The following is a 57671-nucleotide window of genomic DNA, read 5'->3' as shown; positions in this document are numbered from 1 at the left end:
CTCACCTCGTCTCGCCGCACCGGGTCCTTCCCGGGCGCACCGAACATCTGTTCGATGCAGATTGTTCTAGTACACGGGTACGACATCGACCTGTCAACGCGAGATCGCGCGCCCCGATCGACACGCCGTACGCCGCGTGACGACGCGCTGGTGACGCGCCGATGGGCGCAACCGATGGATGCAGCCGGCGGGCGCAGCCGATGCGCCGATGTGGGCAGACGACGCGCCGACGACGACGCTCGGCAATGCTCCGCCGCGCCGTTCACCTGCCCCACTCAGGCCCTCGCCCGTCTGATCGCTCGATCACCTAGGTGATGGCCGGATGCTTCAGCAACTTCTAGGTAATTCACCCAATGGTGCGGCTCACGCGGGCCGGTTAGCCTCCCACCATGCCGAGTCGGACTGCACGTGGGGGTCGTTGCAGCTCCGTCGTTCCCGCACCACGCACCGCCACGCAGCGGCGCAGGTCGGGACGGTAGCCCTCGCTGCTGCCCGGGTCACGGTGGGGGTGACCCGGGCAGCGAGCGAGCGGGGGGTGGTGGGCGGCGTCACTCGCGACCGGGGGAAGGCGAGAGACTGCAAGAAGCTGCAAGGCTGTAAGACTGCAAGATCGCGGGGGGTCGGGGGCCCGCCGCGGGACGGCAGAACGCGGGAAGAGGCAACGTCCGCGGGCGCTGGGCAGGGGGCTCAGGGCACGGGCGCTGAGCAGGGGTGCGGTGACGTGGTACCGAGCAGGGGGCTCACCACGCACCGGACGAGCTCAGCTCCCGGGCGCCACGGCACGCATCGTCGGGTGCACCGGCGGCTCGGTCGACCGACCTCAGTCCGTCCCGCGCTCACCCAGCACCAGCGCCAGCTGCGTGCGGGAGCGGACCTGCAGCTTGCGGTAGATCGCCTGCAGGTGCGCGTCGACCGTTCGCGGCGAGAGCGCCAGCTCCGACGCCGCCTCACGCGTGGTCCTGCCCCGCCCGACGGCGAGCGCGACCCGCAGCTCCGCCGGCGTGAGGTTCGCGAGCGTCGTCGGTTCCGCCACCGGCGCGAGACCGCCTGCCAACCGTGCGCGCTCGACCCACGGAGCGGCGCCGAGACTCGTGAACGCGCCGAGCGCGGCAGTCGCCGCTCCGCGATCGCCCAGCTCCGCGAGCGCGAGCCGGCTGCGGGCCGCCTCGAACGGCGCGCCGAGCGCGTCCAGCTTCTGCGCCGAACGGGTCAGAGCCGAGCGGTCCCCGCGCAGCAGGCCCTCCGCACGCGCGCAGATCGCGGCGCACCACGCGTTGCCCGAGCGTGCGAGCGCCTCGAGTCGGCGTTGCAGCCGGGTCGCCTCCACGACGCGACCCGTCGCCACGTACGCCTCCAGCAAGTCCCCGTGCCACCAGAGGATGCCGGGGTGCCGCGGCCCGGACGACAACGCCACCTGCGCCACCCACTCCAGCGGGGCGATCGCGTCCTCGGGCCGCCCGTCCGCGAGCGCCGCGAGCCCGAGCGCGTGCCTCGACCACGCCCCAAGAGCCTCCAGCCCCAGCGCGTCGGCGCTGCGCGCCGACCGACCCGCGTGCTCGACGGCGAGCTCCACGTGCCCGAGTGCGGCCTCCACCCGGGCGTACGTCGGGTCGCCCCAGGTGCCGGCCCGGCGGCCGACCCCCGCCACGAACTCCGCCTCCGACAGCGCGCCCGCGCGCGCCTCGGGCCACCGGCCGATCCGCCAGGCGACCTCCGCGTCCATCGCCGCGGCGAAACGCGCGGCGCCGTCGTAGCCCGCCTGCCGCGCGGCCCGCAGCACGCCGCCGAACGTCGTCCGGGCCGCGCGCCACTCCTCCCGGATCATCTGGTCGAAGCCGACCATCTGCCCCATCCCGAGGACGTCGCGCTCCGCGCCCGGGCCGATCTGATCGGTGACCTCGTCGCCCAGCTCGAACGCTGCGGTCACCTCGCGTGGGATCGCGCCGTCGCAGCGCATCAGCGCGGCGTGCGTGAGCATGATCTGCGCCGACAGCACGGTCGTCGCGCTCGCGCCGCACGCCCGCGCCGTCCGCAGCGCCCTGCGGGCGAGGTCCTCGGCGTCGGCGTGGGCAGCCATCGTCGCGATCGCCGCGGCCGAGACCAGCAGCGTCGCCGCGTGCTCCGGCTCGAGGTCCTCGGCTCGCGCGAGCAGGGCGGTGCGCGCGGCCTCCGCTGAGGTGGTCCACGTGAGGATCTGTCCCTCGAGGATCGCCGCGGCCGCGCGTTCCGCGGGATCCGCGAGGTCGAGTCCGGCCTCGCCCAGAGCCTCGACCGCGATGTCCGGTCGCCCCGCGTCCCAGGCCGCGGCCGCGGCGCGCAGGTAGGTCGCGGCCGCCGTCGGCGGATCGGGGGCGAGCGTCGCCGCGGTGCTCCAGACCTGGGCTGCGGCGAGCCGCGCGCCCTGCGCGGCGGCCCGTTCGCCGGCGCGGACGACGATGAGGAACGGATCACGGTCCGCGACGGCGACGCCGTCGACGTCCGCCGCAGCGGTCAGCCGCGGCGCGGCGGGCGCGAGCACCTCGTCCACCCGCTCCTCGACGGCGAGGTCGGGCGAGAAGGACGGCTCGCCGTCGAGCAGGAAGACCTCGGCATCGCCGATGTCCGGGAGCGGCGTGCGCGTCCCGGCGAGCAGCCCCACGCGCGCGTTCTCCAGGCGGTTCATCGCGAAGAGGAGCACGTCGGTCGAGGCGACGTCCACGAGGTCGAGCCGCGGCACCACGAGGAGGATCGCGCGCTTCTCGGCCCGGGCGGAGAGGTGGTCGATGAGCGCCACGCCGAGGCTGACGGTGCTCTCCCCCACGCCCTGCGTCGCGAGGTCGGTGAGCGGACCTCGTGGCAGGGGACCGAGCCGAAGCAGCAGCGTGACCAGCACCGCGTAAGGGAGGGCGCGCTCGCGCGCGTGGGAGGGCACCCGCACGATGTCGGCGTCGTCGCATGTCGCGATCGTCGCGTCGAGCGTGTGGTCGGCAGCGTCACCGACGACGACCAGGACCCGCGGTCGACCGGCCCGGATGTCGTCGACGGCGTCGAGCACCTCGTCCGACGGCTCCGCCACGCGCTCCACAACCAGGAGGGTACGTCGGTTACCACATGGGTTGTCCACAGTCTGGCGGCTCAATCGGGGAGCGGGCGCCGTCCACAGGGTGCCTGGCGGCCAGCCGGACGGGCCAGGAGGCTCACCCCATGACCACGACGCCGCACGATCCGGACCGCTGCGCGAGCCCGAGGACGAGCCGCCTCGCCACGAGCGCGGTGGCGTCCGAGCAGCTCACCGCGCTGTGGCGCCGCCAGCGTGCGCGTCGACCGCACACCGCGCTGTCCGGCACGTTCGGCCCGCCCGGGTGGTTGCTCGACGCCGAGCTCGCCGGCCCGCTCGCGGGGCACGTCGAGCGGCTGCCCGCCTTTCACGGCGACACGCTGCAGACCAGGCCGCTCCCGGCGGCGGTCTGTGCGGCGCTCCTGGCGCGCGTGCCGGCGTCGGCGCTCGACGAGGACCGAGGCTGCGGTCCGACCACCCGCACCCTCGCGCGTGCCGGGCTCACCTCCCGCGAGCTGCGGCCCTTCGGCTACGTGGTCGGTCCCGACCGGGTCGACGAACGCGTGGCGCTCGACGGCGTGCGCGTCTCGGTAGGCGAAGGCTCGCCGATCACGCACGAGGGTGTGGTCGCCCTCCTGACCCGGTACTGCGAGGACGACTCGAGCGCCGGGGCACACCACCCCGAACGCCCCTCGGGGCCCCGGTCGGGACATCGGTTCGGGCACCGGTCGCGTCCCGGGTCGGCGCGGATCGGATCGCGACGCAGCCCCCTCGACCCCGAGCTCCTCGCACTCACGCTGGCGGTGGCCGAGGTCAGGCACCTCACACTTGCTCTCGCGCCGGTGTGGCCTGACGTGCGCGAGGCGTTCGGCCTGGGCAACGTGCGGCACCCACCGGACGAGATCAGTCTCATGTCGCCGCTGCGGCCCACAGGAGACTCCTTCCGTGCTCGGGGGGCAGACCCTTTCGGTTCACCGGCCATCGGCGGTGTCCGGCTGTGGTGGCGGTTCGGCGCCTCCCGGCACGGCTGTCCCACCCGCGGCGGCATGCGGCGGCCCGTCTCGATCGACGAGCTCACGCGTCGGCTGGAAGGTCCTGCGCCGCGAGCCAGTCCCGGAACGTGAGCGTGCCCCGGTCGACGTCCCCACCGCCCGCGAGCACGCCCGACGCGATCCGGTGCCACCCGGGTGTGGGCACGCGGATGCCCACCACCCGAGCGGAGGACCCGACGGCTCGCGCGTACCGGCGCACGAGGTCGAGCATGAGGTGGCGCTCGGGTCCGACGAGATCGCGGACGGGCCCGGCGGCGGGCTGCTCCGCGAGGTCGACGAGCCGAACGGCGACCTCCGCCGCCGCCACGGGTGCCACGACCATCCGCGGCACCGCCACCACCGGGCCGACGACCGCGGTGTGCAGCATGGTGCCCGCGAGCTCGTGGAACTGCGCGGCGCGCAGCAACGTGTACGGGCGACCGGAGTCCGCGAGAACCCGTTCCTGGGTGCGCTTGCCGCCGTAGTACCCCCCGGACTGCGCGTCGATGCCGACGATCGAGAGCGCGACGTGACGCTCCACGCCGAGGCGCCGCTCGGCGTCGAGCAGGTGCTGCGTGGTCGTGGTGAAGAAGCGGGCGCTCGCGCGGCCGCTGAGGGTGAAGGTGCCCAGCACGTCGATCACGGCGTCGGCGCCCGCGAGCGCGTCGTCGAGACCGGACCCGGTGAGGACGTCGACGCCCGAGGCGCGTGCGACCACCACGACGTCGTGACCGCGGCGCTGGACCTCGGCGACCACGGGCACACCCACCGTCCCGGTGCCGCCTGCCACCACGATCCGCATGCCGACATCGTGGCCCCGTGGACGCCGACGGCGGTGGCGGCTCGCCCAGGTCGGCGTCGGCGGCCGCTCATCGGCCGCCACACCGGGCTGGGCCGGGGCGTGCGCCGGGCCTACCGTCGGACCATGACCGCCGACACCGACACCCTTCCCCTGTTCGAGCTGGCCGGCGCCGAGCGGGTGCTGGTGGTCGTGGCACACCCCGACGACGCCGAGTACGGCGCCTCGTGCGCCGTCGCCTCCTGGACCGCCGCCGGGGTCGAGGTGACCTACCTCCTGCTCACCCGCGGCGAGGCGGGGATCCGCGGACTCGACCCGGCCGAGACGGCCGTCCTGCGCGAGGCCGAGCAGCGCGCGGGGTGCGCCGCGGTAGGTGTGCGGGCCGTACGGTTCCTCGACGCGCCCGACGGCGAGCTCGTGGCCGGCCTGGAGCTGCGCCGCGCCGTGACGCGCGTCATCCGGCAGGTGCGGCCCGACGTCGTCGTCACGATCACGTGGGAGCTGGAGGCGCCATGGGGACTCAACCACGCCGACCACCGCGTCTGCGGTGTCACGGTGGTCGACGCGGTGCGCGACGCCGACAACCCCTGGACGTTCCGCGAGCTGCTGGAGGAGGAGGGCCTCGAACCGTGGAAGGCGCCTCGCCTCGTCGTCACCGGGCACAGAGCGCTCACACACGGGATCGACGTGACCGGCGAGCCGCTCGAGCAGGGGATCGCCTCGCTCGAGGCGCACGCCGCCTACCTGGCGGCGCTCCCCGATCACCCGGCGCCGCGCGAGATGCTCACCGGCATGACGGCGGCACAGGGGCCGCGGGCCGGAGTGGCGAACGCCGTGCTCGTGCACGTGTGGGACATGTAGCCAGCGGGGTCTGCGGCCTACGCCGACTGGTCTACGCCAGCACGTTCAGAGCGAGCCCGCGGGACGCGGCCGCGAGGCGGTCGTCGTTCGTCCACAGTGCGGCGCACCCGTGCACCTGGGCCGCCGCGAGATGGAGGGCGTCCGGGGTCCGCAACCCGGTGCTGGCGCGCAGCTCGGCCGCGCGGAGGAACACCGGCATCGAGAGCTCGACGACGTCGAGCAGACCGAGCACGGCGACGTAGCGGTCCCGGATCTCGATGTCCCCGCTCCGGATCGGTCCGACGAGCGCCTCCATCGCCACGAGTGGGCTGACCACGAGCGAGGAGGGTGTCCGGGCCAGGCGATCGCGGACCACGTCGCCACGCGCGTCCGCGCTCTCGACGGCGTAGATGAGCACGCAGGTGTCCAGGTAGATGCGCCCACCTGGTCGCCTACTCACTCCCAGCCCTCGCGGGCCATCTCGATCGCGGCGTCGATCTCGTCGGCGGAGCGGCCGAGTCCCGGGCGCGCCGGGTGCTCTCCGAGCCAGGCGACGATCGCCGCTCCCGAGGCCGGCCCGGGCGGATCCAGGCGGACCATCCGCACGACCGGTTCGCCTCGGCGTGCGATGGTCACCTCCTCCCCCGCCTCGGCAGCGGCGACGAGCCGGGAAAGCTGGTTCCGTGCCTCGAGGATGTTGTAGACGGCCACGGCCCGATTCTAGCCAGGAACTTGGCTAGGGTTCATCCCGTCGTTGGCGACGGTTTCGGAGCCACAGCCTCCGAAACCGTCGCCAGCAGTGGAGTCGCGCTGCCCCGAGTGCCGGAAGGCGCCGTGCGGCGGCAGGCGGGAGGACGGCCCGCGAGCCCATACGGTGGGCGCGTGACGAACCGCAAGCGGGGAGACCGCCACGCACGCTCCCAGGCCGAGGCCCGCCGTCGGGCACACGCCGCGCCGCAGCGGCAACATCCCGCCCGCGAGGAGCGACCCGAAGCCATCGAGGATCCGGGCCTGATCGAGGCGATCGACGGCGCGCTCGAAGCCGAGCACCCGCTGGACCTCATCCTGCTCGCGAGTCAGCTCGTGGCGGCGCTCGATCTCACCGACGAAGGCGACGACGCGGTCGGGTCCGACGGCGAGCGGGTCACGCTCGCCCGCCTCATGGGCACGTTCCGCGCGGCCGGGATGCGGCAGAGCGACGCGCTCCTGCTCGTGCTCGCCCAGATGCTGGGCGACGACGCGGCGGCTGATGCGGAGCGCGCGGAGATCCGCCGCGAGGTCGCGGCGCGTCGGCACGCCCTGCCCGGATGGGTGCTGCGCGCGGACCGCATCCAGCCGCGGCGCGCGATCCTCATGACCGCGCTGCTGGACGACGGCCTGAACGTGGTGATCGACGTCGACCTGCCCACCCGCAGGCCGCTCACCTTCTTCGTGTACATCGACGCGAACATGGGCACGATCGTCAAGGACGCGTTCGCCACCGACCGCTCGCTCGAGGACGTCGAGGCGTTCCACCTCGAGCAGGCCCTCGAGCGCCCCGAGACGGGGATGGAGGTGGTCGACGTCTCGCTGGCGGACGCTCGCGCCCGGATCGAGCAGGGCCTCGCGAACTGGCACGCGCTGCAGCGCCCGGTCGAGTCGGACTCGTGGCCCGCGGTGTACGGGCTGCTGCGGTGGCTGCTGCGGCTGATGCCCGAGGGCGGCACGGTGCCCGAACGCGTGCCGCACTCCCCCGAGACGCTCGAGCCGTATGTGGACGACGTGCTGGCGTCGCCGTTCGCCGTCGGGCTCGACGCAGGTCCGGACGCGCTGCCGCGCGCGGTTCTGCGCTCGCTGCTGAGCTTCTCCTCCTCGCTCGGCGAGGGCGACCCGCTGCGGTGGAGCAACGTCACGGCCGAGACGGCGCTGATGGACTGGTGCCTGCGCAGGATCTCGGCGGAGCCGAAGTTCCTCGCGGCCGTCCCCGAGGTGCTGCGCGTGCTCGTGCGGTACGCGCACGCCGAGCGCGACGCGCCGAAGGGGGCCACCACGGAGGCGCTCGCCGGGATCGCCCGGTTCGAGCCCGAGTACCGCGCCGCGATCGCGGATCCGACTCGGCACGGCCTCATGGGGATGCTCGCCGAGGCGGGACTGCTGGACTCCGACGGCGTGCTCGACGCCGAGGCGGTGCACCGGCTCAACGCGAAGAACGGGTTCGACTCGGGTGACTGGTCCGCCGGCGGCGACATCCTCGACTCCCTCGCCGAGGAGGTCGGCGGGCACGGGGCGCTGGCTCGGCTCGACGCCGTGCCGCTGCCGCCCGAGGAGCTCGTGCTCGACGGCGTGCCGGAGGACGTGCACGAACGGCTGCGGTCCGTGGACGCGATCGCCACGAGGGGACTGCGTGCGCTGATCGAGGAGCCCGAGTGCACCGAGCTCGTGACGAGCGCGCGGCGGATCCTCGCCCGTGCGGCGCTCGCCGATCCGACGCTGTTCCGACGGCGCGGGCGGGACGAGACCTGGGCGGCGGCCGTGCTGTGGATCGCGGCGAAGGTGAACGACGTGCTGAGTGCGCGCCGACTGACCTCGACCGAGCTGCACGAGGCCGTCGGGGTGAAGGGGTCCTCGTCGCAGCGCGCCGCGGCACTGCTCGAGGCGCTGGGGGTGGACGTCGCCAGCACGTGGTCGCAGGATCCAATCCTCGGGGATCCGGCGTTCCTCATGTCGGCTCGGCGTGCGGAGATCATCGACCAGCTCGAGGCGCTCGAGCGGCTCACCGACGGCGACCTGTGGGACGACGACGACGAGGACGGGCTGAGCGAGGAGGACGACGGCGACGGCGAGCTGGACGACGGCGAGCTCGGGCCGGACGCGGAGCTCACCCCGGAGTCGGCGGCCGAGCTCGCGGCGTTCCTCTCCCGGTTCGCGGGGCCGTCGGGAGCGGGGGTGCCCGATGGGTCCGGGCGGGCCCGGCGCCGTCGACCCGGTGCGGGAGATCAGCCGTGAGCTCTGGGCTGGTCCGCTTCGGCGGACTCGAAGAAGCCTGGGGCGCGGACCTGGATGCGGCGTTCACACCCGAGGCGGACGCCGAGGTCGCAGCTCTGTTCGACGGCTCGCCATGGCCGCGCACTGACGAAGAAGGCCGGGACGAGACGGAAGTGGAGTTCCGTGGGGTGGGTCGTGAGGGTCGGCGTGGCGGCGTGAGGTAGGCGCCATCGGCGGGATCTCCGGTTCACCCCGGGGCTGGTCGACGGCATCACGCGCGAGGACCTCTGGCCCGCCGTGGCCGAGACGTTGGCGCGACTGGCAGAACGGGCGCTCCTGCGTGGAGTCCGGCAGGGGTACGTGCCGCGCGAGAAGAGCTGATGGTGCTCCGCGGCCGCATTCGCACAAGCGCACAGATGAGCCGTCACCAGGACGCCGTCATCCCTCTGGAGGTCGCGTACGACGAGTACGACGTCGACACCCCGGAGAACCGGATTCTCCGTGCCGCCCTGGTCCGCGTGGCGGGACTACCCCGGCTCGATCGACGTCTGCGGGGGCGACTGCAGCACCTCCTGGGGCGCCTCACGGGGGTGACGGCGCTGCGCCGCGGGACCCCTCTGCCACCGTGGCGACCGAGCCGACTCAACAGCGACTACCAGCCGGCTCTGCGACTGTCTGAGCTGATCTTGCGCACCATCGGTGGAGAGGGAGCGTCACCGACGGCGTCGTTCGTGGTGGACATGGCGAAGGTGTTCGAGGACTTCGTGTCGACCGCGCTCGGTGAGTCCCTGCAGCGGCGCTCCGCTGGAGCAACCCACACGCAGTATCGCGATGTTCTGGACGAGGACGGCACGGTCCCGATCCGCCCTGACATCGTGCACACGATTGGCGGACGGCCGGTGGCGGTGCTCGATGCCAAGTACAAGCTCGGAACCGAGGGTGACGCCTATCCCACGGCGGACGTCTTCCAGATGACGGCGTACTGCGCCGCCCTCGGGCTCCCTCGCGGCACGCTGGTGTATGCGGGTAGCCGCGGGGACCGGTCCGGGCCGCGGGTCGTCCGCATTCGCAACCTCGGGATCGAGATCGAGCTCTGGCCTCTCGACGTCAGCGCCGCGCCGCGCGAGCTGCTGACGCAGGTGGACGTCCTGGCGCAGCACGTGGACGCGGGCGTCGCGGTCGGCCTACAGCCGATCGCTCATACTCGCGCGCCGTGATGCCGGGCACTTCCGAGCCGAGGGCGTTGTGCAGTCCAAGTCCGGCCGCTTCGCGTCGGGATCTGGTCATGTGGTTGATGATGTCGCCGCAGGCGAAGGTGGGGGCGAAGGTGGAGGTGCGCGGCGGCCGTTGACGGCCTCGCGTGCTGGTGCCCGGGACAGGAGAAGCAGGGCGACACGACGACGGCCCGGGTGCGCCGAAGCGCTCCCGGGCCGTCGATGACAAGGACTGGGTCGGCGGCTACCGCAGCAGGAAGGCCCGCATCGCACCGGCCTGGATCTCGTCGTGGCGGTCCTGCGCTGTCCGCGGGACGGGTCCCGGGAGCGCGGTCCAGCCGCGGCGGATCGAGAAGCGGCGGCGGGTGGACCGAGTGGGCGTCACGGGTTGCGTGGTCGTCATGGCTCGGACTCACCTCCTTTCCCTGCATGCGCCGGATCGCGGCGCGCGTGACCCACGCGGATGCGTGGGGTCGTGTCAGGAGTGACAACAGTGAATGCTCCTGACGTGCTTTACCCTAGTCCGTTGCGCCGCGGAAGTCTGCGGATTTGAGGGTGAGCCGGCTCTCACCTCTCCCGGGCATCCGCCACCCTCATTCCGGTCACGAGTCCCGGCAGGCCGCGCCCGTTCACCGTGAGCAGCATCGCCACGAGCGACACCGCCGCGAACAGCCACGCGGCCCACTGCCAACCGGGCGGGGCGAGGTCCAGGAGCATGAAACCGCCGATCCCGGCCACGAAACGCAAGGGGCGCCGCAGCGCACGAGGCGCGGCTGCGCCGTCGGGCACGCGCACGAACCGCAGCTCGACCGCCACGTCTCCCACCGTCCGTCCCGTCGCCAGGACGAGCACCAGCCAGGTGCCCAGCACCACCCACCACGCGACGTCGTTCGCGAGCCCGCTCGTGAGCAGGTCCCGCCGTTCCAGCTGGAGCAGCGCCACCTGCACCACGATCGCCACCACCACCTGCGCGACGATCGAGCCCAGCACGTCGCACAGCATCGCGAGGAACCGGCGCCCTCGCGTCACGGGCGCCGGGTTGCGGGCGGCCTGCGCGTCCGGGTGGAACCCGCGCAGCCGCGCGGGCACCCCGAGCGCGAGCAGCGAGCCGACCACCAGCGGGCGCAGCGTGTAGGTCCGGATCGCCGCGCCCGTACACGAGCGTCAGCGTCCACAGGGCGCCGCGACCCACGTCAGGCGCCCTCGCCGGTAGGCCACCGCCACGAACGGCACGAGACCGACGACGGCGAGCAGCACTCCCAGCCCGACGGCGAGGATCGCCGAGGGCACCTGGTCGCCCACCGTGGCACTCTCGCACGGCGGGCAGTGTCCACGTGCTCGTGTCTCGGGGCGCCTCGCCCTGGGATCCCGTGTCTACCCGGCTGACACCGTGCATACCCAGCCGGGACGGTGGATGCCGTGCCCGCCGATCGATCCCCCGACCGCGACCTCGCGGTGCGCCTGGGGCATCGGCTCGCCCGACTGCGTACCGAGCGGGGCCTGACGCAGGAGCAGGTCGCAGCCGCCGCCGGGATCAATCGGAACCACTACCAGCTGCTCGAGTCGGGGCTGTCCGACCGTGCGAAGAACACACCCGCCAACCCGCGCCTGTCCACGCTCGTAGCGCTCTCGGACGTCCTGCGGACCACGGTTCCGGAGCTGGTGGTCGACCTCTTCCCCGATGACGCGGCGAAGCCCCTGGAGTACCGCGAGACTCCGCACCCCTGACGTCTGCCCCGGTCGGTAGGCCGGGCCGTAGGTCCGGCTGAGCTGTCCACCGAGCGCCGAGAAGTCCGATCGTCCACGACCATGCGGGCGGTGCCGCCGATGTCGGTGCTGCACCGTACTCTCGGCACACACGTTCGACGGAGATGGTCGAACCCCGAGTGGTGGTGGTGGTGAGCGTGACAGCGGAACCGGTCGAGTCGGCGATGGCCGTGGCGCCCAGCCACGCTCACATCGCCGGTGGCTCACCCCGTCTCGTGGCCGCCCCACCGCAGGGTGCGGATGCGGCTCGGTTGCGGGATGCCGTCGCCGCGGTCCGGACCGCGGTGGCTGGGCTCGCCGACCTCGTGCGTACCTTGCAGCGCAGTCCGGTGAGCGGTGCTGGGGCGTCGGGGCTCGGACCGGCCGGCCTCGATGGGGTCTCGCGCGACGCAGCCGCGGTCAACGCAGCCAGGCTCGGCGAGGTTGCGCCCGACACACCGGCGATCGACCCCACAGCGCTGACCGAGTCGCTGAGCGGCCTCGACTCGGCCGTGTCCGTCCTCGGCCTGGCGCGGGCTGGTGTGCTCGGTCTGGTGAAGCAGTCCGACGGGTGGCACCGACCCGGAGCAGAGCGACGCGACTTCACCGGCTGGCGCACCACCAGCAGCCGGCAGAGCCGCGGTGCCACGCGTGCCGAGGAGAACCTCACGCACGCGCTGGCCGACCTGCCCGAGGTCGGAGACGCCGTCCGCGAGGGTGTGCTGACGATCGGGCATGTTCAGGCGATGGGTGACGTACTCGCGAGCTCGTCCGAGCGCGCCCGGGCGTCGCTGACGGAGAACCCGGAAGAGCTGGTGGATCTGGGCCGCCGGTTGCCGGTGCCGCAGCTGCGCCGCGCGCTGCAGCAGGCGGCCGCCGCGATCGACGCCGACGCCGCGGACAAGCGGTTCGACGCCGCGCGAGACCGGCGGTTCGTCCGAATGTCCGCCGGAGGCGGCGGAGTGCACCTGACGGGTTTCCTGGACCCGGTCGCAGGCGGAATCGTGCGCGCCGCCCTGGACGCAGTCACTCCGGTGCCCGCGGTCGATGACACCCGCACCGGAGACCAGCGCCGCGCCGATGCCCTGACCGACCTCGCCTCCCGCACGCTGGGCTACGGCCAGAGGACCGGTGCGCAGGTTCGACCGCACGTCTCGATCCTTGTTCGCGAAGACACCTGGCTGCTGCTCATGGAGCGACGCCGACTCCGGCTCGCCTCCTGCCGCGACGGTGGCAGCCAGCCCGGCCCAGGCGCGACCGGGGCTGGTGCGACCGGGGCTGGTGCGACCGGGGCTGGTGCGACCGGGGCTGGTGCGACCGGGGCTGGTGCGACCGGGGCTGGTGCGACCGGGGCTGGTGCGACCGGGGCCGGTGCGACCGGGGCCGCGTTCGCAGCGACGGGACTGGCCGCTGAGCCACCTCTGGCACAGCTCCAGGACGGCACGCTCCTCCCGTTCGCCGCGCTCGACGTGCTCGCCTGCGATGCGCTCGTGCAACGAGTGGTGCTCGACTCGGACGGGCAACCCCTGAACGTGGGGCGCACGGAGCGGACGTTCGTCGGAGACCTGCGAAGGGCGATCCTGACCCGCGACCGGCACTGCCAGTGGCCCGGCTGCACGATTCGAGCGTCCTGGTGCGAGGTGCACCACATCCTCTGGTGGTCGCGAGGTGGCGAGACGTCCCTCGAGAACGGGATCACCGTGTGTTCCAGGCACCATCACGACATCCACGACGCCGCCGTGCGCGTGACGCCGATCCGGGGTGGGTTCCGGTTCGTGGCTCGCGACGGTCGGGAGATCGGCCGGACCACCCGTCTCGACGACGAGCTTCTCGTGCCCAAGTGCTCCGACGGAGAAGGCCGGGGACGAACCACCGGCGCGGGGAGCCGGCCGCCGAGTGGGGGTGTGCCGCCGGGCGCGGGTGAACGCGCGGGTGCGCCACCAGGCACGGGCGGAGCTGCCCCACCTCGTTCGGTCGGAGGCGCGGGCGCGCCACCGGGCACGAGTGGAGCCGCCCTAGCTGGTGCGGTCGGAGGCGCGGGCGCGCCACCGGGCACGAGTGGGGGTGCGACACCAGGCGCGGGCGGAGTCGCGCGAGCGGGCACGCTCACGGGTCGGGGTGCGCCGCCGGGCGCGGACGGAGGTGCGCGAGCGGGAGCGATCACTGTTGGACGTGCGCCTCGGGGCGCGGGTCGAGTCGCACGAGAGGAAGGTGGGATCGGCGGGGCCGAGCCACCGTCGGCGGCGTCGTCCGCGACGACCGACGCGTTCGTGTTCCCGCCCGGATGCCCCGCCGTCGACTGGTGACCCGCGCCTGGCCGAACGCCGCGACGCGCGACGCGCGGAGGTCGCGGGACTGCACGGCGCGCGGCGCGCGGAGAGCACGGGACTGCCTGGTGCGCGACGCACGGAGAGCACGGGACTGCCTGGTGCGCGACGCACGGAGAGCACGGGACTGCCTGGTGCGCGACGCACGGAGAGCACGGGACTGCCTGGTGCGCGACGCACGGAGAGCACGGGACTGCCTGGTGCGCGACGCACGGAGAGCACGGGACTGCCTGGTGCGCGACGCACGGAGAGCACGGGACTGCCTGGTGCGCGACGCACGGAGAGCACGGGACTGCCTGGCGCGCGACGCACGGAGAGCACGGGACTGCCTGGCGCGCGACGCACGGAGAGCACGGGACTGCCTGGCGCGCGGCGCGCGGAGATCGCGGGACTGCACGGCGCGCGGCGCACGGAGAGCGCGGGACTGCCTGGTGCGCGGGGGTGCTGCACGCGCGGCGGCGCGCGGCGGCGCGCGGTGTGCCAGGTGTGCCGGGTGCGCCGAAGCGGCGCGTGCGGCGCGCGGCGGAAGCCGCGATGTGCGTGCAGCGGTTGCCCGCCGTCCGCGGCTTTGGTGTGATCGTTTCGTGGCCCAGCTGACGCGCCTCCTCACGCCCCTCGCCGGAACCGACCCCGCGCACGGCACCCTCACGCTGGGCGCCCGTCTTCAGAGCCGGGGCGAGCGGCACGCCATGGGGCGCACGCTGCGGCAGACGCGTCCGGTCGAGGCCCTCGGGCAGTGGACCGTGCAGCGCGACCGCCCCCAGGTCGTCTCGCTCATCCGGGCCTCGCACGACGGCCGCCTCGCGCATCTGGTCGGCATCCGCATCGGCCGCATGATCGGATCCCCGTACGGCTTCCTGCGCGGTTCGGCGGTCGTGATGGCCGACGACGTCGCCCGCCTTCCCGTCACCGGCATCACCCCGGTCGTCGGTGGCGACGCCCACCTGGGCAACTTCGGCTTCTACCGCTCCCCCGAGGGCGAGCAGGTGCTCGACATCAACGACTTCGACGAGGCCCACGTCGGCGCCTGGGAATGGGACCTCGCCCGGCTCACCGCGAGCACGTGGGTGGCGGGCCGCGAGAACGGTCAGACCGAGGAGGCCTGCCGCGACGCCGTCGTCGCCTGCGTCACGGCCTACCGCGACGAGGTGGCCCGCCTCGCGGAGATCCCGCTCGTCCAGCGTTCCTACGAGCGGATGGACGTCACGCACCTCGCCGACACCGCGACCGACCCGACGCTGCGGGACGCGATCCGCCGCGCCGCGAAGGCGGCGCGCAAGCGCACGAGCGACCGCGCGCTGCCGCGCTTCACCAGCGAGGGGGCCGATGGCCACCGCCAGATCGTCGCCGAGCCGCCCCTCGTGGAACGCCTGCCGGACGCGGTGGCCGAGCAGGTCGCCCAGGGCCTGGACGACTACCTCACCACCCTCCCGCAGCAGTGGCGCCGCGTCCTGGCGTGGTACGAGCTCGTGGACGTCGCGCACAAGGTGGTCGGCGTCGGCAGCGTCGGACTGCGGGCCTACGTGGCGCTGCTGGTCGGCACGAGCCCCGACGACGTGCTCTTCCTCCAGCTCAAGCAGGCCCGGCGCTCGGTGCTCGCGCGCTACGTGCACGGCGAGCACGCCTGGCACGACCACCAGGGTCAACGCGTGGTGGAGAGCCAGCAGGCCCTGCAGACCGTGTCGGACCCCCTGCTGGGCTGGACCTCCTTCGGTGGCAACCAGTACTACGTGCGCACCTTCCGCAACATGAAGGGCACGGTTCCGCTGGACGGCCTCGACGCGGGCGCGCTCGTGGACTACGCGCGCATCGTCGGCAGCCTCCTCGCCAAGGGGCACGCGCGGACGTCGGGTGCCTCGATGATCGCCGGCTACCTGGGCGACGACGACGCGCCCGCGCTAGCCTTCGCCGCCTTCGCGCGGGCGTACGCCGACCAGACGGAGGCCGACCACGCGACGCTCGTGTCCGCCGTCGAGCGCGGTGACCTGCCGGTGGCGGACGGCCTCATGGGCTCGGCCTTCCGCCCCGGCGGCTGACCACCGCGGGTCGGCGGACCACGACGCGGCGGCGGATCACCAGGTGGAGTCGCCACGGATCACGACGTCGGACCCACCGTCGACGAAGATCACCTGACCGCACAGGTGCGTGTTCTCCTCGCTCGCGAGCCACACCAGCAGCGTCGCGACGGTGCGCGCCTCGGCGAAGCCGTTGAGCGGCATCGGCACCATCTGGCGCAGCGCCTCGCGCTTCTCCTCGGTGTCGGTGAGGTCCGCCGTCATGGGTGTGAGGATGACGCCGGGCGCGACCGCGTTGAGCGGGATGCCCGCGCCGGCCCACTCCGGGCTCGCCGCCGAACGACGGATCCACCGCGAGAAGGCGGCCTTGGTCGAGCCGTAGATCAAGCCGCCGGTCTTCTCGTCCTTCGCGAGGATCTCCGCGCGCGCGAGGGCGGCGGGCTCGTCGCCGGCCAGCAGGTGGTCCACGAGCTCGGCGTCGTTGGGGTGCAGGCTCGCCATGGAGCTCACACCGACGGCCCGCGGCGCCGGGGAGCCCGCCAGCAGCGGCCGCAGCCCTTCGAGCGTGGCGACCATGCCGAAGTAGTTCACGCCGACCGTCTTCGGCACCGGCAGGGCGAGACCGGCGACGGCGACGATCGCGTCGATCGCTCCGCCCGCCTTCTCCGCGACCTCGGTCACGAGGCGGGCGCGGTCCGACGCGAGGGTGAGGTCCACCTCGACGTCGGCGTCGTGCAGGTCGACACCGATCACCCGGTGCCCACGCTCGGTGAGCAGCTCCGCCGTCGCCTTGCCGATCCCCGACGCCGAACCGGTCACCACGTAGGTGCGTGTCATGTCGAACTCCTTCGTCCGCGCGCCCGAGGCCCTCTCGGGCAGCTCCACGCAACCACCGAGCGCTGAGGGCCGCGAGGGCCAAAAGTCCCCGGAGGGGGACGATCCGGTGCAAGAACCGGCCGGCGGTGGACACTCGCCAGATGACGGCGCCGTCCGCGCCTCACGCGAGGAGGCCGTATGTCCACGAGGCGAGTCAACCGGTCGGTCACGCGCGCGCTCGGCCCTCTGCTCGCCGTCGTGCTGCTCGCCGGGTGCACGGCGCCGGGCACGGGCGGCGCGGGGGCGTCGCAGGGCGCGTCGGCGGAGCCCACCGACGTCACGGCGGCCGCCGGGTCCGGCGGCTCGACGGGCGCGGGTGGCACGGATCCCGGCGTCACGGATCCCGGCGTCACGGTCTACACCGCGGCCACCACGCTGCTCCAACGTGACGGGGCCGACCCCGTCGCGTGCCTCGGCGGCGTGCTCGAGTCCTACCCCCCGCAGTGCTCCGGACCGGTCGTCATCGGGCTGGACTGGGACGACGTCGCCGACGCGGAGCACGCCTCCGGCGTCACCTGGGGCACGGGCTGGGTGGTGGGCACCTACGACGGGGAACGTGACACGTTCACCCTCACGCGACCCGTCGCACCCGACGCGCCCGACGGTCTCGAGCTCACAGACATCGCGCTGCCCGCTCTCGCGCCGCTGTGCGACGACCCGTGGCGAGGCGGCGATGAGTCGGCCGTCGCGCTCGTGGACGGGCCCGACGGCCCGGACCTCCCGCCCGCGGCGCACGACGCGGCCAACCTCCTGCACGAGCGCGCCACCGCCCTGCCCGGCTACGTGGAGACCTACGTGTCGGACGGCGTCAGCGAGTTCAACGTGCTGCTCACCGAGGACAGCGACGTGGAGGCTGCACACCGCAGCCTGCGCGAAGTGTGGCCGGGCTGGCTCTGCGTGGGCTCCGCCGACTCCCCGAGCAGCTCCGAGGCGCAGCTGGCCTCCGACGCGCTCGCCGAGCACGCCGAGGAGCTGCGGCTCCTGGGGTGGGGGCCGGACCAGGTGTCGGGCACGTTCCGGGTCAGCGTGCTCGTCGACGAGCCCGAGCTGCGCCCACGACTCGTGGCGGTCCTCGCACCCTGGTACCCCGCGGACCGGGTCGAGCTCGAGGCAGCGCTGCGCCCGCTGCCCGCCGGCTCCTGAGCTCACGTCCCCGGGCTGGCGATCATCGCGCTCGGCGTCGGCCACCCGGCGAGGCGATCCGCAGATCTCGACGACGGCGGCGCAGCGGCCCGTCAGCAGCCGGCGGCATCGCGGACGGGCGCCCTGGCCCCTCAGCCGAAGACGGAGATGTGCCCGGTGTGCGCCGCGTTCTCGATCTCCTCCACGACGGCGAGCGCGAAGTCCGCGCCGGACACGTCGCCCGCGTCGGGGGCCACGACGTCGCCACCCACGCGGTAGGAGCCGGTCGCCTCACCGGGGTTGAAGGCGCCGTACCCGCCGGACGGGCTCACGTAGAGCCAGTCGAGGCCCTCGCGCGCCTGCAGACCGGCGAGGATCCGGGCCATCTCGAGCGACTCGGCGCGGTAGGCCGCCGGGAAGTCGTCGCCCTCGGCGATGCGCGGCGCGTCGGGCGCGGGACGCAGCGAGCCGAAGCCGCCGATCACGACGAGGCGGACGCCTGCGGCGCTCGCGGCGTCGGCGAGCGCGGCGTCGACGCCCTCGAGCGCGCCCTCGAGGGGTCCGCGCGGAGAGAGCGCGGAGACCACGACGTCGGCGTTCGCCACGACGCGCTGTGCCACCCCGTCGGCGGTGAGGTCGGCGGTCTCGTAGGACACGCCGTCGGCGGGCTCGACCGGGAGCGTACGGCTCCACGAGGTGACCTCGTGCCCCCGCGCCACCGCGACCTGCGCGATGTTCCCGCCCGTGTACCCCGTACCGCCGATGACCGTGATCCGTGCCATGTGTTCCGTCCTCTCGTGAGTGCCCCGCGATCCGGAGCACACGAGGCAACACAGCCCACCCGGTAGTTGTTCCCTCAACTAACTGCTCAGCTGCGTGCGAGCACGCCGTCCCGCACCTCGCCGGCCGCCGTCGGCCCGACCCCGGCCTCGAGACCGAGCCGCACGATCCACTCCCACTGGGCGTCCTCGAGCCCGCCGTTGTCCTGGGCGATCTCGACCGCGTCGGCGACGAGCCCGCGTCCACCGGCCGGACCGAGGCGTGCGTCCGCGACGAGTTCGCGCACCAGGACGGGCAGGTAGGAGGTGTCGAGGCGCTCGACGTCGAACCGCACGTGGTCCTCGGTGTAGTCGCGCACCCCGACGCGCCACGCGTGCCGCGTGACCCGCCAGGCGCCCTGGTCGGTCACCCGCGAGCTGCGGCGCAGCACCTCCGCACCGACCCCGCGGGCGACGGCGAGCCACTCCCCGCCGAGTGCGGCGTACCTGTCGACGGCGTGCGCGGCGGGCGTCCCCGCGACGGGATACGGATCGGTGGCCACCTGCTCGGCCTGGGGCACGCCGGGCATCCCGGGCAGCCCCGGCACGCCAGGTCCCACCGCGGGCTCGTCCTCGTTCGGCAGCTGCGCCGTCGAGAGGCCCACGAGATGTGCGGGGAACTGGTCGCCCAGGGCCTGGCGGTAGCGCTCGAGCTCCGTGGGACCGAGAACGCCGAGCGCGAACCGCGAGCGGCAGGTGCCGCACTGGACGAAGGGCTGGGCCCGCTTCATCGGGATGAGCGGGATGAAGAGGATGTGCAGCCACCAGCGGCCCCGACGCAGCCGGTACGCCGTCTGGCCCAGGCACTGCGGGCAGTGGAAGTGGCCCTCGCCCACGGTGTGGTGGATGACGTAGGACCCGAAGATGATCACGGGCACGCATCGTAGGCGGCCCACCCGCGAGCACTTCCTTCCGACGTGAGGCTCGCCGTCGTGCCTCGCGTCAGACGGCCGCGCGTGCCGCGGCTCGCACCCCACAGGCGACGGCGAGCATCACCTCGCAAGCGAGGCTCGCCGTCGTGCGTCAGCGCTCCTGGGGCGAGCGGTGGATGAGGTAGCCGCCCAGCAGGGCTGCCTGCTCGACGTCGTGCCGGTCCTGCGCCGTGCGTCGCACGGCGCCGGGCGGACGGGTCCACCCGGTGAGAACGGAACGGCGCAGCGACGACCGCGCCTCGGCCCGCCTGTCCGGCGTGCGCATGGAGACCACTCCTTGAACTGTCGCGCGGTGGGTGGGGGACGCCGACGATGGCGTCCGGCCCCGCGGCGGACCGCGCTGGAACACCGGGGACCCCTCCACGGTACCGGCGCCACACCCTGGGGAACCGGGACCTTGCCCCGCTCGTCGGCGTAGATTGGCGCCGTGGACCTCTCCCAGCGACCGGTGGCGCCCGCGCCCTACGACCAGCTGCCGCCCGTGCCGAGCTTCACGCTCACGAGCCGGGACCTCATCGACGGAGCCCCGCTCGGGGACGACTTCGCGGCGCACGCCGGCAACCGTTCCCCGCACCTGGCGTGGTCGGGCTTCCCGCCCGAGACGCAGAGCTTCGTCGTGAGCTGCTTCGACCCGGACGCCCCCACGCCCGCCGGCTACTGGCACTGGACCGTGGTCGACCTCGACGCCTCGGTGACCGAGCTGGACACGGACGCCGGCGCGAGCGACCTCATGCTCCCGGGCGCCGCGTTCCACGTGCGCAACGACGGCGGCACGCACGCCTACGAGGGCGCGGCGCCGCCCGCCGGCGACCGCGAGCACCGCTACGTCTTCGCGGTGCACGCGCTCGACGTCGACACGCTCGACCTCGACCCGGAGGCGTCGCCGACCGCGGTCGCCTTCACGGCGCTCTTCCGCACCCTCGCGCGCGCGACGCTCACCGCGACCTACCAGCGGTGACGCACCTCGACGCGCGGGACGGCGAGGGCGCACCGGCATCCTCGCCGCGCGGCGCGCTCGAGTGGCTCCCGGCGCTGGCCGCCGGACAGGCCGACCCGGCCGTGCTCGCGCCCTCGGTCCTGGCCATGCTGCGCATGTGGGCCCAGACCGAGCCGCGAGTCGCGCACGAGGTCCTCGTGGCGCGCATCGACCCCGACCTCGCGGACACCCAGGCGTTGACGGACGCCTACGGCCTCGACCTGGCGGTGTCGGCCAACTGCGTGCTCGTCGGCGGACGGCGCGACGGCGAGGAGCGGGTCGCCGCGGCCGTGGTGCGGGCCACCACCCGCGCCGACGTCAACTCGCGGATCAAGCGGCTCCTCGACGTGCGCAAGGCCTCGTTCCTCTCGACCGACGTCGCCGTCGCCGAGTCGGGGATGGAGTACGGCGGGATCACGCCGCTCGGGCTGCCCGACCGGTTCCGCGTGCTCCTGGACGCACGGGTCGCCCAGGGCGAGGCGCTCATCGGGTCCGGGGTCCGCGCATCGAAGATCCTGCTGCCCGGGGACCTGCTCGCGGCGTGGCCGCGGGTCGAGGTGGTGGCGGGCCTCGCCGTCGAGGCGGGCTGACCCAGCCGTCAGCCCCGCTGGCCGCGCACGGTCCGGGCAGCCAGCACGATCGCGAGGGTCGACAGCACGACGCCGACGCTCGCCGTGACCACGACGCCGGCGTCGAACGCGTGCCGCGCGGAGTCGGCGAGCGCGGCGGCGAGGTCCGCGGGGAGCTGGTCGGCGACGTCGAGCGCCCCGGCCAGGGTCTCCCCCGCCGCGTCGGCCTGCGCGCTGGTGAGCCCGGCGGGCACCACGAGGTTGGCGGCGTAGCTCGCCGCGAGGATGCCGCCGAGGATCGAGGTGCCGAGCACGGCGCCGAGCTCGTACGCGGTCTCCGACACCGCGGACGCCGCACCGGCCTTCGCCGGCGGCACGGCCGCGACGATGATGTCGTTGGAGAGCGTCTCGGCCATCCCGACGCCGATGCTGAGCAGCGCGAACGCCGTCGCGAGCACCCACACCGCGCTGCTCCCGCCCGTGACGGCGAAGACGAGGTAGGCGATCCCGGCAAGCCCGAGGCCGACCGACATGAGCACCGCGGGCGGGACGCGGCGGACCCAGCGCACGACGAGGAGCGAGGCGACGACCATCGCGAGCGTCCCCGGAAGCAGCACCAGGCCGGCCTCCATCGGACCCATCCCCATGACGAGCTGGAGGTGCTGGGCGAGGAAGTAGAGCAGCCCCACCATCGACAGCACGCTGACGAGGTTGACCAGCACCGAGCCGGTGAAGGCCGGCACCGCGAACAGGCGCACGTCCAGGAGCGGGTTGCGCTGGGCGAGCAGGCGCCGCACGAGGACGGTGCCGGCCGCGATCCCGACGACGACGCCCAGCACCACCACGAGGTCGAACCCCTCGGTCGCGAGGTGCTTGATCGCGAAGACGACCGGCGCGAAGGTGAGCATCGACAGGACGATCGCGACGACGTCGAGCGGGCCGGGGTTGGGATCGCGGCTCTCGGTGACGAGCAGCGGGGCGAGCACCAGCAGCGGCACCAGGAACGGGACCGCGAGCAGGAAGACCGAGCCCCAGTGGCCGTGCTCGAGGAGCACGCCGCCGACGATCGGGCCGATAGCGCCGCCCGCGGCGAACCCGGTCGCCCACACGGCGATCGCGAGCCGGCGCTGGCGACGGTCGAGGAACATCCCGCGCAGCAGCGAGAGGGTGCACGGCATGAGCGCCGCGCCGAACACACCGAGCAGGGCGCGTGCGACGAGCAGCGCCTCGGCGGTGGGCGCGTTCGCGGCGAGCACGGACACGACGGCGAACCCCACCGAGCCGATGAGCAGCAGCTTGCGCCGCCCGATCCGGTCGCCGAGGTTGCCCATGCTCACGAGCAGGGCGGCGAGGACGAGCGGGTAGACGTCGACGATCCACAGCTGGAGCGCCGCGCTGGGCTGGAGGTCGCGCGCGATCACCGGGAGGGCGAAGCTCAGCACGGTGTTGTCGATCGAGACGATGAGCACCGGGAGCATGAGGACGGCCAGGCCCCACCAGTCGCGCGCGCGGGCGAGGCGGGGTGCCGGCTCGGTGGCGACCGCGCTCGAGCGGTCGTTCGCGCTCGAGTGGTCGTTCGCGCTCGAGCGGTGGTTCGCCTGCGTGTCGCGCGTCGGAGTGGTCGTGCTCATGGGGCACTAACCTACCGTCTGGACGGTTACCGGAGGAGGTCCGTGCGCGGTGAGATCCACCACCACGCACGAAGGCCCCGGACCGCGTGGTCCGGGGCCTCGCACAGGGCGGGGGTGCTGACTCCCCCGCCCCGATCACCCGCCTCAGGACGCGGCGGCCTCCTCGCGACGCGCGCGAACCTCCTCGACGGAGGTGCCGTAGTACGCGGCGAGCATGATCTCCTTCATGTCCTCGCGCATCGGCATGCGCGGGTTGGCCGGGGCGCACTGGTCCTCGTAGGCGCCCGTGGCGACCTCGTCGAGACGCGAGATGAACTCGGTCTCGTCGACGCCCTGCGCCTGGAAGGACGCGGGGATGCCGACCTTGGCCCGCAGGGACTCCACGGCCTGCGCGTAGGACTCCACGCCCTGCTCCGGCGTCTCGGCCGGCAGGCCGAGGTGCTTGGCGATCTCCTGGAACCGCTCCGGAGCGACGTAGTGCTCGTACTTCGGCCAGCTGGTCAGCTTGGTCGGGATCTTGCCGTTGTAGCGGATCACGTGCGGCAGGAGCGTGGCGTTCGTGCGGCCGTGCACCAGGTGGTACGTGGAGCCGACGACGTGCGCCATCGCGTGCACGATCCCGAGGAACGCGTTGCCGAAGCTCATGCCGGCGATGGTCGCCGCGTTGTGCATCTTCTCGCGGGACTTCTCGGTGGCCGGGTCGCCCTTCTCCCCCGTGACGGACTGGGCGAGGTTCTCGAAGATGAGCTTGATCGCGTGCAGCGACATGCCGTCGGTGAAGTCGTTGGCGTAGACGGACACGTACGCCTCGGTGGCGTGCGTGAGGGCGTCGAAGCCGGAGTCGGCGGCCAGCGAGCGCGGCATGGACGCGGTCAGCGCCGGGTCCACGATCGCGACCGACGGCGTGAGCGCGTAGTCCGCGAGCGGGTACTTCTTGCCGGCGTCGGGGTCGGAGATCACGGCGAACGGCGTGACCTCGGCGCCCGTGCCCGAGGAGGTCGGGATGCAGACCAGCTTGGCGAGGTTGCCCAGGGTCGGGAACGTGAAGGCGCGCTTGCGGACGTCGAAGAACTTCTGCTTGAGGTCGGAGAAGTCGATCTCCGGGTGCTCGTACAGCAGCCACATGACCTTGGCGGCGTCCATCGGCGAGCCACCGCCGAGGGCGATGATCGTGTCCGGCTTGAAGTGGCGCATCTGCTCCGCGCCCTTCTGGACCGTCTTGACGCTGGGCTCGGGCTCGACCTGGTCGATGATCTGGATGGCGACCTTGTTGCCGCGCCGGTTGAGGACGTCCATGACCCGGTCGACGAAGCCGAGCGTGGTCATCACGGCGTCGGTCACGATCGTGACGCGCTCGACGTCGGGCATGTCCGCGAGGTAGCGGATCGCGTTCGGCTCGAAGTACGTCTTGGCCGGGACCTTGAACCACTGCAAGTTGTTGTTCCTCCGACCGATGCGCTTGACGTTGACGAGGTTGATCGCCGAGACGTTGTTCGAGACCGAGTTGTGCCCGTAGGAGCCGCAGCCCAGGGTCAGTGACGGGATGAAGGCGTTGTAGATGTCGCCGATGCCGCCGAGGGAGCTCGGGGCGTTGGTGATGATGCGGATCGCCTTGACGCGCGAGCCGAACTCCTCGGCGAGCTCCGGGTCCTCGGTGTGGATGGCGCCCGAGTGGCCGAGCCCGTCGAACTCCACCATCTGCTCGGAGAAGCGCAGACCCTCCTCGACGGAGTTCGCCTTGAGAACCGCGAGCACCGGGGCCAGCTTCTCGCGGGTGAGGGGCTCAGCCGGGCCGACCTCGCTCACGGGCACGAGGATGACCGAGGTGTCCTCGGGGACGGTGAAGCCGGCCTGCTGCGCGATCCACGCGGGGTGCTTGCCGACGACGGCCGCGTTGAGCTTGGCACCGCCGCAGTTCGCGGAGTTGGCCTGGACGCCGAAGATGAACTGCTCCAGGAGCGCCTTCTCCTCGGGGCTGGCGAGGTAGGCGTGCAGGTGCTGGAACTCGGCGATCGCCTCGTCGTAGATCTCGGCGTCGAGGATGGCGGCCTGCTCGGAGGCGCAGATCATGCCGTTGTCGAAGGCCTTGGAGAGCACGACGTCGTTCACGGCTCGCTTGAGCTTCGCGGACTTCGTGATGTAGGCGGGGACGTTGCCCGCGCCGACGCCGAGGGCGGGCTTGCCGCAGGAGTAGGCGGCGCGGACCATCGCGTTGCCGCCGGTCGCGAGGATGAGGGAGACGCCGGGGTGGTTCATGAGGAGGCCGGTGGCCTGGAGTGAGGGGGTCTCGACCCACTGGATGCAGTTCTCGGGGGCGCCGGCGGCGACGGCCGCGTCCCGCACGACCTTCGCGGCGGCGACCGAGCACTGCTGAGCGCCGGGGTGGAAGGCGAAGATGATGGGGTTGCGCGTCTTGAGCGCGATGAGGGACTTGAAGATCGCCGTCGAGGTCGGGTTCGTCACGGGAGTGACACCGCAGACCACGCCGACGGGCTCGGCGATCTCGGTGATGCCGGTCAGCTCGTCCTTGCTGATGACGCCCACGGTGCGCAGGTCGCGCATGGAGTGGGTGACGTGCTCGCACGCGAAGATGTTCTTCACGGCCTTGTCCTCGAACACACCGCGACCGGTCTCCTTGACGGCGAGCTCGGCGAGGACGCCGTGCTTGTCGAGGGCGGCGACGGCGCACTTGGCGACGATGTAGTCGATGGTCGCCTGGTCGAAGGAGGCGTACTCCTTGAGGGCCGCCAGACCCTTGGCGACGAGGTCGTCGATGTGGTTCACGGTGGGGTCGACCTCGGAGGCGGTCGAGTCGACTGCCTCCTCCACGACCGTCTCGGCGTCCTCGACGGCGACCTGGTTGTCAGCTGTGGTGGTCACGCGTTGCTCCTGGTGTCGGGTGGGTGATGACACGAAACTACGAGGCGGCACGCGGCGTCTCATGAGGCCGAGGTCCCGGGGACCCAGGTCCCAGGACCGAGGTCCCAGGCCTCGGGGGTGGTCGGGACGCCGAGGGCCCACGGGGCAGAGCGCCCAGGCCACCGAGGCCCACGCCGCCGGAGGTGCCTCGGCAGCAGTCGCATCCGGGACGGCGACGGCGCCGAACGCTGGGTTGGGGCCACGGCGACGGCGCCGAACGCTGGGTTCTGGCTCCCAGCGAGCCCCCTGATGACCGAAACCCAGCGTTCGCGCGAGCGCGTCACGCAGAACGAGAGACCCGTCCCGCCCCGCACGCCCGAGGCGTGATCTGGCGCCGATGTCCGCAGTCGTGCTCGAGTCCCGCCTGCACGCGCTCGGGCGCAGCCAGCTCGGGCGCACCCAGCTCGGGCGCAGCCAGCTCGGGCTCCCCCGCTCGGCTCAGCGCCGCCCGACCGCAGTCCCTGCCCACACGTCGTGCAGCCCCCGGCCGTCCGGCCCCCAGATCCCCGCAGGCACCACGAGGCACAGCGCCACGGTCCGCACCACCGCCTGCAGCGGTCGGCACGGCACCCCGCCGTCCGCGTTCCGGCGCACCACGAGCCCGAAGAGCCGGTGCCCGATCGTGGCTCCGAGGGTCATCAGCAGCAACGCAGTCATCAGCGCGAACACACCGAGCGTCGCCAGCGGGTGGTAGTCGAGGAACCCGGCCGAGATCGCCGACGCGATCACCCAGTCCACGATCAGCGCGCCCAGGCGCCGGCCCACGTGCATCCCGGCGGACGCCGCGGACTGGGAGGACGACGGCGAGGGGTGCGCTCCGCCGTCGGGCATCGGTGCGTGGTGGCGGGGTTCGGCTGGCACCGCACGATCGTAAGCCGCGCCTCGAAACGGACAGCGCGCGCCCAGCCCGGCGCGGTACCTTCACGCCCGGCGACGTAACGTCACCGACACAAAGGAGTCATGACCGGGAAATCGGGCCGCCATAGCGTTCAGCCGACCCCGGGACCGACCTACGAAGGAGCCCCATGTTCAGTACCGCCGAGGAGGCGATCGCCTACACGCATGAGCAGGGCGTCGAGTTCATCGACGTCAGGTTCATCGACCTGCCGGGCGTGCAGCAGCACTTCAACATCCCGGTCGAGGCCTTCAACGACGACGCCTTCAGCGAGGGCCTCATGTTCGACGGCTCCTCGATCCGCGGCTTCCAGGCCATCCACGAGTCGGACATGAAGCTCATCCCGGACGTGACGAGCGCCTTCATCGACCCGTTCCGCAAGGCCAAGACGCTCGTCGTGTACTTCTCGGTCGTGAACCCGTTCACGGACGAGCCGTACTCGCGCGACCCGCGTCAGATCGCGGCCAAGGCCGAGGCGTACCTCGCCTCGACGGGCATCGCCGACACGGTGTACTTCGGCCCGGAGGCCGAGTTCTACCTGTTCGACTCCGCCCGCTTCATCTCCCGCCAGAACGAGGCGTTCTACCACATCGACTCGATCGAGGCCGCGTGGAACACCGGGCGCGAGGAGGAGGGTGGCAACCAGGCGTACAAGACGCGGTACAAGGGTGGCTACTTCCCGCTCTCCCCGAGCGACAAGTTCGCCGACCTGCGTGACGAGATGTGCACCGTGCTGGGCTCGATCGGCCTCGACGTCGAGCGGGCGCACCACGAGGTCGGCACCGGCGGTCAGCAGGAGATCAACTACCGCTTCAACACGCTGCGCTCGGCCGGCGACGACCTGATGAAGTTCAAGTACGTCATCAAGAACGTCGCCTACAACGCCGGCAAGACCGTGACGTTCATGCCGAAACCCCTCTTCGGGGACAACGGCTCGGGCATGCACTGCCACTCCTCGCTGTGGAAGGACGGCGTGCCGCTGTTCCACGACGAGTCCGGCTACGGCGGCCTGTCCGACCTCGCCCGCTGGTACATCGGTGGCCTCCTGCACCACGCGCCGTCGCTCCTGGCCTGGACGAACCCGTCGGTGAACTCCTACCGCCGCCTGGTCCCGGGCTACGAGGCACCGGTCAACCTGGTCTACTCGGCCCGCAACCGCTCGGCCTGCATCCGCATCCCGATCACGGGCTCTTCGCCCAAGGCCAAGCGCGTGGAGTTCCGCGTGCCGGACCCGTCGGCCAACCCGTACCTCGCGTTCTCGGCGATCCTCATGGCCGGCATCGACGGCATCAAGAACCGCATCGAGCCGCCGGAGCCGGTCGACAAGGACCTGTATGAGCTGCCCCCCGAGGAGCACGCGCAGATCCAGCAGGTCCCGGGCTCGCTGCCCGAGGTCCTCAAGGCTCTCGAGGAGGACAACGACTACCTCACGGCAGGTGGCGTGTTCACCCCGGACCTCATCGAGACCTGGATCGACTACAAGCGGACCCACGAGGTCGACCCCGTGCAGCTGCGTCCGACGCCGCACGAGTTCGAGCTCTACTACGACGTCTGAGCCGTCGCACCTTCCGAGAGGGCCTCCGACCTGCGGCGACGCGGGCCGGGGGCCCTCTCCGTCGGAACGCCTCGGTTTCGTTCCGGACCACTCCCACGCGCGCACGACGGCGCAGCGAGCGTGTGCACGACGGCGCCCCACGTGCGCTCCTCACGTCCGTTAGGCAAGTCTCCCTGCACCGCCCCACCCTGCCCGATCGGGCCGTGCCTCGACGCGCACGCGCTCCCACCCTTGTCCCCCATCCCCCCACGGGTCTAGCGTGCGGCCGTCCCCGTGTCGGCAGGGCGGCACGGAGCGCGAGCGACGGAGCCACTGATGGCTGCTTGGGACGACCTACCCGAACCGCTGCGCACGAGCGGCCTGCTCGACGCGCTCCAGGGACCCCTCTCGGCGGTGACCACCACGCCGTGGGCGCTCGTCACCGAGAACGGCACGACCTGGAAGCGCCGAACCGCGACCGCGTCGCTGTCGGGCTTCGCGGGCGGCGCGATCGACCCCGCGACGGGCCGGATCGGCTCGGGCGGTGACACCCCGATCGAGCTCGCCGGCGACTCGGTCGTCCTCGCCGAGTGGCGTCGCCTCAGCGGCACCACGCTCGCCGACCCCGAGGACGGCGCGTGGCGCGTCGATCTCGACGTCCCCGGCGTCCGCGTCCTCCTGCCCTTCCTGCGCGGGGCCCGCCTCGCCGGCGACGGCATGCTCGAGGAGGACCCCGACCACACCCAGGTCCGCCTCCTCGTCCCGCGCCTCGTGATGCGTCTGGCCCAGAGCCCAGGCGGCAGCGTCGGCTTCGAGCTCCTCTCGGCGACCACCTCGGGCGAACCGCTCGACGACGTCTACTCCTGCATCGAGATGTCTCCGCCGTACGCGCTCGTGGGACCCGGCGCCGTCGTCGGTTTCGCCTTCCGCGCCGCGGTGCTCGACCTGTCCGGCGAGTCCGGCCCCGCCGGCGTTCCTGCGCAGGCGCGCGCCATGCCCGCGGAGTGGCAGGGCTTCTACCTCCCCGAGGCCCGCCTGTTCGTGCAACCCGACGGCCTGGACGGCATCGCCGTGTCCGCGGGCGTGCGCAACCTCTGGATCGGCCTCGGGGTGCACGCCGGGGTCACCGGCACGTTCAGCGCCGAGGTGGTCAACCGTGGCGGTGCGCCGAGCATCATGGCGCGGTTCATCACGCCGTCCGGTCGCCACGTCGCCGCGATCGCGGACGGCGAGGTCGAGGTCCCGACCGGATCGACGTTCGTCGCCGACACCAACGGCGGTACCGCTCCCGTCACGATCACCATCACGGGGGGTGGTCCGGTCACGAACGGCCGGACCACCGTGACCGTGCCCGCCGCGGGCGCGGTCACGCTCACGGTCACCGCCGCCTCCTCGGGCGGACAGAGCGCGACGGCGAGCTTCCGTGCACGCCGACCCGCGGCCGCCGAGGGCGCGGGCAACGACGCGACGAACCCCGTCCAGCTCACGAACACCGCACCGGAGGCCGGACGGCTCGTCCTCGTGCGCCAGGACGCGACGACGGCGACCCTCGCCCTGGACCCGCCGGTCGCCGCAAGCTGGACGTGGAGCGGCGGGGGCTCCGCGGCGTCCGCGACCGAGGTGACGGTCCCGGTCGGCGACGGCGCGACCGTCACCGTGAGCGCGACCCGGCCGGCGAGCAGCGCGCTCGTCATGGATGCCTACCTCCGGTTCGACCACCCCACGCCGGACGAGGCCACGAACCCCACCTGGACGACGACCCTCGCCAACATCGGCACCTCGCCCGCGGCCAACCGCACCTCGGCGCCGGGCGGGACACCCTTCGCGACGCTGGCCGCCGACCGGCACGCGGCGTTCACCGCGGCGGCCGGTGGCGGCGCCGGCACCGTCACCGTGACCGGCTACGCGTCGTGCGAGTCGGACACCGAGGCCAAGCGCACCTACAACCAGGAGCTGAGCGAGCGCCGTGCCGCCGTCGTCGCCGCCGTGCTGCGCAACGCCGGGTATCCCGTCGGCACCGTGTCGGGCCTGGGTCACGTCCCGGCCCGGGACGGGGTCGACCCGCGCGGCACCACGCCCGTCCCGGCGCCCACCGCGCCGGACTGGTGGTGGGTCCGGGTCACGGGCCCGACCCCGGCGACCCCCGCTGCGGCCACGGCGCGGCTGACGCGACAGCCGCGGCTCGCCGTCGTGGACCGCGACCCCGCGCCGCCCACCACCGGACGCCCGGACTGCTTCCGCCGGATCGGCGTCGAGGTCGAGCTGCTCCGCTCGACCTTCGTGCGCTGCGAGATCTGGGGCGAGTTCGACGTCGAGACCGCCCTGGAGACGAGCCTCGCCCAGGGTGGGGTCGACCAGTTCGGCGTGGGCAGCGCGAGCGACGGCATCTGCCTGTTCCGGGTGCGCCTCAAGCTGGCCTCCGACCGCGGAGCGTGGGAGGTCTTCGGGGAGTTCCGAGCCGCGCAGGCGGACCTCGACGGGCTCTACGACCGCCGCCTCACCCCGGCCACCGCGCCCGACACGGCCCTGAGCATGGCCGGCGCCTTCGCCGTCATGGCCCCGATCTCGGCGGCCGTCGCGACCCTCTCCCCCGCTGCCGGCGCCCTCATCCAGCTCGGATCGGTCGCGCTCGGCGCCGTCGGCTGGATCGACGTGCGCGCCCTCACGATCCACGGCGGCGAGATCGTCGTGTCCAACGGCGTCATCGCGCCGGACGGCTCGACGGCGAGCACCGGCACCGGAGCGGTCAGCGTCATGCTCGACGTCGAGGTGCAGTTCGCGTTCGACTTCTCCGTCGTCAAGGTGCCGCGGGACAAGCCCGTCCGCACGCGCTACCAGGCCGTCGGGGTGCGCGCCGCGTGGGACCCCACGGGGCCGGCCGTGCCGATTCCCGTGTTCGACGCCAGCCGCGGCTACGAGCTCGAGATCAAGCCCGGCTCGATCCAGGCGGTCGAGCCGCTCGACGAGATCCTGCGGATCATGGGCGTGCGGGTGTCCCGCGACAACCCGACCTACCTCGAGGTCGAGGCGATGATCGGCGTCGAGCTCGGGCCGGTCACGATCGACACGGTTCGCGTGCGCCAGCGCCTCGACGCGCCCGAGCCGCCCCAGCTCACCAAGCTCGGCGCGAGCCTGGACATCCCGAGCACGCTGCACGGGTCGGGGACGCTGGAGATCCTGCCCAACGGCTTCAAGGCGTCGATCGACCTCACGATCATCCCCGTGAGCATCCGCGCCGCGGCATCGCTCGCGCTCATCACCGAGAACGGCGTCACGGGTCTGCTCATCGGCATCGAGGTCGAGTTCCCGGTCCCGCTCCTGCTCGGGAACTCGGGGCTGGGCATCTTCGGCTTCCTCGGCGGCGTCGGTATCAACTTCGCGCGCTCGGAGAACCCGAACGCCGCACTGCCCGCGCTGGACTGGGTGGGCACCCAGCTCGCCCGGGGCTCCGTCATGCACGTCGACGGCTGGCACCACCAGCCCGGCTCCTACGCGTTCGCCGCGGGCATGCTGGTCGGCACGATCGAGGGCGGCTACGTCGTCCACCTCAAGGGCATCCTGCTCATCGAGGTACCCGGACCGCGCCTGCTGCTCATCATGAAGGCCGACGTTCTCAAGAAGATGCCATCGGCGACGAGCCAGGAGTCGGCCACCTTCCTCGCCGTGCTGGACATCGACTTCGGCCGCGGCACGATCACCCTCGGCGTCGTCGCCGACTACACGATCGAGAAGATCCTCCAGGTGCACGTCCCGGTCACGGCGTTCTTCTCCACGAAGCAGCCGGAGACCTGGCGGGTCGACCTCGGCACCTACCACGACCGCATCCGCGTCAAGGTGCTGGACGTCCTCGAGGCCAGCGGCTACCTCATGGTGCACGGCAACGGCCTCACCGGCGGCTCGCCCAGCTCGGACGTGCCGCCGCTGCCGGGCGCGAGCGGAGTCGCGATCGCCACCGGCTTCCACCTCCAGGCCGTGCTCATGGGGTCCAAGCCGGCGCGGCTGTACGCCGAGGTGGCCGCCGGGTTCGACGCGATCCTCGGCTTCGACCCGTTCTACCTCGCCGGGCGGATCTACATCCGTGGTGAGCTCATGCTCTTCATCGTCTCGATCGGCGTCACGGCCACGCTGGATCTCGCCGTCGGCAAGCGGGTGGAGAACGGCCGCGAGGTCGACCACCCGTACGTGCACGGCAAGGTCTGCGGCAAGGTCTCGTTCTTCTTCTTCGACATCGAGGCGTGCATCGAGCTGACGATCGGCTCGGCGCCCAGCCCCGACCTCGTCCCGCCGCCGCTCGTCGCCTCGCTCGACTTCGTCGGCCGCTCCGCCGTCGTCGTCGAGGGCTCCGGCGCGACCGGCAGCCCGGACGCGCGTCTCGCGCGCGCCGCGAGCGCGCCGGCCGACGTCGTGCCCGAGCTGCCGCTGGACGCCGTCGGAGTCCTCGTGCTCACCACGGCGCCCGAGACGGCGGGGGGGAACGTCGTGCTCGGCGCGACGCCGAACGGGACCTCCGGCGTCTCAGGCACCTCCGCCTGGTACCGGATCGGGGACCGCTGGTGGGCCTACCGGCTGGACTCGGTCACGCTCGCCGGCGCGCTGCGCGCCGGTCCGACGCCGAGCGTCTGGTGGAACGACTCCAACCCGACCGATCAGATCGCCTCGCCCGCCCTCGCGCTGCTCACGTGGGCGCCGCTGCCGTTCAGCTCGGCGATCAGCTACGGCGAGACCCTGACCCGGCAGATCGACCACCGCTGGGGCACCGTGTGCCACCCGCCGGTCCCGGCCGCGCCGCAGCTGTGGACCTTCGGCGGTCAGCCGCTCGGACCGAGCGAGTCCGGCTGGTCGCTCGTCGGGCTCGTCTGGCCCGACCCGCCCGGCTCGGCGCCGCGGTCCGCTCCGGCCGAACGCGTGCTCCGGGTCCGCGAGCCGTGGCGCAGCGGCACGCCCGCCGACGCGCTCGCCCCGACCGAGCCCGCGCGCGTGGTCGGCGACGCCGTGCCGTGCGGCGGCGCGACGGATCCCGCGGACCCGCTCGCCACGTGGACGAAGGGCCTGCCCGGGCGTACGACGGCGGGTGGCCTGTCGATCGACCTCACCTCGGCGACGGCGGCGCTCGCCTCGGGCACGGACCTCACCGACCTCGCGGGGCACGCGCGCTCCCGGCTCGTGGAGGCCGACCTCGTACGAGGCAAGCTCTGCGACGGTCGGGTGCTGCGCTGCCCGTGGCACGAGTGGGCGGACCCGGTCGGGCTCACCGAGCGCGAGCTCAAGCGGCTCGAGGAGGCGCGCGCCGAGGCCGGCTGGACCCCGGACGCGCTCGCGGACGCCGTGCTGCTCGATCTGACCGAGCCCCTGCTCACCGCGCGCGTCCTGCTCGTCGCGCCGCTCGAGCGCAAGCGCCAGGTCCTTCTCCAGCAGCGAGCGGAGGACGGCACCGTGCTGGCCGAGTACCGGCTCGTCAACGACGACCTCGTGGACGCCGCCCACCCGCTCCCGGGCACGTGGGTGGACCCGGGCGGCCCGTGGGAGCGTCCCGTCCGGCTCGCCGGTCGGGCGGCGGCCTCCGTCATCCGCGACGGTCGGATCCTCGGGCTGTTCCTCGCCGACCTCGGGCGCCTGGAGAAGCAGACCACGCAGCTCGCCATCGGCTGGAGCGACCGAGAGGCGCCGCCGTACGAGAGCCCCGTGCACGTCGTCGCGCTCGAGGCCGTCACGTACGCCGAGGCGGAGCGCGAAAGCTGGGACGAGACCGTCACGAACAGCGACCGGGAGGCGTTCGAGACCGGCCTGACCCACGCCCCCACGGACGTCGCGCTCCTGGTGCCCGGCCAGGACTACACGCTCACCGCGAGCTGGCACTGGGACGTCGAGACGGGCGAGGCGCACCCGACGCGCGTGCCGACCTACCCGAACGCCGGAACCCCGCAGACCTTCCGGTTCCGCGGCGCCTCCGCCGCCGCGTGCCCCACCGACCTCGCGCCGTGGATCCTCGACACGACGCCCGGCATGGGCGACGCCGGCATCTTCTGCCACGACCCGCTGCGCATCGCGCTCTCGCACCAGGCGGTCCCCGAGCTGTTCGCGGCCTACGGACGGCGCCTCGAGGTCACGGTGCGCTCGTCCTCGGGCCACCACCCCGCACCGCCCGGCGGCGGCCCCGCGGGCCAGGCATTCGCGCTGCCTGCCGACGCCGCGGTACGCCTCGACGCCGGACTCGCCGAGCTGCACCCGCGGACCGCGCCGCGCCAGGCGTGGGAGCAGACGGCCGCCGAGCTGCTGCCGAGCACGCCGTGCGTCGGGGTGGACGAGGTCACCCGGGACACCGAGGTGCTGACGTTCCGGTTCGAGCTGGACCCCCTTACCGACTACCTGCTCGACATCGAGTCCGTCCCGATCGCGGGCGGCGCACGCACCCGGGTGTATCGCGCGAACTTCACCACGTCGCGGTTCGACTCGCTCGCGCACCTCGCGTCGTGGATCGCGCCGAGCGCCGTCGAGCACCGGCTGTGCCGCACGATCACGCCGCTCACCGCCCTGCCGACTCGCCCCTCGGGCGACCAGTGGGACGCCGCGGTGCAGGCCGCGGGACTCGACGTTCCGGTCGTCCCGAGCGCACCTCGGGTGGAGGTGTGGTGGAGCGCCGACCCGGCGCCGCGGCCGCTGACCGTCGTGATCGAGGCGTCCGAGGCGCTGTACCGCGAGCACCTCGCGCCGACGTGGGTGACGGGTCCGGGCGACTCCGCCGACCCGTCGCACGGCTGGTGGGCCGCGCGGCCGCAGCCGTGCCTCACCCCGGCGGGCGTGCTCGCGCCGGGAGCCGGCGAGGTGACCGCGCAGGGACCGCTCGTCGTCGCCCCCGGTGGTACCCGGGTACTCGCGTTCCTGCCGGCGAACGCACGCGGTGCGCGATTCCGGCTCGACCTGCTCCGGCCGGGCGACCCCCTGGCGGGGACGGCGGACGAGCGGGCGCTCGCCGTCGACGTCGCGCTCGAGAAGGCACCGTGGGAGGTGGAGGACTGATGGACCGCATCCACGACCCCCGCTGGTTCCGTGCGGCCAGCGCGCTGATCGACTGGCCCGGCGTGGCTCGGCAACGTCTGGCGAACGCGCACGTGCAGTCCGACGAGATCGTGAAGCGTGCGCTCGCCGACGCCAAGCGGTTCGGTGAGCGGCTGCACGTCGTGTGGTCGGTCCGGCCTGAGCTCGGAGTCCCCGCCGAGCCGTTCACCGTGTGGTGGCGCACGGTCCAGACCCGCACGAAGCGGACGTCCTTCGACGTCGACACGAGCGACGACCGCGCGCTGATCTCGTGGGGCGGCGAGGAGGTCACCGCCCTCGCGGTCTCCGCCACGGCGTTCGACCCCACGAGGCCGGTCGGCCTGTTCCTGCTCCGCGAGGCGGGCGAGGACCCGTTCGCGGCCGTCGCGGCCGCAGCGCGCAACCCGGGGCCTGGCGGTGCGGTCACGCTCGAGGTCCGCGCGCCGTTCGCCACGTGCGCCCTCCTGGTCAACGGCACGCCCACGAACGTCGCCGCCGCGTGGCTGCGGGACACGGTCGCGGACGACGGCTCGTGGAACCCGCTCGAGCGCGTCGGGCACCCCGTCAAGGACGGCGAGCTCGGGCGGTACCGCCCCGACCCGCAGGGACTCGTCGTCGCGCCTGTCGGTGGACCCGACGCCGCGCTGGACCGGCTCGACCGGGGCGGTCCCCCGGTCGGCTGGTGGTTCGCGACGGAGTCCGGCCGGCTCGCGCCGGTCTGGGAGCGACCGGATCCCGCGGGTCTCGTCGACGAGGCACGCGGCCTGCTCTTCCCCGAGCTGACGCGCCTGTGGGACGACGTCGAGCCGCAGCAGGTGCGCCTCGTCTCGCGTCGCAACGTCGCCGGGCCGGGCGAGGGCCGGTACGACGCCGAGCCCACCACGGCCGACCTCCCGCTGCTCCGCACGTTGCTCGTCTCCGCAGCCGGGGATGCGTTCGCCGCGCTCACCACGGGCTTTGCGACCGCCTACCGGGGCAGCGAGATCGACCAGCACCCGGCCGAGATCGAGCTGCTCGTCACCGCGCCGTACGAGGAGACGCCCGACGGCGATCGCGGCGTCGAGCTCGTCGCCTTCCTCCCGCCGGCCCACCATCACGCCAGCGTGCCCGCCGTCGCGGGCCTGCTCGCCCAGCGTGCCGTACTCACGACGCCGCCGCGGCGCGACGACCCGTTCGCCGAGTCCGTGGAGCTGCTCTGGCAGCCAGGCCTCACGACGGCGACTCTCACCGGCCCGACGGCGTGCGTGCTCGCGGGCTTCGGACCCGCCGACCCGCGGGCGAGCGACCTGCTGCCGCCACGCCTCAAGGGCGGGAGCGCGGTCCAGCTGCTCGCGAGCCCCGGTGGCGACCCGAACCACCCGGAGATCCCCGTCGACCCGCGCCCGCGCCTGGTGGACCCCGGCCGCGCGCTGCCGTACGAGGGCAGCGTCAGCCGCGGCTACGCCGTCGCGCAGGCAAACCTGTTCGGGATCTACTCCGACTGGCAGGACGTCGCGTGGACCGGTACCGCGCCCGCGCTCATGGGGCCGCGGGTGGTGAGCCTCTCGCTCGCCGCGCGGTGGACGGGCTCGACGCTCTGCCCCGCGGAGGCGACCGTCGAGGTCGCCGTGCCCTGGCCCGAGCGCACGCCCACCGACGTCGAGCTGCTCCTCGTGCCCTACCCCATGCCGACCGGCGCCACCCCGCCGCCCGCCGTCGACCCGGACGCGCCGCCGGCGGGGGCCGTCACGGCGCACCTCGGCTTCGCCGGGGACGAACCGCTCGTCGCGGGCGGCCCGGCGGGAACCGGCGTGGTCGGCGTCGACGTCGACGGCACCGAGCTGAGCCGCACGCCCGTCCCGTCCGGGCAGGCGCCCCCGGCCGTCCCGGTCCCGCGGCCGGCGGGTACCGCGACCCAGGGCGACGACGGGCGCCGGTACCGCCTCACGGTCCCGGTCGGACCGCTGGACTTCGCGGGCGTCTCACGCTGGGGCGTGCGCGTGTTCGCCCGGCTGCGCGCCCGCAACCACGCGCAGCCCTCGGCGTGGTCGCCGCGCCCGGAGGATCCGGCGACCGCGGTCGCCGCGAGCCCCGTGCCGATCGTGCTGCCCGCGCCGCCCCAGCCGCCCGACGTCCCCCTCGCGAGCACGCCCGACCACCTCGGGCGCAGCCACGTGCGCGTCACCTGGGTCGGCCCGGTGCCGGCGCAGGCCGACCGGGTGGTGGTCTGGGAGACGTCCGAGACCGTGGTCCGCGAGCGCCTCGGCCTGCCCGAGCCGCAGCCCGGCACGTCCGAGGCGCTCCCCGGGTGGCGCCTCGACGCGCTCTGGGACGCCTACGACGCGACGGCGCCGGACCGGCGCAAGAACCTCTTCCGCCGCATGGTCGAGGTGCCGCTGGCGGGCGGCGACCCGCACGCGGTCGACGTCACCCTGCCGCGCGGCTCGAAGGACATCCACCTCTTCGTCGTCACGACGGCGAGCACCACCGGCGCGGAGTCGCTGTGGCCCGACGCCGCCGGGCCCGTGCAGCCGCACCACCACCTGCAGGCCGCGCTCGCGCCGACCCTCGTGCGCCCGACGCAACCCGCGGTGCGGCCGGGGTTCGGCGCCGACGGCGCGCTCACCGTGACGTTCGAGGCCGCCTGCTCGGTGGGCGTCACGGCGTTCGAGCTGTTCGCCACGCGATCCGCCGAGGCCGCGCTCGATCACCGCACGATGGGGCCGCCGCGCGCGAGCGTGCCGGCGGTCGCCACGGGCGGGACCGACCCGATCACGGGCGCGCCGCTGTACGCCGGCACGTGGCCGAGCGACCTGGCGCCGTCCTGGGACCCGTGGCACCTGCGCGCGACGGCGGTGCCACCCCCCGTCGTGGGGCCGTCCGCCGTGCGCGGGGTCGTCTCGCCTGCGAGCGAGGCGGTCGCGGTCGCGCTGCCGCCGACGACGCCGCCGGACCTGGAGCCGCTCGTCGCGGAGGTCGGGCCGGACGGTGCCGCGGTGCTCGTCCGCTCGGCGACCCGCGCCCCGGACCGCGTCACGGCCGCCGGCTCGCACGTGCTGCTGGCGACGGTCGACGGCGTCCCCGTGCCGCCCGTCGGCGGTGCGGTGCCGGGCCCGGCGGGCACGCCGCTGGAGCTGGTGCCCGTCGCCGGCTCGGACACGCCACCCGTGGCGCCCGCGACGCTGCCGGCGCTCGCCCGCCGCGCTCGCGCGTCCGGTCGCACCCCGCTCGTGCTCTGGACGCACCGCGCGGACCCGACGGCGCCGCTCGCCGTCGTGCTCCGGCTCACCGACCCCACGGGTCGGGTGAGCGAGCGCACGCTGACCGTGGCCGGCTGGGTGCCGCCGACGCCCGCGACGTGGTTGCGGATCGAGGACGTGTTCACGATCGTCGGGCGCGGCACGGTCTGCACACTGTCCACGAGCCTGCCGCCGGACTCCGCCGGCGTGCTGCGCCTCGTCGCGACGCGGCGGGCCGGCGGCGTGCGCCCGGTGCCGTTCCCGACGCCCCGACCGCTGCCTCGGCCGCTCGACCCGGCGACGTCGCAGGAGATCAGCCTCGTCATCGCGGACGTCCCGCTCGCGCGCCGGCTCCCGATCGGGCGACTGCAGGCCGCGAAGACGCCCCGGGCGGACGGTGGCACGGACCTCTCCGTGCCGCTGACCCTGCAGGCCACCACCGTGGCCGCGCAGGTCACCGATCCCCGGGGGGCGACGGCGAGCGCGCGCTGGCCCACGCGCTGACGTGCGCCGGGGTCACGGCCAGGCGCCGGTCGGTGCGCTCGCGGGGCTCGCTGGTCTCGCCGGGCTCCGTCGAGGGTGTCGCTAGTCCGCGCTCGGGTCGCCCGCGACGCTCGCGTCGACCTGACCGTCCGGCCCGATCACCGTGACGGCGTCGGCCTCGCCGACGACGCCCGGCTGCGCCAGCCGTGCGCCGTCGTCGACGAGGCAGCGCCGCAGGGTCACGCCCGAGGCGACGTGGACGCCGTCGAGCAGCACGCTCTCCTCCACCACGGCACCCGCCTCGACCACGACCCCGGGTCCGACGACGCTGCGCCGCACGGTGCCCGCGACGTGCGAGCCGGGCGCGAGCAGGCTGTCGGCGACCTGCGCCCCGGCCAGGACGCGTGCGGGGAGCAGCTGCGGCTGGGCCGAGCGCACGGGCCACGCCGGGTCGTCGAGCCGCGCCCCGGTACCGTCGAGGAACTGCTGATGGGCGATCCAGTAGGACTCGGGCGTCCCCATGTCGCGCCAGTAGCCCTCGAGCCGGTGCTCCACCGTGCGGTGCTGCGCCACGAAGTACGGCACGAGGTCCTCGCCGTAGTCCCCGAGCCCGCCCAGCCGCTCGTGCAGCAGGTCGAGCGCCTCGAGCAGCGCCGGGCCGTCGAAGCAGAACACCTCGACGGCGACGAGGTCGTCGGCCGGCTCGTCCGGCTTGTAGGCGAACTCCGTGACGACGCCCTCGTCGTCGGTCACGACCACGCCGTGGTCGGACGGGTCCGCGTCCGTCCTCGTGGTGACCATCGTGAGGGCGGCGCCGTGCCGCTCGTGGGTGGCGACGACGTCGCGCACGTCCAGTGCGTACAGGTGGTCCGCGCTCAGCACGACCACGAGGTCGGGCTCGAAGCCGGCGATCCGCTCGCGGTGGCGCCACAGCGAGTCGCTGTTGCCCTCGGCGAACCCCTCACCGGTCGCTCCCGTGAACGGCGCGAGCAGGTGCAGCCCGCCGTGGATCCGGTCCAGGTCCCACGGCCGGCCGCCGGAGAGGTGCTGGTTGAGCGAGTGCGGCAGGTACTGCTCGACGATCCAGACGTCGGACAGCCCGCTGTTGGCCACGTTCGAGAGCGCGACGTCGATGAGGCGGTAGCTGCCCGCCACCCGCAGGGACGGCTTGACCCGGTGGTCGGTGAGGACACCGAGCCGGCTTCCCTTGCCGCCAGCCAGGATCACGCAGAGGATGCGGCGCTGTGGCTTCACGAGGCTCCCTCGCTCGTCGGTGGGCGCTGGCCGGTGGTGCTCGTCGGTGGTCCGGCTCGCTGGTTCGGCCCGGTCCTCGGTCAGTCCTCGGCGACGAGCACCGTGACGGGGATGTTGCCCCGCGTGGCGTTGGAGTAGGGGCACACCTCGTGCGCGGCGTCCGCGAGCGAGCGGGCCACGTCCTGCACGATGCCGGGCAGGACCACCTCGAGCTCGACCTCGAGCTGGAAGCCGCCGGAGCTGTTGCGGCTCATCCCCACCCTCGCGCCGACCGAGCTGTCCTGCAGCTCGACGTGCTGCTCGCGCGCCACGCGCTGCAGCGCGTTGTGGAAGCACGCGGCGTACCCGGCTGCGAAGAGCTGCTCGGGGTTGCTGCCCTCACCGCTGCCGCCGAGCTCGGTCGGGAAGGCGAGCTGGAGGTCGAGGCGACCGTCGGGCGTGGTGACCCGGCCGTTGCGGCCAGGACCGGTGGACAGGGCTTCGGCGACGTAGAGGGCGTCCATCCCCCCAACCTACGTCCCCCTCCGCCGCCCGCGGGCCCGCCGGGGCCCCGGGCAGCCCGCTCAGGTCCCGCCCTCCCGCGCGAGCGCCTCCGCAGCGGCTCGGGCACGCGGCTCGTCGAGGTAGCTGCCGCCGCGCGCGAGCGGCACGAGCAGCCCGTCCCGCTCGGCGCCGGTCGGTGAGAACTCGTACAGCAGCGGGTGGCCCGTCGGCAGGCCGAGGTCCTGGATCTCCGGGTCGGTCAGGCCGTCGACCACCGCGCAGAGCGCCCGCAGGGAGTTGCCGTGCCCGACGACGAGCACCGCACCCCCGTCACGCAGGAGCGGGTCGACCCGCTCGCGCCACAGCGCGCCGACGCGGACCATGACGTCCGCCAACGACTCCGTGCGCACGAGCGCGGCCGGGGGCAGACGTCGGAACAGCGGCGTCGCGGCGAGCTCGTCGTAGAGCGCGTCGCCCATCGGCGGCGGCGGCACGTGCACCGAGCGGCGCCACGCCAGGAACTGCGCCTCGCCCTGCTCGGCGAGCACGTCCGCCTTGGTGCGGTTCGTCAGCGCGCCGTAGTTGCGCTCGTCCAGCCGCCAGTCGTGCTGCACCGGCGGGAGCAGCGGGAGGTCCACGGCGAGCACCTCGGCGGTCTGCCGCGCGCGGGTGAGCTCGGAGCACTGCGCCAGGTCGAACACGATCGAGGTCGCGGCGATCAGCTCGGCGGCGCGGTGCGCCTCACGACGGCCCCGGTCCGAGAGCGGCACGTCGAGCACGCCCGTGAACAGACCCGCGGCGTTCGCGACGCTCTCACCGTGCCGGACCAGCACGGCGCGCCCGAGGTGCCGGCCGTCGGCCATCGCGCACCGTCCTCTCGCTCGTCACGCGTCGAGCGCGCCCCCGCCGAGGCCCTGCGCGCGCGCAGCCACGATAGCCGCGGAGCGGTCGCGCAGCGCGAGCTTGGCGAGCACCGTCGCGACGGTGTTGCGCACGGTCTTCGGGCTGAGGCCGAGCCGGCGTGCGACGGCGACGTTGTCCAGGCCAGCGGCCACGAGGTCGAGCACCTCGCGCTCGCGCTGCGTGAGCTGCGGGAAGGGCAACCGCGCCGCGCGCGTGCCACCCAGCACGTAGGCGAGCGCGCGCTCGGCGACGGCGGGCGACAGGATCATCTCCCCCGCGGCCACGGCGCGGATGGCGCGCTCGACGGCGTCCGGGGGCGCCGACTTCACGAGGTAGCCGCGCGCGCCGGCCCGGACCGCCGCGACCACGGCGTCCTCGTCCTCGTGCATCGTCACGACGAGGACGCCGAGGCCCGGACGGGTGCGCACGAGCTCGCGGGTCACGTCGACGCCGGACCCGTCGCCGAGGTCGAGGTCCATGAGCACGACGTCCGTCGCGTGCCCCCCGGCGAACAGCGCGAGCGCCGCCGTCGCGCCGTCCGCCTGCCCCACCACCGAGACCCCCGGCAGGGAGTCCAGCAGCGCGGTCATGCCGATCCGGAACACCGGGTGGTCGTCGACCACCGTGACCCGGACGGTCCCCGGCGCGGCAGTCGGCCCGATCGGCCCCGTCGGCCCCGTCGGCCCCGTCGGGCCCGTCGGCTCAGGTGTCCCGGATCCCGCCGGTTCCGCCGGGGCCGGGCCCGCCGCACCCGCGGCACTCACGGCGCCTCCGCCGGGACGAGCGGCACGCGCGCATGCACCCGCGTGCCGGTGCCGTCGGCGCAGGGCCCGACGGCGAGCTCACCACCCAGCTCGCGCACCCGTTCGCGCATCGAGCGGCTCCCCACGCCGTCGGGCGCGTCGATCCGGCCGCGCCCGGCGTCCTCGCACACGACGACCAGCGTGCCGCCGCTCCCGACGGCGACGGTGAGCCGGCACGTCGTCGCGCCCGAGTGCCGCGAGGCATTGAGCACGGCCTCGGACGCGACGGCGTAGGCCGCGGCCGCGACCCGCGGGTCGAGCTCACCCAGGGTGACCGCCGTCGGCGCGACGTCGAGCTCGACGGCGAACCCGGCCGTCGCGTGCTGCGCGACGAGCTCGCCCAGCGCGGCACCGAGCCCTCGCTCCTCGAGCACGGGCGGCAGCAGGCTGCGCGACAGGGCGCGCACGTCCTCGACCCGCTTCACGACCTCGGCCTGGAGTGCCGCGAGCACGGCGTCGGCGGCCTGCGGGTCGGTCGGCAGCACGTTCCGCGCCCCCTGCAGCCCGAGCCGCAGCCCCGAGAGCCACGGCCCGATCCCGTCGTGCAGCTCACGGCGGATGAGGCGTCGCTCGGCCAGCCGCGCACCCGTGGCCGCGTCCCGTGCGCGGACGACCTCCGCCGTCGCGCGCACGAGTCCGAGCCCGACGGCGACCACCGGCTCGAGCGTCGAGAGCGCCTCGAGCGTGCGCGCGTCGAGGCGCTCCCCCGGGCGGGGCGTCACCGCGAGCGAGCCGAGGGCCGACGCGCCGCTGTCGCCGTCGACGCCACGCCGGACCTCCCGACGCACCGGCACCGAGGTGGGCGTCCCCCACCGCCCGACCTCAACGACCAGCGGGCCGGCACCGTCGGTGACTCGCGGCTCCCCCAGCACGAGCTCGACCGACTCCAGCCGCAGCGACTCACCGACCGCCGACGCGAGCCGGTCGAGCATCTCGTGCGCGTCCGACTCGGCCGACAGTGTTGCGCCGATCCGCAGCGCGGCTCGACCCGGCGAGGTGGCGTCGCCCCAGACGAGTCGGCGCACCTCGACCTCGAGCCGGCGTCGGATCGGGTCGACCGCGAGGACAACGCCCACGGCCGCGACCACCTGCGCGACCGCGCTGCTGCCGACCACCCGCGAGGCGGTCCAGACGAGCCCGGCGTAGACGAGCACGAGGCCGAGGGTGAGCAGCCCGGCGAGGACGGCGCGGCTGATCGCGAGGTCGATCCCCCACATCCGGGTGCGCAGCACGGTGACCAGCAGCGCCGCCGGGAAGAGCGCCTGCGCGACCAGGTGCAGGACCGGCACGAGCAGGACGAGCGTGCCGCCCGTGTAGGGCACGAACACGAGCGGCAGGAAGGACACCGCCATCACGGCCGTTCCGGCGGCGAGCAGGCCGAGCCCGGGGCGTTCGGCGACGGGACCGCGGCGGTGCCGCCACGCGACCGACGCCGCGGTGACGAGGCCGACCGCGACCACGGCCGCGAGGATCGGGCCGTTGTCCCACATCGGGGCGAGGATGCGCTGCACGGTGAGGGTCGCCGTCGTGGCGATGCCGGCCGCGAGCCCGACGCGCTCGACGACGCCGAGCGGGGTCTCGCGCACCAGCCAGGGCACCACGAGGAAGAGGGCGAGGGTGCCCGGCACCCACGCGGACCCGATCAGCGCGACCGCGAGGTCCTGGCCCGCGAGCCCCGCGTGGGTCGTCGTGAACGAGGCCCAGCCACCGCCGAGCGCCGCGAGTCCGCCACCCACACCGGTGAGCGCGACGAGCCAGGCGACCGGATGGCTGCGGCGGGACAGGATGACCCCGGCGACCGCGCCGTAGACGACGCCCACCACGACATCGACGACGAGGAACAGGATGTCCGCGGTCACCGGGAGCCCGCTCGCGAGCTGCAGCGTCCCGCCGGCGAGGGCCGGCGTCGCCGCGGCGATCGCCACCGCGACCCCCGCACGCGGCCGGGCGGGGTGCCGGCCACCGCTCCGCGAGGCCGGTGACGCGCCCGCGCCTCCGTGCGGGAGCGCTCCCGCTCGGGCGGTGGTGGTCATGAGGTGCACCGTAGAGCCGAGCGGGGCGCGGCGGAACACCGCCGCACCCCGCCGTCGCCGGGTGGCTCGTCCGACCGGCGCGCAGCGCCGGCCTGGGACGCCCCCCACGGGTCCCCGGCCCTCGCCCGCCCCGCCGGACCTGGCCTCAGCGCCGGTCCCCGAGCGCGAAGCCGAGAGACGCCACGAGCAGCCAGACCGGGCCGGTGAACCCGGCCATGTACTGCAGCGGCGACGCCCCGGCGACGACCGTGATCACGCCCAGCACGAGCGAGGTCACGCCGAGCCAGCGCGGCGCCGCGCCGTGCCGGAGCGAGGCGAGGGCGAGCGCGATCGCGGAGAGTCCCGCGCCGACCCACAGCCACGGGATCGTCGCGGTCCAGTCGGTGTAGAACGCTGCGGACTCGGGGACGTACAGCTCGGGCTCGGCGAGCCCGAACGCGAACTGGGTGTCCAGCCCGCTCCCGAGCAGGAGGGCGGCGGCCGTGAGCACGAGTCCGGTCGCCGCGACGGCGCCGTGCAGCGCCCCCGCGGGCGCCTGCTGGTCGAGGCGGCGCTTGAGCCCCGCCGCGAACACGGGGATCACGAGCAACGTGAGCACCGCGAACGTGTGGAAGACGAAGAACGCCCCCTGCTTGCTCGCGGCGTCGGCGAGCATCGCCTCGGCGTCGCCGGCGGTCGCCTCCCAGTCCACCGACGTGGCCATCGAGGCCTGGATCGTGGCGATGCCCAGGACGCCCGCCGCCACCCCGGTCCACGCCCAGGCGCGGGAGGGTCGGGCGAGCTCAGGTCGGGCGGTGTTCTGCTGTGACAGCGCAGTGGTCATGACGTGTCCCCTCGGATGAAGTGCGTCCCCGCCCCTGCGGCGGCGACGGGGACACGCTCGGCCGGGAGGCGTCCCGGGCACCAGGGCGGTGCGCCCGATCCGTCGGGCAGGTGCGCCGGGACGCGCCGGACGGCGCGTTCGGCCGCCGGCGGCGCACCGACCGATGAGCGGTGCCGCGTTCACCGGTCTACCCCGCATGACCGAGAAGCACCTGGCCCGCGAGGGCGCCACCATCGCCTTCGACCTGCACGGGGACCCGACGGCCCCGTGGTGGGCCCGTCCCCTCCTCGTGATCGGCTCGCCGATGGGCGCGAGCGGGTTCACGGACCTGGTGGAGCTGCTCGTCGCGCGCGGCGACCGGCTCGTCGTCACCTACGACCCGCGCGGCGTCGAGCGCAGCATGCGCTCCGACGGCGCCGGCGAGCTCACCCCCCGCGATCACGCCGCGGATCTCGGCGCGCTCGTCGAGGAGGTGCTCGCCGCGACGCGGTCGGCCGACGGCGAGCCCGCCGACGGCTCAGATGGTCACCACGCGGTCGACGTCTTCGCGTCCTCCGGCGGCGCGGTCAACGCGCTCGCTCTCGTGCAGCAGCGCCCAGACCTCGTCGCCACGCTCGTCGCGCACGAGCCCCCGCTGCTCGCCCTGCTGCCCGACCGCGAGGCCGCGAGCGCCGCCGTCGAGCACATCGTCGCGACCTACGCCCGCGAGGGCGCCGGTGCGGGAATGGTGCGGTTCATCCTGCTCGTCGGGCACACGGGCGAGCTCACCCCCGCGTTCAGCGCGCAGGAGTTCCCGCCGCCGGCCGCGTTCGGCATGCCCGCCGAGGACGACGGCTCGCGCGACGACGCCCTCCTCGCCCAGAACCTGCGCACGTGCACCGCCTTCGTGCCGGATCTCGAGGCGCTGCGCGCCGTCGGTACGCGGATCGTGCCGGCCGCGGGTGTCGGGTCGACGGGCCAGCTCGCGCACCGCGCCGCGGAGGCGCTGGCGTCCGAGCTCGGCGTCGCGGCCGCGCCGTTCCCCGGCGACCACGGCGGCTTCATGGGCCCGCAGATGGGCGCGGCCGGCCCGCCGACCGCGTTCGCCGACCGCCTGCTCGAGGTCCTCGCGGGCTGAGGCACGACGGCGAGGCGCACCACGCCCGCGACGGCGAGCGGCACCATCAGAACCGCCCCCGCACGCACCGCCCCACGCCCAGAACGGCCCGAGGCGACGAGAACGGCCCGCCGAGGACCGTTCTCGCCGCGGTGGGCCGTTCTGGGCGCGCGAAGCGCCCGGGCCGCCAGGCCCGCAGCGAGAACCAACCCTCCGCCCCCACCGCCCCACGCTCGGAACGGCCCACAACGACCAGAACGGCCCGGCGCCCTTACGAGACCGACCGCCAGAACGGCCCCTAGCGACGAGAACGGCCCACCGAGGACCGTTCTCGCCGCAGTGGGCCGTTCTGGGCGCGCGAGGCATCCGGGCAGGGCCCGCAGCGAGAACCAGCCCTCCGACCCAACGACCCCCGCCACCAGAACGGCCCACAACGACCAGAACGGCCCGGCGTCCTTACGAAACCGACCGCCAGAACGGCCCTTAGCGACGAGAACGGCCCGCCGAGGACCGTTCTCGCCGCGGTGGGCCGTTCTGGGCGCGCGAGGCATCCGGGCAGGGCCCGCAGCGAGAACCAGCCCTCCGACCCAACGACCCCCGCCACCAGAACGGCCCACAGCGACCAGAACGGCCGAGCGCCCTTACGAAACCGACCGCCAGAACGGCCCCTAGCGACGAGAACGGCCCACCGAGGACCGTTCTCGCCGCAGTGGGCCGTTCTGGGCGCACGACGGCGAGCCGCACCCCTGCACGACGGCGCGCCCTACCCCGGCGCGACGGCGAGCGCAGGCACACACGCGCGTAGCCTCGTCGGATGCGCACGTTCTACCCGCCGATCGAGCCGTACGCGAGCGGGATGCTCGACGTCGGCGACGGGCACGAGATCGCGTGGGAGACCAGCGGGAGCCCGGACGGCAAGCCCGTCGTGTTCCTGCACGGCGGCCCCGGCGGCGGCAGCACACCGGCGCACCGGCGCCTGTTCGACCCCGCCCGGTACCGGATCGTCCTGCTGGACCAGCGAATGTGCGGACGCTCCACGCCGCACGCGAGCGAGCCCGACGCCGACCTCGCGACGAACACGACGTGGACGCTGGTCGCGGATCTCGAGCGGCTGCGCGAGCACCTGGGCGTCGAGCGGTGGCTGGTCTTCGGCGGCTCGTGGGGTTCGACGCTCGCTCTCGCGTACGCGCAGACGCACCCCGAGCGGGTCACCGAGCTCGTGCTGCGCGGGATCTTCACGCTGCGGCGGGCGGAGCTGGAGTGGTTCTACGAGGGTGGCGCCGCGGCGCTCGTCCCCGACCTGTGGGAGGACTTCCTCGCGCCGATCCCCGCCGAGCAGCGGCGCGGCAGCCTGATCCAGGCCTACCACCGCCTGCTCACGGACCCGGACCCGGCGGTGCACGGTCCGGCCGCGCTCGCCTGGACCACGTGGGAGGCCTCGACCCTGACTCTGCTGCCACGTCCCGCGCTCGTGGCCGCCATGCGGGACCCGGCGCACGCGCTCGCGTTCGCCCGCATCGAGAACCACTTCTTCGTGCACGTGGGCTGGCTCGAGGAGGGGCAGCTCATCGCCGGTGCGGGCGCGCTGCGGGACGTCCCGGGCGTCATCGTGCAGGGGCGCTACGACCTGTGCACGCCCGCGATGACGGCGTGGGACCTGCACCGGGCGTGGCCGCGGGCCGAGCTCGTCATGGTCCCCGACGCCGGGCACGCCTTCGACGAGCCCGGCATCCTCGACGCGCTCGTCACCGCGACGGACCGGTTCGCCGGCTGATCCGCTACCCCGGCCCGACGACGGCTGGGTCGACGGCCGCTCCGCCGGCTGTCGGAGAACAGCCGGTCGGGCAGCGATGGGGAGAGCGGACGGCGAGGCAGCGGCCGGCAGCAACCGGCCGACGGACCAGCCACCGGCCGGGACGGGTCAGGCAGCCGCGCCCGCGCCGACCGACCCGAACGTCGGCAGCGCCGGCATCGCTGGCAGGGACGGCAGGGACGGCAGCGGCGGCACGGCGGCGCGGGCGGCCGCGGCCAGCTCGCCCACCGCGCGCAGCAGCCGGGAGTTGAAGGCCTCGGGCTGGTGCAGGTTGGCGTCGTGCCCCGCGCGGGGGATCACGATCCACCGGGCGCGGGGGTTGGCCCACCGGTAGAGCGGCGCGCCGACGCGCATCGGGTCACGGCTCCCGCTCACGAGCCACACCGGCAGCGCGGTGGTGCGCAGCACGCCGAGCGGGTCGCACGCCATGACCTCGCGCAGCACGTCGGTGACGACGTGCCACGTCCCGCCGCCGAGCCCGAACGCCCGCGTGACGTGGTGCGCGGCCATCCGGAAGGCGGGGACGAACGGGCGGTTCGGCGGCGTGGAGCACGCGACCGCCATGACGCCGGCGATCCGGTCGGCGTGCGTGCCCGCGTAGTGCAGCGCGGTGTACCCGCCGAGCGAGAGGCCGACCAGGAGCGGCGGCTCGGCGCACCGCGCCACGGCCTCGTCGAGGGCGTCGATCGCACCCGCCAGCGTGAAGCGCTCGTCCCGCCGCGCGCCGTGACCGGGCAGGTCGACGGCGATGCTCTCGATCCCCCGACGGCGCAGCGCGCGTTCCTGCGCGGCCCAGACCAGGGACGACGAACGCGTGCCGTGCACGAGCACGACGGGTGCGGGCATGGTGCTCCTCGCTGTGGCGGACGACCGGCTGTCACGGACGACCGGCCGTGACCGGGTCGTCCCGGTCGGCCGGGGACCCGATCGGCGCGGTCGGGTCCTCCCACGGTACGCGGGCTTCCTGGGAGGACGCCGGGCGGGTGACGCCCGAACGAGGAGACCCGGTGGAGAGATCGCCATGTTTCCGGCATGTGTCCACATGCTGGACGCCCTCGCTACGCTGACGGTTCCGCACCGCAGCCCGCGGTGCACGTCTTCGGATCGGAGGTGCCCCATGTCGCAGACGCCCGACCCACGTCCCGGCGCAGCCCAGTACGCAGCCCTCGAGGTGAACGTCACGTCCGTCATCGGTGAGCCCGAGGTCCTCGAAGACCGCCTCACCGCCGTGCGGGGCACCACCCCCGGTCCCGAGCCGGAGGTGCGCGACCTGCTCGCGCTCGCCCGCGACGTCGAGCACGACCCCGCCTGGCTCGAGCTCAAGGCCGCGGCCGGTGCGCTGCAGGAGCTGCAGGACAAGGACGGCTCGGTGCCCGCCCCCGCCGACCACGCGCGCGCCGCCGCCCTCGTCGAGACGGTGGCGCTCGCCGTCGAGCGTCTCGCCCCGCGCTTCCCGCACGACGGCGAGTATCTCGCCGCGCTGCCGGCGGACCTGCGGCGGTGGTCGGCCGAGGGCCTGGGGGTGCCGGACTTCCTCGACTCCCTCGTCGCGTTCGCCCCCGCCCCGCTCCGGGTGGACGGTCTGCGCCACCTCGTCGTGTTCCCGATGGTGACCCAGAACGGCTCGCCCGACCGGCACCTGGAGGCGCTGATCGTCGAGGGCATCTGGCCCGAGTCCGTGGCGGAGCTCGAGGCGAGCCACTACGACAACGCGCTGTTCGTCTCGCTGCGCCTGGTCGACTTCACCGCGGGGTACGCCACGAACTCGGCGGTGCTCTTCCCGGAGACCGTCGCGATGCGCGAGATCCCGCAGTTCACGTGGGGCGCGATCTTCCAGGACCGCGAGGCGGCGCGGTTCCGCCGCGTGGTCACGGCCGCGGCGGAGATCACCCGGCTCGACGTGCCGGACGACCTCGCGATCCTCCTGGCGGACCAGCACGAGGCCGAGCACGTCTTCGTGATGTGGGACCTCATCCACGACCGCACGCACATGCGCGGCGACCTGCCGTTCGACCCGTTCATGATCAAGCAGCGCATGCCGTACTTCCTCTACTCCCTCGAGGAGCTGCGCTGTGACCTCACCGCGTTCCGCGAGGCCGTCGCGATCGAGGAGCGGGTGCAGGCCCGGTTGGTGGCGGGTGAGGACCTCACCGAGGTCGAGCTGTGCGCCGGGCGGCACGCGCGCGGTGTGCAGTACGCGGTGGTACTCGACCGGATCTTCCGCTTCGCGCTCACCGGCTCGCGGGTGCGCAACTACGACGGCCTCGGCGGCCAGCTGCTGTTCGCGTGGCTGCACCAGCGGCACGTCGTGGAGTGGACCGACGTCACGCTGCGGATCGACTGGCAGGACGCGCGCGACGCCGTCATCGCCCTGGGCGACGCGATCGAGGAGCTCTACTGGACCTCGATCGACCGCCCGAAGGTCGTGCACTGGCTCGCCGCGTACGACCTGGTCCGCGGCGTGCTCGCGCCGCACCCGGCCTCGGTGTGGGCCGCCGGCCTGCCGCGCGAGGTGCTCGCGGGCCCGCCGAAGGGATACACCGACGCCGTGCTCGACGACGAGTTCCCCCTCTCGATGTTCCACGAGGCGCTCGGGCGCAAGCTGCGGCCGGTCATCGACGCGTGCGTCGGGATCACCGGGACGGATGCGTGAGCGGCGCGTGGGCCGGCCGTGACGCGACCATGACCAGACTGTGACCACCGACGCCAAAGACGCCGCCGGCACCACCGCCGCTGGCGTTGCCGGCGTCGCCGGCCGGACCGTGCTGCTCGCGGGAGCGGGCAGCACGGCCGGCCGGGCGGTCGCCCGCGCGCTCCTGGACGCGGGCGCCCGGGTCGCCCTCGTCTCCCGCTCGGCACCACCCGCGCCCGACGGCGCAGCCTCCTTCGCGTGCGACCTCACCGACACCGCCGCGGTCGACGCCCTGGTGCCGCGCGTGCACGCCGTGCTCGGCCCGGTGGACGGCGTGCTGCCGCTCGTCGGCGGCTGGCGCGGCGGCGGGGGCGTCGCCGGCCAGACCGAGGAGGTCTACCGGGCTCTGGAGCCGGCGTTCACGGCGCTGCGCCTGACCACGACGGCGTTCTGGCCCGACCTGCTCGCCTCGCCCGCGGGTCGCGTCGCCCTCGTCTCCTCGACCTCGGTGGCGCGACCCACGGCGGGCAGCGCCGCGTACACCGCGCTCAAGGCGGCTGCCGAGTCGTGGGTCGCCTCGCTCACGCACGGCTTCGCGCACGTGCCCGCCGGCCCCGGCGGACCCGCGCCGTCCGCCGGCTCGACCGGCGGCGCACCGTCGGGCGGCGCACCGTCGGGCGACGCACCGTCGGGCGGCGCACCGTCGGGCGGCGCACCGGCGCAGTCCGCGCCGCCCCGCGGCGCGGCCGTCATCTTCCGCGTGCGCGCCCTGGCGGGCCTGGAGGAGGAGCTGGCCCGCGCCGTCGTGCAGCTGTGGGCCGTGTCCGCGTCCGAGGTGAACGGGAGCGTCGTGGACCTGGGCACGGACGCGGCCCGGGGAGAATAGGGGCGTGAACCCCCGCCACGACCTCGACCTGCGCACGTTCGCCTCCGACAACTACTCGGGCCTGCACCCGGAGGTGCTCGCCGCTCTCGCCGCGGCGAACGAGGGGCACCAGGTCGCCTACGGCGGTGACGCCTACACCGAGCGGCTGGACGACGTGGTGCGCGGCCACTTCGGCCCGACGGCGAGCGCCTGGCCGGTCTTCAACGGCACCGGCGCGAACGTCGTCGCGCTGCAGGCGATGCTGCCGCGCTGGGGCGCCGTGGTGTGCGCGTCGACGGCGCACATCGTCGTCGACGAGGGCGGCGCACCCGAGCGGATGGGCTCCCTCAAGCTGCTGCCCGTGCCGACCCCGGACGGCAAGCTCACGCCCGAGCTCGTGGACCGCGAGGCGTGGGGCTGGGGCGACGAGCACCGCGCACAGCCGCTCGTCGTGTCGATCACCCAGACCTCCGAGCTCGGCACGTGCTACACGCCGGACGAGATCCGTGCGCTCGCCGACCACGCGCACGAGCGCGGGATGCGCCTGCACGTCGACGGCGCGCGCCTGGCCAACGCGGGCGCGACGCTCGGCACGGGGCTGGCGGCGTTCACCACGGACGCGGGTGTCGACGTCGTGAGTCTCGGCGGGACGAAGAACGGCGCGCTCGCGGCCGAGGCGGTCGTGGTGATCGACCCCGACGCGCTGGTCGGCGGGATCGCCGCGATGCCGTTCGTGCGCAAGCTCTCGATGCAGCTCGCGAGCAAGATGCGGTTCGTCTCGGCGCAGCTGCTCGCGCTCTACGACGGCGACCTGTGGCTGCGCAACGCGAGCCACGCGAACGCGATGGCGCAGCGGCTGCGCGCCGGGCTGGAGGCGGGGATCGCTACGGGCGAGCTGCCCGGGCTCGGCCTCACGCAGCCGACCCAGGCCAACGCCGTGTTCGCGACGCTGCCGCCCGCGGTGGCCGACCGGGTGCGCGCCCGGTACCGGTTCTACGACTGGGACGCCGCAGCGGGCGAGGTGCGCTGGATGTGCGCGTTCGACACCCGGCCCGAGGACGTCGACGCGTTCCTGGTGGCGGTCCGCGAGGAGCTCGCCCCCCCCTGACCCCTCCCCGTCTCCGAGGGCTTCTTTTCGTATCGCGGAGGGCTTCTTTCCAGATCGCGGAGTGGGTGACCCTCAGCGCCGCCCGGGCCCCGGCCGCGCGGGCGCCGTCCGCACCGGCACCGCCTGGCCGTAGAAGATCCGCTCGACCACGGCGCGGGCGCGCCGCGCCGTGCGCAGGTAGTCCTCCTCGAGCTGGCCGCCCGCGGCCGGCCCGTACCCCAGCAGCTGCGCCGCGGCGGCGAGCTCGCGCCGCTCCGACGGCAGCACGTCCAGCTTCGGCCCGGTCGTGCGGCCCGTGGCGAGCACGAGCGCGTCGCGGGTGCGCACGCCGAGACGCCAGGCGCGCTGCAGCAGCTCGGCATCGGCGGCGGAGACCACCCCGGCCTCGGCGCCGGACCGGAGGGCCTCCAGCGTGCGCGGTGTGCGCATCCCCGGCACCTCGTGCGCGTGCAGCAGCTGCAGGTACTGCACGGTCCACTCGACGTCGGCGATGCCACCGCGGCCGAGCTTGAGGTGCCGGTTCGGCGGCACGCCGCGGGGCAGCCGCTCGTTCTCCACCCGCGCCTTGATCCGTCGGAACTCGCGCAGCTCGTGGTCGTCCAGCCCGCCGCCGGCGTAACGGACCGGGTCGATCAGCGCCACGAAGCGCTGCGCGAGGGCGTCGTCGCCGGCGACCGGGCGCGCGCGCAGCAGCGCCTGCCGCTCCCAGCCCGCCGACCAGCGCCCGTAGTACTCCTCGTACGCGGCGAACGAGCGCGCGAGCGGACCGTTGCGCCCCTCGGGCCGCAGCGACGCGTCCACCTCCAGCGCGGGCTCCGGACCGGTCTGACCGAGCAGGTGCCCGATCCGCTGCGCCACCGCGAGCGCGTAGGTCTGCGCCTTCTGCGGGTCGGCGCCGGGAACGGGGTCGTGCACGAACATGACGTCCGCGTCGGAGGCGTAGCCGAGCTCCTGCCCGCCGAGCCGGCCCATCGCGACGACGAGCATCGCCGTCGGCGCCTCGGCGTACCCCTGCTCGGCGCCCACCTCGGCGGCGGCGATCCGCAGCGCCCCGCGCAGCGCGGCGTCCGCGGCCCACGAGATGCCGGGGGTGACGTCCAGCTCCAGGTGCGTGAGCACGTCCGACACGGCCGTGCGGGCCAGCTCCCGACGGCGCAGGTAGCGCACGTGCGTCGCGGCGGCCTGGGAGTCCTCGAGCGAGCGACGCCGCAGCACCGCGTCCATTTCCGCCTCGAGCGCCTCGGGTCCGTGCGGCGCGAGGTCGCCGTCCTCCGCGAGCCACTTCACCGCGTCCGGGGACCGCCGCAGGTGCTCCGCGGCGTAGCGCGAGGACGACAGCACCTGCGCGAGGTTGTGCGCGGCTACGCCGGAGTCGCGCAGCAGCTTGAGGTACCAGGGCGTCGCGCCCATCTCCTCCGAGAGGGTGCGGAACGCCAGCAGCCCGCCGTCGGGGTCGGGCCCCTCGGTGAACCAGCCGAGCATCACCGGCAGCAGCTGACGCTGGATCGCGGACCGGCGCGAGACGCCCTCGGTGAGCGCCGCGATGTGCTGCAGTGCGGCGTCCGGCGCCCGGTAGCCGAGCGCGGCCAGGCGCGCCCGGGCCGCCTCGGGGGCGAGGGAGGCGTCCGCCGCGGACAGCTGCGCGGTGGCGGGCAGCAGCGGACGGTAGAAGAGCTCCTCGTGCAGGCGCCGCACGTCGCGACGGGTGTGCCGCCAGCGCACGAGGAGCTCGGCCACGACGTCGCTCTCCTCGTCCGGCACGATCCGCATCGAGCGACCCAGCCGGGCCAGGTCGCGCTCGTCGGTCGGCACGAGGTGGGTGCGTCGCAGCCGGTAGAGCTGGATGCGGTGCTCCATGAGGCGCAGGAAGCGGTAGCAGACCCCGAGGCGCGCGGCGTCCGCGCGCCCGACGAACCCCTCCTGCGCGAGCGCCGACAGCGTCGCGAGCGTGTTGCGGTGCCGGATGCCGGGCGCGAGGCGGCCGTGCACGAGCTGAAGCAGCTGCACGGTGAACTCGACGTCGCGCAGCCCGCCGGTGCCGAGCTTGAGCTGGCGGTCGGCCTCCTTGCGCGGGATGTGCTGCTCGACGCGACGCCGCATCGCCTGCGCGTCCTCCACGAAGTGCTCGCGCTGCACCGCGGTCCACACCATCGGCTGCAGCGCCTCGAGGTAGGCGTCCCCGAGCGCGCGGTCGCCCGCGACGCACCGGGCCTTGAGCAGCGCCTGGAACTCCCAGGTCTTCGCCCACCGCTCGTAGTAGGCGACGTGGCTGGCCAGCGTCCGCACGAGCGGGCCCTGCTTGCCCTCGGGCCGCAGGGCCGCGTCGACCTCCCACAGCGCCGGCTCCCGGCTGGGACCCGAGCACGCCCGCGCCGTGCCGGACGCGAGGCGCGTGGCGATCCGCAGCGCGCGGTCCTCCGCCACGACGGGCTCGCCGTCCTGGCCGAGCACGGGCTCGGCCACGAAGATGACGTCGACGTCGGAGATGTAGTTGAGCTCGCGGCCGCCGGTCTTGCCCATGCCGAACACCGCGAGCCGCACGAGCTCGGAGTCGGCGACCTCCGCGCGGGAGACGGCCAGCGCCGCCTCGAGCGCCGCCGCGGCGAGGTCGGCGAGCGCCGCCGCGACGCCGGGCAGCGTGGACAGCGGGTCGGGGCGGGTGAGGTCGGAGGCGGCGATCCGCAGCAGCTGCTGGCGGTAGGCCCGCCGCATCGCGTCCGTGGGCCGCTCCACGTCCGCCGCCGATCCCGCGACCGGGACCTCGGCGTCGGGGTCGGCGCCGACCGCGCGCAGCAGCGTCGCGCGCACGTCCTGCGCCGCCTCGGCGAGGATCCCGGGCCCGGTCTCCCCCGTCACGAGCGCGACGTCGTCCGGGTGCGCCGCGAGCGTGTCGCCCAGGGCGGCGGACGCGCCGACGACGGCGAGCAGCCGCTGCGCCGGTTCGCCCGCCTCGCGCAGCACCTCGCGCACGTGGGCGCGCTGGGCCGGCGTCGACGCCTCGAGGATCCGCACGAGCGCGAGCAGCGCGAGGTCCGGGTCCGCCGTCGCGCCGACCGCCTCGAGGAGGTCGCCCTCACCGTCGGGCCCGGCCACCTCCGCCGCGACGGGGTCGGCGAGCAGGGACTCGGCACGACGCACCTCGCGGAAGCCGAGCCGGATCAGGCGCGTGGACGTCGAGGCCTGTCGGGTCACGGACCCACCTCCTCCGGTCGCAGCGTGGGTCGTCAGAGCGAGCGCAGGAGGCGAGAGATCTCGTACGGCGTCACCTGGGCGCGGTACTCCACCCACTCGCGGCGCTTGTTGCGCAGGAAGACCTCGAACACGCTCTCGCCGAGCGTCTCGGCGAGGAGCTCGGAGCGCTCCATGGTGTCGAGGGCGTCCTGGAGGTTGTTCGGCAGCGGCGCGATCCCCAGGGCCCGACGCTCGGCGTCGGTGAGGTCCCAGACGTTGTCCTCGGCCTCCTCGGGCAGCTCGTAGTCCTCCTGGATGCCCTTGAGGCCCGCCGCGAGGAGCACGGCGTACGCGAGGTACGGGTTGGCCGCGGAGTCCAGCGCGCGGTACTCCACCCGGGCGGACTGCCCCTTGCCCGGCTTGTACATCGGCACGCGGATGAGGGCGGAACGGTTGTTGTGCCCCCAGCACACGTAGCTCGGCGCCTCGCCGCCGCCCCACAGGCGCTTGTAGGAGTTGACGAACTGGTTCGTCACGGCCGTGATCTCCGCGGAGTGGCGCAGCATGCCCGCGATGAACTTGCGCGCCGTGTTGGACAGCTCGTACTGCCCCGCGGGGTCGTAGAACGCGTTCGAGTCGCCCTCGAAGAGCGACAGGTGGGTGTGCATGCCCGAGCCGGGCTGTCCCGACAGCGGCTTCGGCATGAAGGACGCCATGATGCCCTGGTCGAGCGCGACCTCCTTGACCACGGTGCGGAAGGTCATGATGTTGTCGGCCGTGGACAGGGCGTCCGCGTAGCGCAGGTCGATCTCGTTCTGCCCCGGGCCGCCCTCGTGGTGGGAGTACTCCACCGAGATGCCCATCGACTCCAGCAGGCCGATCGTCGCGCGGCGGAAGTCGTGCCCCGTGCCACGGGCGACGTGGTCGAAGTACCCGGCGTCGTCCACCGGCACGAGCGGACCCTCGGCGCTCTCCGGGGTGTGGAAGAGGTAGAACTCCACCTCGGGGTGCGTGTAGTAGGAGAAGCCGAGGTCGGCCGCCTTGGCCAGGTTGCGCTTGAGCACGTTGCGCGAGTCCGCGGCGGCCGGCTCGCCGTCGGGCGTGAGGATGTCGCAGAACATCCGCGCCGTGCCGCGGTGGTCGCCGCGCCACGGCAGCACGTGGAACGTGGCGGGGTCGGGGCGCGCGAGCATGTCGGACTCCGACACGCGCGAGAGGCCCTCGATGGCGCTGCCGTCGAACCCGATCCCCTCGGCGAACGCGCTCTCCAGCTCGGCCGGGGCGATCGCCACCGACTTGAGCATCCCGAGCACGTCCGTGAACCACAGGCGGATGAAGCGGATGTCGCGCTCCTCGATCGCTCGGAGCACGTACTCCTGCTGCTTGTCCATCGCTCTCCCTCGCCGACCGTCGGTTCGTTCCTATCATGGCGGAACCGGGAGCGAACCCGGGCGCAACCCGGACGAGTCACGGCGCCGGGCGCGGCGAACAGCGCGGCGGACGGCGCGACTAGGCTGGCAGCCATGCCCGGCAGCCCCTCGGCGGCGGCAGCGCCGTCGCCCTCCCCCGCCAGCACCCGCCCCGTCCGCGTGCCCGACCTGCGGGCGCTCAAGGAGCGCGGCGAGCGCCTTGTGATGCTCACCGCCTACGACGGCGTGACCGCCCGGATCTTCGACGAGCAGGGCGTGGATCTGCTGCTCGTCGGC

The 57671-nt window shown here is 74.1% G+C and carries 42 protein-coding genes (1 of these 42 only partly in view); 19 read left to right on the top strand and 23 right to left on the bottom strand.

Annotation, left to right across the window (positions count from 1 at the left end; genetic code table 11):
• Positions 1-820: 820 nt before the first annotated feature.
• Positions 821-3064, bottom strand: a complete 2244-nt coding sequence (locus AC3AQ1_RS15920; RefSeq protein ID WP_108719786.1) for a helix-turn-helix transcriptional regulator — start codon at positions 3062-3064, stop codon at positions 821-823.
• Between the two features lie 119 nt (positions 3065-3183).
• Between AC3AQ1_RS15920 and AC3AQ1_RS15915 the strand changes: the two genes are divergently transcribed.
• Positions 3184-4161 carry a hypothetical protein gene (locus AC3AQ1_RS15915; protein WP_108719785.1) on the top strand — a complete coding sequence of 326 codons (978 nt, stop codon included), beginning with the start codon at positions 3184-3186 and terminating at the stop codon, positions 4159-4161.
• Here AC3AQ1_RS15915 and AC3AQ1_RS15910 read toward each other — a convergent pair.
• The gene (locus AC3AQ1_RS15910; protein WP_108719784.1) at positions 4112-4870 is read right to left on the bottom strand and encodes an SDR family oxidoreductase; all 759 of its coding nucleotides are present in this window, start codon (positions 4868-4870) and stop codon (positions 4112-4114) included. The genes AC3AQ1_RS15915 and AC3AQ1_RS15910 overlap by 50 nt on opposite strands.
• A 123-nt stretch (positions 4871-4993) precedes the next feature.
• On the opposite strand from AC3AQ1_RS15910, the gene AC3AQ1_RS15905 reads away from it, so the two are divergent.
• Positions 4994-5728 (top strand): PIG-L deacetylase family protein, encoded by a 735-nt coding sequence (locus tag AC3AQ1_RS15905; RefSeq protein WP_108719783.1) that lies wholly within the window; start codon positions 4994-4996, stop codon positions 5726-5728.
• A gap of 31 nt (positions 5729-5759) precedes the next feature.
• Here AC3AQ1_RS15905 and AC3AQ1_RS15900 read toward each other — a convergent pair whose 3' ends face one another.
• Both AC3AQ1_RS15900 and AC3AQ1_RS15895 read right to left on the bottom strand, forming a co-directional pair.
• On the bottom strand, positions 5760-6167 hold the full coding sequence (locus AC3AQ1_RS15900) for a type II toxin-antitoxin system VapC family toxin (RefSeq protein WP_159096599.1): 408 nt from the start codon (positions 6165-6167) through the stop codon (positions 5760-5762).
• Positions 6164-6418, bottom strand: a complete 255-nt coding sequence (locus AC3AQ1_RS15895; RefSeq protein ID WP_108719781.1) for a type II toxin-antitoxin system Phd/YefM family antitoxin — start codon at positions 6416-6418, stop codon at positions 6164-6166. The genes AC3AQ1_RS15900 and AC3AQ1_RS15895 overlap by 4 nt, the downstream gene beginning before the upstream one ends.
• 171 nt (positions 6419-6589) lie before the next feature.
• Between AC3AQ1_RS15895 and AC3AQ1_RS15890 the strand changes: the two genes are divergently transcribed.
• Entirely contained in the window at positions 6590-8692 is a 2103-nt protein-coding gene (locus tag AC3AQ1_RS15890; protein ID WP_108719780.1) for a DUF6398 domain-containing protein, read from the top strand.
• Positions 8693-9051: 359 nt separating this feature from the next.
• The gene (locus AC3AQ1_RS15885) at positions 9052-9888 is read left to right on the top strand and encodes an McrC family protein (RefSeq protein WP_108719778.1); all 837 of its coding nucleotides are present in this window, start codon (positions 9052-9054) and stop codon (positions 9886-9888) included.
• A gap of 241 nt (positions 9889-10129) precedes the next feature.
• Here AC3AQ1_RS15885 and AC3AQ1_RS15880 read toward each other — a convergent pair whose 3' ends face one another.
• From AC3AQ1_RS15880 to AC3AQ1_RS15870, 3 genes are all read right to left on the bottom strand, one after another.
• Complete coding sequence (locus AC3AQ1_RS15880) at positions 10130-10288, bottom strand: hypothetical protein (RefSeq protein ID WP_159096598.1); 159 nt, start codon at positions 10286-10288, stop codon at positions 10130-10132.
• A gap of 164 nt (positions 10289-10452) precedes the next feature.
• Entirely contained in the window at positions 10453-11001 is a 549-nt protein-coding gene (locus AC3AQ1_RS15875) for a hypothetical protein (RefSeq protein ID WP_108719777.1), read from the bottom strand.
• Positions 11002-11049: 48 nt separating this feature from the next.
• Positions 11050-11187: a sedoheptulose 7-phosphate cyclase gene (locus AC3AQ1_RS15870; protein WP_139987195.1), complete on the bottom strand. Its 138-nt coding sequence runs from the start codon at positions 11185-11187 to the stop codon at positions 11050-11052.
• A gap of 117 nt (positions 11188-11304) precedes the next feature.
• Here AC3AQ1_RS15870 and AC3AQ1_RS15865 point away from each other — a divergent pair, with 117 nt between their 5' ends.
• The 3 genes from AC3AQ1_RS15865 (at position 11305) to AC3AQ1_RS15855 (ending at position 15994) form a co-directional block, all read left to right on the top strand.
• On the top strand, positions 11305-11613 hold the full coding sequence (locus AC3AQ1_RS15865; RefSeq protein WP_139987196.1) for a helix-turn-helix domain-containing protein: 309 nt from the start codon (positions 11305-11307) through the stop codon (positions 11611-11613).
• Between the two features lie 143 nt (positions 11614-11756).
• Positions 11757-13937 (top strand): HNH endonuclease, encoded by a 2181-nt coding sequence (locus tag AC3AQ1_RS15860; protein WP_108719775.1) that lies wholly within the window; start codon positions 11757-11759, stop codon positions 13935-13937.
• 605 nt (positions 13938-14542) lie between these two features.
• The gene (locus AC3AQ1_RS15855; protein ID WP_234417576.1) at positions 14543-15994 is read left to right on the top strand and encodes a DUF2252 domain-containing protein; all 1452 of its coding nucleotides are present in this window, start codon (positions 14543-14545) and stop codon (positions 15992-15994) included.
• A gap of 36 nt (positions 15995-16030) precedes the next feature.
• Here the strand turns inward: AC3AQ1_RS15855 and AC3AQ1_RS15850 are convergent, their stop codons facing one another.
• The gene (locus AC3AQ1_RS15850) at positions 16031-16810 is read right to left on the bottom strand and encodes an SDR family oxidoreductase (RefSeq protein ID WP_108720304.1); all 780 of its coding nucleotides are present in this window, start codon (positions 16808-16810) and stop codon (positions 16031-16033) included.
• Positions 16811-16987: 177 nt separating this feature from the next.
• On the opposite strand from AC3AQ1_RS15850, the gene AC3AQ1_RS15845 reads away from it, so the two are divergent.
• Complete coding sequence (locus AC3AQ1_RS15845; protein ID WP_108719774.1) at positions 16988-17992, top strand: hypothetical protein; 1005 nt, start codon at positions 16988-16990, stop codon at positions 17990-17992.
• A gap of 131 nt (positions 17993-18123) precedes the next feature.
• On the opposite strand, the gene AC3AQ1_RS15840 is transcribed toward AC3AQ1_RS15845, so the two are convergent.
• From AC3AQ1_RS15840 to AC3AQ1_RS15830, 3 genes are all read right to left on the bottom strand, one after another.
• Positions 18124-18753, bottom strand: coding sequence for an NAD(P)-dependent oxidoreductase (locus tag AC3AQ1_RS15840; protein WP_108719773.1), 630 nt, complete (start codon positions 18751-18753; stop codon positions 18124-18126).
• An 86-nt stretch (positions 18754-18839) separates the two neighbouring features.
• Positions 18840-19661, bottom strand: coding sequence for a zinc ribbon domain-containing protein (locus tag AC3AQ1_RS15835; protein WP_159096597.1), 822 nt, complete (start codon positions 19659-19661; stop codon positions 18840-18842).
• Positions 19662-19812: 151 nt separating this feature from the next.
• Positions 19813-19986, bottom strand: a complete 174-nt coding sequence (locus tag AC3AQ1_RS15830) for a hypothetical protein (RefSeq protein WP_159096596.1) — start codon at positions 19984-19986, stop codon at positions 19813-19815.
• A gap of 162 nt (positions 19987-20148) precedes the next feature.
• On the opposite strand from AC3AQ1_RS15830, the gene AC3AQ1_RS15825 reads away from it, so the two are divergent.
• Both AC3AQ1_RS15825 and AC3AQ1_RS15820 read left to right on the top strand, forming a co-directional pair.
• Positions 20149-20679, top strand: coding sequence for a YbhB/YbcL family Raf kinase inhibitor-like protein (locus AC3AQ1_RS15825; protein ID WP_108719771.1), 531 nt, complete (start codon positions 20149-20151; stop codon positions 20677-20679).
• Positions 20676-21287, top strand: a complete 612-nt coding sequence (locus AC3AQ1_RS15820) for a YbaK/EbsC family protein (protein ID WP_370445301.1) — start codon at positions 20676-20678, stop codon at positions 21285-21287. The genes AC3AQ1_RS15825 and AC3AQ1_RS15820 overlap by 4 nt, the downstream gene beginning before the upstream one ends.
• A gap of 8 nt (positions 21288-21295) precedes the next feature.
• Here AC3AQ1_RS15820 and AC3AQ1_RS15815 read toward each other — a convergent pair whose 3' ends face one another.
• The 3 genes from AC3AQ1_RS15815 to AC3AQ1_RS15805 all read right to left on the bottom strand — a co-directional run bounded on the left by AC3AQ1_RS15815 (position 21296) and on the right by AC3AQ1_RS15805 (position 26677).
• Positions 21296-22897 carry an MFS transporter gene (locus AC3AQ1_RS15815; RefSeq protein WP_159096595.1) on the bottom strand — a complete coding sequence of 534 codons (1602 nt, stop codon included), beginning with the start codon at positions 22895-22897 and terminating at the stop codon, positions 21296-21298.
• 144 nt (positions 22898-23041) lie between these two features.
• Positions 23042-25726 carry a bifunctional acetaldehyde-CoA/alcohol dehydrogenase gene (gene adhE, locus AC3AQ1_RS15810; protein WP_370445365.1) on the bottom strand — a complete coding sequence of 895 codons (2685 nt, stop codon included), beginning with the start codon at positions 25724-25726 and terminating at the stop codon, positions 23042-23044.
• A 528-nt stretch (positions 25727-26254) separates the two neighbouring features.
• On the bottom strand, positions 26255-26677 hold the full coding sequence (locus tag AC3AQ1_RS15805; protein WP_199916487.1) for an RDD family protein: 423 nt from the start codon (positions 26675-26677) through the stop codon (positions 26255-26257).
• Positions 26678-26841: 164 nt separating this feature from the next.
• Here AC3AQ1_RS15805 and glnA (AC3AQ1_RS15800) point away from each other — a divergent pair, with 164 nt between their 5' ends.
• The 3 genes from glnA (AC3AQ1_RS15800) to AC3AQ1_RS15790 all read left to right on the top strand — a co-directional run bounded on the left by glnA (AC3AQ1_RS15800) (position 26842) and on the right by AC3AQ1_RS15790 (position 39002).
• Positions 26842-28266, top strand: coding sequence for a type I glutamate--ammonia ligase (gene glnA, locus AC3AQ1_RS15800; protein ID WP_108719770.1), 1425 nt, complete (start codon positions 26842-26844; stop codon positions 28264-28266).
• Positions 28267-28581: 315 nt separating this feature from the next.
• On the top strand, positions 28582-35262 hold the full coding sequence (locus AC3AQ1_RS15795) for an OmpA family protein (RefSeq protein ID WP_108719769.1): 6681 nt from the start codon (positions 28582-28584) through the stop codon (positions 35260-35262).
• Complete coding sequence (locus AC3AQ1_RS15790) at positions 35262-39002, top strand: hypothetical protein (RefSeq protein WP_108719768.1); 3741 nt, start codon at positions 35262-35264, stop codon at positions 39000-39002. Before AC3AQ1_RS15795 ends, AC3AQ1_RS15790 begins: the two co-directional genes overlap by 1 nt.
• Positions 39003-39083: 81 nt before the next feature.
• Here AC3AQ1_RS15790 and AC3AQ1_RS15785 read toward each other — a convergent pair whose 3' ends face one another.
• The 6 genes from AC3AQ1_RS15785 to AC3AQ1_RS15760 all read right to left on the bottom strand — a co-directional run bounded on the left by AC3AQ1_RS15785 (position 39084) and on the right by AC3AQ1_RS15760 (position 45280).
• A complete protein-coding gene (locus AC3AQ1_RS15785; protein WP_108719767.1) occupies positions 39084-40235 on the bottom strand; it encodes a glucose-1-phosphate adenylyltransferase family protein in 1152 nt (383 codons plus the stop codon).
• 80 nt (positions 40236-40315) lie between these two features.
• The gene (locus tag AC3AQ1_RS15780) at positions 40316-40738 is read right to left on the bottom strand and encodes an organic hydroperoxide resistance protein (protein WP_108719766.1); all 423 of its coding nucleotides are present in this window, start codon (positions 40736-40738) and stop codon (positions 40316-40318) included.
• 60 nt (positions 40739-40798) lie between these two features.
• Positions 40799-41581 carry a 2,3-bisphosphoglycerate-dependent phosphoglycerate mutase gene (locus AC3AQ1_RS15775; protein WP_108719765.1) on the bottom strand — a complete coding sequence of 261 codons (783 nt, stop codon included), beginning with the start codon at positions 41579-41581 and terminating at the stop codon, positions 40799-40801.
• Positions 41582-41602: 21 nt separating this feature from the next.
• Positions 41603-42244, bottom strand: coding sequence for a response regulator (locus AC3AQ1_RS15770; protein ID WP_234417574.1), 642 nt, complete (start codon positions 42242-42244; stop codon positions 41603-41605).
• Between the two features lie 137 nt (positions 42245-42381).
• Positions 42382-44457, bottom strand: coding sequence for a sensor histidine kinase (locus AC3AQ1_RS15765; protein ID WP_108720299.1), 2076 nt, complete (start codon positions 44455-44457; stop codon positions 42382-42384).
• Between the two features lie 145 nt (positions 44458-44602).
• Entirely contained in the window at positions 44603-45280 is a 678-nt protein-coding gene (locus AC3AQ1_RS15760; RefSeq protein WP_108719764.1) for a hypothetical protein, read from the bottom strand.
• Between the two features lie 196 nt (positions 45281-45476).
• Here AC3AQ1_RS15760 and AC3AQ1_RS15755 point away from each other — a divergent pair, with 196 nt between their 5' ends.
• The gene (locus tag AC3AQ1_RS15755; protein WP_108719763.1) at positions 45477-46397 is read left to right on the top strand and encodes an alpha/beta fold hydrolase; all 921 of its coding nucleotides are present in this window, start codon (positions 45477-45479) and stop codon (positions 46395-46397) included.
• Positions 46398-47190: 793 nt separating this feature from the next.
• Positions 47191-48150: a prolyl aminopeptidase gene (gene pip, locus AC3AQ1_RS15750; protein ID WP_108719762.1), complete on the top strand. Its 960-nt coding sequence runs from the start codon at positions 47191-47193 to the stop codon at positions 48148-48150.
• Between the two features lie 147 nt (positions 48151-48297).
• On the opposite strand, the gene AC3AQ1_RS15745 is transcribed toward pip, so the two are convergent.
• Positions 48298-49035 (bottom strand): alpha/beta fold hydrolase, encoded by a 738-nt coding sequence (locus AC3AQ1_RS15745; protein WP_234417572.1) that lies wholly within the window; start codon positions 49033-49035, stop codon positions 48298-48300.
• Between the two features lie 271 nt (positions 49036-49306).
• Between AC3AQ1_RS15745 and AC3AQ1_RS15740 the strand changes: the two genes are divergently transcribed.
• Genes AC3AQ1_RS15740 through AC3AQ1_RS15730 form a run of 3 tightly spaced genes read left to right on the top strand, consistent with a single transcriptional unit; the run spans position 49307 to position 52794 of the window.
• Complete coding sequence (locus AC3AQ1_RS15740; protein ID WP_234417570.1) at positions 49307-50842, top strand: DUF6421 family protein; 1536 nt, start codon at positions 49307-49309, stop codon at positions 50840-50842.
• 40 nt (positions 50843-50882) lie between these two features.
• Positions 50883-51707: an SDR family NAD(P)-dependent oxidoreductase gene (locus tag AC3AQ1_RS15735; RefSeq protein WP_304595672.1), complete on the top strand. Its 825-nt coding sequence runs from the start codon at positions 50883-50885 to the stop codon at positions 51705-51707.
• Between the two features lie 4 nt (positions 51708-51711).
• On the top strand, positions 51712-52794 hold the full coding sequence (locus tag AC3AQ1_RS15730) for a threonine aldolase family protein (RefSeq protein ID WP_108719761.1): 1083 nt from the start codon (positions 51712-51714) through the stop codon (positions 52792-52794).
• 72 nt (positions 52795-52866) lie between these two features.
• On the opposite strand, the gene AC3AQ1_RS15725 is transcribed toward AC3AQ1_RS15730, so the two are convergent.
• Complete coding sequence (locus AC3AQ1_RS15725) at positions 52867-55986, bottom strand: bifunctional [glutamine synthetase] adenylyltransferase/[glutamine synthetase]-adenylyl-L-tyrosine phosphorylase (protein WP_108719760.1); 3120 nt, start codon at positions 55984-55986, stop codon at positions 52867-52869.
• A 32-nt stretch (positions 55987-56018) separates the two neighbouring features.
• Complete coding sequence (gene glnA, locus AC3AQ1_RS15720; RefSeq protein ID WP_108719759.1) at positions 56019-57356, bottom strand: type I glutamate--ammonia ligase; 1338 nt, start codon at positions 57354-57356, stop codon at positions 56019-56021.
• 132 nt (positions 57357-57488) lie between these two features.
• Between glnA (AC3AQ1_RS15720) and panB the strand changes: the two genes are divergently transcribed.
• Positions 57489-57671, top strand: partial view of a 3-methyl-2-oxobutanoate hydroxymethyltransferase gene (panB, locus tag AC3AQ1_RS15715; RefSeq protein WP_108719758.1) — the beginning only. It continues 669 nt past the right edge of the window; only the first 183 of its 852 coding nucleotides appear in the window; its start codon is at positions 57489-57491; the stop codon falls past the right edge of the window.

The sequence above is a fragment of the Miniimonas sp. S16 genome, assembly GCF_057748195.1.
The sequence above is the reverse complement of the archived record's forward strand: the minus strand, read 5'-3'. Positions and strand labels throughout refer to the sequence as shown.

Excerpts from the sequence above, each read along its gene's own strand:
- AC3AQ1_RS15815 (WP_159096595.1), bottom strand. The coding sequence starts at position 22,897 with ATGAGCACGACCACTCCGACGCGCGACACGCAGGCGAACCACCGCTCG.
- AC3AQ1_RS15795 (WP_108719769.1), top strand. The coding sequence starts at position 28,582 with ATGGCTGCTTGGGACGACCTACCCGAACCGCTGCGCACGAGCGGCCTG.
- AC3AQ1_RS15860 (WP_108719775.1), top strand. The coding sequence starts at position 11,757 with ATGGTCGAACCCCGAGTGGTGGTGGTGGTGAGCGTGACAGCGGAACCG.
- AC3AQ1_RS15765 (WP_108720299.1), bottom strand. The coding sequence starts at position 44,457 with ATGACCACCACCGCCCGAGCGGGAGCGCTCCCGCACGGAGGCGCGGGC.
- AC3AQ1_RS15760 (WP_108719764.1), bottom strand. The coding sequence starts at position 45,280 with ATGACCACTGCGCTGTCACAGCAGAACACCGCCCGACCTGAGCTCGCC.
- AC3AQ1_RS15915 (WP_108719785.1), top strand. The coding sequence starts at position 3,184 with ATGACCACGACGCCGCACGATCCGGACCGCTGCGCGAGCCCGAGGACG.
- AC3AQ1_RS15850 (WP_108720304.1), bottom strand. The coding sequence starts at position 16,810 with ATGACACGCACCTACGTGGTGACCGGTTCGGCGTCGGGGATCGGCAAG.
- pip (WP_108719762.1), top strand. The coding sequence starts at position 47,191 with ATGCGCACGTTCTACCCGCCGATCGAGCCGTACGCGAGCGGGATGCTC.
- AC3AQ1_RS15880 (WP_159096598.1), bottom strand. The coding sequence starts at position 10,288 with ATGACGACCACGCAACCCGTGACGCCCACTCGGTCCACCCGCCGCCGC.
- AC3AQ1_RS15780 (WP_108719766.1), bottom strand. The coding sequence starts at position 40,738 with ATGGACGCCCTCTACGTCGCCGAAGCCCTGTCCACCGGTCCTGGCCGC.
- AC3AQ1_RS15745 (WP_234417572.1), bottom strand. The coding sequence starts at position 49,035 with ATGCCCGCACCCGTCGTGCTCGTGCACGGCACGCGTTCGTCGTCCCTG.
- AC3AQ1_RS15740 (WP_234417570.1), top strand. The coding sequence starts at position 49,307 with ATGTCGCAGACGCCCGACCCACGTCCCGGCGCAGCCCAGTACGCAGCC.
- AC3AQ1_RS15910 (WP_108719784.1), bottom strand. The coding sequence starts at position 4,870 with ATGCGGATCGTGGTGGCAGGCGGCACCGGGACGGTGGGTGTGCCCGTG.
- glnA (WP_108719770.1), top strand. The coding sequence starts at position 26,842 with ATGTTCAGTACCGCCGAGGAGGCGATCGCCTACACGCATGAGCAGGGC.
- glnA (WP_108719759.1), bottom strand. The coding sequence starts at position 57,356 with ATGGACAAGCAGCAGGAGTACGTGCTCCGAGCGATCGAGGAGCGCGAC.
- AC3AQ1_RS15840 (WP_108719773.1), bottom strand. The coding sequence starts at position 18,753 with ATGGCACGGATCACGGTCATCGGCGGTACGGGGTACACGGGCGGGAAC.
- AC3AQ1_RS15755 (WP_108719763.1), top strand. The coding sequence starts at position 45,477 with ATGACCGAGAAGCACCTGGCCCGCGAGGGCGCCACCATCGCCTTCGAC.
- AC3AQ1_RS15885 (WP_108719778.1), top strand. The coding sequence starts at position 9,052 with ATGGTGCTCCGCGGCCGCATTCGCACAAGCGCACAGATGAGCCGTCAC.
- AC3AQ1_RS15775 (WP_108719765.1), bottom strand. The coding sequence starts at position 41,581 with ATGGCCGACGGCCGGCACCTCGGGCGCGCCGTGCTGGTCCGGCACGGT.
- AC3AQ1_RS15790 (WP_108719768.1), top strand. The coding sequence starts at position 35,262 with ATGGACCGCATCCACGACCCCCGCTGGTTCCGTGCGGCCAGCGCGCTG.
- AC3AQ1_RS15830 (WP_159096596.1), bottom strand. The coding sequence starts at position 19,986 with ATGCGCACGCCGGACAGGCGGGCCGAGGCGCGGTCGTCGCTGCGCCGT.
- AC3AQ1_RS15905 (WP_108719783.1), top strand. The coding sequence starts at position 4,994 with ATGACCGCCGACACCGACACCCTTCCCCTGTTCGAGCTGGCCGGCGCC.
- AC3AQ1_RS15845 (WP_108719774.1), top strand. The coding sequence starts at position 16,988 with ATGTCCACGAGGCGAGTCAACCGGTCGGTCACGCGCGCGCTCGGCCCT.